This window comes from Flagellimonas sp. MMG031, from assembly GCF_040112705.1.
GTDB lineage: Bacteria > Bacteroidota > Bacteroidia > Flavobacteriales > Flavobacteriaceae > Flagellimonas.
Genome location: NZ_CP157804.1, coordinates 3,286,209 through 3,343,879, shown reverse-complemented (window position 1 = coordinate 3,343,879; position 57,671 = coordinate 3,286,209). Strand labels below are relative to the sequence as shown.

The following is a 57,671-nucleotide window of genomic DNA, read 5'->3' as shown; positions in this document are numbered from 1 at the left end:
TTGTATTCAATATCCACATCGTAAAAATCGATCATGGCCTCGTGCTTATTGGCAAGGGCTCGGTATTTGGTCTTCCAATCGTCAAATTCCAAATCCCCAACACGCATTCCGTTTCGGCCTGTTTTGTCCATATAGGTGGGGCCAATTCCCTTTAGGGTAGACCCTATTTTGGCCTTTCCTTTGGAAGCTTCGGAGGCGGCATCCAACAAACGGTGGGTTGGCAGAATCAAATGTGCTTTTCGGGAAATCAGCAATTTGGATTCAATATCGATATTGAACTTTTCCAGATTATCCAGTTCTTTTTTGAAGATGACCGGGTCGATTACCACTCCGTTCCCGACGACATTCATGGCATTTTTATGGAATATTCCTGAGGGGATAGTGTGCAATACGTGTTTTATGCCATCAAATTCCAGCGTATGGCCTGCGTTTGGGCCTCCTTGAAATCTGGCGATAATATCGTATTCCTTGGTCAGTACATCAACAATTTTTCCTTTTCCTTCGTCTCCCCATTGGAGTCCAAGCAATAAATCTACCATGTAATGTTTGGGTTATTCAGTTAGGTTTTTTTCTTTGTTTCGTGTTCCGTAGAAGTATAAAGAGTGATTGTTGATTTTTATATCAAACACCTCTTCGATTGTTTTTTTGATGGATTGGATGCGAGGATCACAAAATTCCACCACCTCGCCAGTGTCCGTAAGGATAACATGATCATGCTGGCGATCAAAATAGGATTTTTCGTATTGCGCCTGATTTTTGCCAAATTGATGTTTACGGACCAGTTTGCTCTCCAATAAAAGCTCGATGGTATTGTACAGTGTAGCTCGACTCACCCTGTAGTTTTTGGTCTTCATTTTAATGTAAAGGGATTCCACATCAAAATGGTCGTCACTATCGTAAATTTCCTGTAAAATGGCGTAGCGTTCAGGGGTCTTGCGGTGTCCTTTTTCCTCAAGATAGGCCGTGAACACGTTTTTTACAATTTCCTGATTTTTATTGTTTCCCATGGCTTTCTACCTATGCTAATGCACAAAGGTACAGTTAAAAATTAAATTCTGGTCACTTTATCGATTCCTTCGACTTGCTTTAAATTGTTCATCAGCCTTTTAAGGATGTTGTTGTTTTTCACGACCAAAGTGATTTTTCCTTTGAATGTACCGCCATCTGCGCTAAAGTTAAGGTTGCGCATATTTACGTGCATGTTTTCCGAAATGATCTTGGTGATGTCCTTTACCAATCCCATATTGTCGATACCGGTAAGTTGTATATCCACCGAAAATTCCTCCTGGGATGAATCTATCCATTTGGCACTGATGATGCGATAGGCGTAGTTGGATTGCAGCGAAATGGCATTGGGACAGTTTTTTTTGTGCACTTTGATCCCATCGTTGACACTTACAAAACCGAATACATCATCCCCGGGAATAGGGTTGCAGCATTGCGCCAATTTATAGTTGAGCCTTTCTTCTTCCTTGCCAAACACGAGCAAGTCGTATTTGGTGGTAATCTCGTTCTTGTCAACATCTTTGGGTACAGGGGTTTTTCGAATCCTGTTTTTAAAGAAATTGATGAACGCATTGTGATAGGAAGAGGCAAAATCCTTCAATTTTTCATTGTCGATAACGCCGATACCCACGCGGTAAAACAGGTCCAAACTGGTCTTTAATTTGAAAAAGGTCACCAATTTGTTGACGGTATCCTCGTTCAAATTGATTTTTTGGGCCTTGAGCTTGCGGCGCAAGATTTCCTTGCCTTCTTCGGCCACCTCTTTCTTCTCTTCGCTCAGGGACGATTTGATCTTGGATCGTGCCCTTGCCGTTTCGGCATAATCCAACCAGCTTTGTGAAGGTTTGGCACTATCGGAAGTGATGATTTCCACTTGGTCCCCACTCCTCAATTTTGTTCCCAGGGGAACCAATTTCCCGTTGACCTTGGCTCCACGGGTCTTCATACCGATTTCTGTATGAATGTTAAAGGCAAAGTCGAGGGCCGTAGACCCTTTGGGCATTGATTTTAGGTCTCCTTTAGGAGTGAATACAAATATTTCCTTTGCGTATAGGTTCAGTTTGAATTCCTCCACAAAATCCACAGCATTGCCATTGGCCGTTTCCAGCGCTTCCTGCAGTTTGTTCAACCATTCCTCTATACCTTGTTCCTTTTGGTTGCCATGCTTGTACTTAAAATGGGCGGCATATCCTTTTTCCGCGATTTCGTGCATACGCTCACTGCGTATCTGAACTTCCACCCATTTCCCCTTGGGCCCCATTACGGTGATGTGGAGCGCCTCGTAGCCCTTGGATTTGGGAGAGGTGATCCAATCGCGCAAACGAATGGGATTGGGGGTAAAGTGGTCCGTAACAATGGAATAGATTTTCCAAGCAAGGAATTTCTCGTTCTTACGATCGGACTTATAGATGATCCGGATGGCAAACTTGTCGTAGACTTCATCAAAAGTGACATTTTGGGCCTTCATTTTCCTTCTGATGGAGAAAATGGACTTCATGCGCCCTTTGATGTAATAGTTGAGTCCCTCCCGGTCCAATGAGGTACGGATCACATTGGAAAAGTCCTCGATATAGGACAGACTCTCTTCTTCCGTGTCCTCAATTTTAGCAAGTATGTCGTGATAGACCTCTGGCTCCGTATATTTTAGGGAGAGATCCTCTAGATGCGTTTTGATGTTGTACAGACCAATACGGTGGGCCAAGGGAGCATAAATGTACAAGGTCTCCGATGCAATTTTAACCTGTTTGTGCTCTGGCATGGAGTCCATGGTGAGCATGTTGTGGTAACGATCTGCAATCTTAATGATGATGACCCGTACATCATCATGAAGGGTCAGCAGCATTTTTCTAAAATTCTCCGCTTGCTGACTGATGTCCTTATCTTTCTTGAGGTGGGCTATTTTGGTGAGTCCGTCAACAATTCGAGCCACTGTTTCCCCGAACATTCGTTCAATATCCGCCAAGGTGTAAGGAGTGTCCTCAACTACATCGTGCAGTAGGGCGGAAGCAATGGATACAGCATCCAGTCCGATTTCTGAAGCAACGATCTTGGCAACGGCAATGGGATGAAAAATATAGGCTTCGCCCGATTTGCGACGCTGGTCCTTATGGGCATCCACGGCCACATCAAAGGCCGACCGAATCAACTTCTTGTCCTCATCCGTCAACGTTTGGTAGCTTATGCGAAGCAATTCTTTGTACTGCTTCGCAATCTCCTTGTTCTCTTTTTCAATAGCAGCCTCTGTCATAGTATATTAAATTTACTACAATCTTATTATCTAAACAACAAAATCTATGCCTTAAGGTTTCGGATGCGCTCTACTAAGGGCGGATGGGAGTAATGCACAAAAACATAAGCGGGGTGGGGCGTGAGGTTGCTCAAGCTCTTTTTGGACAACTTCTTTAAGGAAGATACCAAGGGTTGCGAAGCAAAGGTAGTCTTCGCGAAGTCATCAGCCTGAAATTCAAATTTTCTCGACACATAGTTCATGAGCAATCCCGTAAGTTCCGATATGGGGCTGTACAACAATGCAAACCCTACCAGCGCGGCATGAAAACTAGGAGTAGATACCCCAATGGCCAATGAGATTTCGGGGTGGTTGATGAACAATGATAGAATGTAAAGGGTAAGTCCCGTCGTCAATAAGGAGACAATCAGGTTGACAATGATGTGGTTGCGTTTGTAATGTCCGACTTCGTGCGCCAAAACGGCCACAATTTCATCCTCGCTCAAATCTTGGATCAGGGTATCGAACAAGGTAATGCGTTTTTCTTTTCCGAAACCAGAAAAATAGGCATTCGCTTTAGTGGAGCGCTTGGAACCATCGATAACAAAGATATTTTGAAGCTCAAAACCCACTTTTTGGGCGTAGTTTTCTATGGAACTTTTAAGGCTTCCGTCTTCCAAGGGCGTTTGTTTATTGAACAGGGGCACGATCAATCGACTGTAAAACAAATTGATGAACAGGATGAAAATACCAACGGCTATCCACGCATAGATCCAAAAATAAGGTCCTGTGGATTGATAAAACAACATGAACAATGTCAAAATACCACCTCCAAGAATAACCGTGAGGATGCCTCCTTTTAGTTTATCCGAGAAAAAGGTGGATGGACTGGTTTTGTTGAATCCGTACTGCTCTTCGATCACAAATGTTCGGTAATAGGAAAACGGTAGGCCCAAAAGCGCACTTCCCAGCATAATGATTCCGAAGAAAATCAAGGCCATGGGAATCGGGTCTTCGGTGATGGAACGTGTGAATTGATCTACCCACTCGAAACCTCCAAAAACCAGAAAGCAGATGGTCAAGATAAGGGAAAAACCATCAGAAATTACCCCGAACTTGTAATTGGTCCGTTTATATTGTTGGGATTTTTGATATTCAGATTCATCAAAAACATCGGCCAGTTCAGGAGGTACGGTCGATTTGAAACGCTTGGCGTTCAGGTACTCCAAATACTGGTGAGCCAGATATTGGACCACAAGGATGGCCAGGATGACATAAAAGAGCAAGTTTTTTTCCATAGCTTAAAATCCGCGCTGGCGCTTCGCCTCAAATATAAGTATTGCAGCGGATACCGAAACATTCATGGAGTCTATTTCTCCTTGCATCGGTATAATGATGTTTTGGTCTGAATTTTGAAGCCATTTTTCGGTCAATCCAGTAGCCTCGGTACCCATCACTAGGGCCGAGGCGGCTTTAAAATCACAGTCCACATAATTTTTGGAAGCGGTTAAGGCAGCACAGTAAATTTTGATTTGGTTGGTTTGTAAAAAAGCAATGATCTCGTCCGTGGTTCCTACGCCAATTTGGTTGGTAAACAGACACCCCACACTGGAACGGATAATGTTTGGACTATACAGGTCGGATTTGGGATTTGCAATCAAAACGGCATCTACGGCGGCCGCATCGGCAGTTCGCAGCAGGGCGCCAATATTGCCCGGCTTTTCGGGAGCTTCGGCAACCAACACCAAAGGTGATGTACTGGAAAAGGAAATGTGCTCCAATCCATGATCTTTGGATTCCATGATGCCCAGTAGGCCTTCCGTAGTGGCCCGATGTGCGATTTTGCCGTAAACACTTTCGGAAACCTGTACCATTTCTGGGTGTGATTGGGCAGTAAATGCCCTAATGGAAACGGAACCCATAATTTCTGGACAAAAAAGAAGGGTTTGCAATCGGTAACCTCCTTTTAGGGCCAATTCGATTTCGCGCTGACCTTCCACGACAAAAAGCCCATTCTTTCTGCGTTCGCGGGATTTCTCCTTGAGCAGTAGGATTTTTTTAATCAACGGATTTTGGGCACTACTGATTACTTTGGCTTCCATAGGCATGGTAAAAATAGCCATTCCTGTAATTATTGAAAGGGGTTTTCGACCAAGTGTTAAAACCTAGACCATGAACAAATTAACTGTTTTTTTGTTTTTGTTGGGCCTTGTTGCCTGCAAACAAGAGGCTAAAAATGAAACAAACGAAGCTCCGGTAAACGAGGTTCAGGAGAGCATGAAAAGTGAAACTGTTTATCCCGATGCACTCGCAAAGGTGTTTGAGGCCCATGGTGGCTTGACACAGTGGAAAGTACAACGAACCCTATCTTACGTGATTCCCAAGCCAAATATGCCCGAAACCCATACCATTGACCTTTGGTCCAGAAAGGACAGGATCGATACCGAACAATTTTCAATGGGTTTTGATGGGGAGCAGGCTTGGCTCATGAATGGTAGTGGTAAGTACGAAGGTGATGTAGGCTTTTATCATAATTTGATGTTCTACTTTTATGCCATGCCCTTTGTGTTGGCCGATGATGGCATTGTCTATTCCGCCACGCCCGATTTGGAATATGAAGGAAAGAAATACCCTGGAATCCAAATAGCCTATGAATCTGGAGTAGGGGCATCGTCCAAGGACGAATATTTTATTCATTTTGATCCAGACACCCATCAAATGGCTTGGTTGGGGTACACGGTGACGTACCGATCCGGAGAAAGCTCCGACAATGTGAAGTGGATCAATTATGGTGATTGGCAAGAGGTGAATGGCTTGATGCTACCAAAGACCATTACTTGGCACAAGTACGAGGGAAGATCTATATTGGAACCTGTTAATTCCGTGACCTTTGAGGAGGTTACACTTGATGGTAAATCAAAACCTGATGCGTTTTATGTCAAACCTGAAGCAGGGGAGTATGTAACCATCCAGATGAATTAATAGGGAACATGAAAAACAAAAAAAAAGGCGCTCCAGTGAGCGCCTTTTCTATTTTCGAGACCTATTGGCCCTCCTGTTGTCTTTCATATTTGCCCATGTACCGTTTCCAAAGTTCGGTCTGGTGGGTTTCCAACGAAATGTCCCTGCCATCAATATAGGCCTTGGAGAGTTTGTTGGTGCGCATGTCCAAAGCATCTCCTTCGGAGATGAACAAAGTGGCGCTTTTCCCTTCTTCCAAGGTTCCGTACATATCGTCAATACCCAAAATTTTTGCGGTATTGCCCGTGATCAATTGTAAAGCGGTTTCTTTGTCCAATCCCTGTGCCACGGTCTGTCCTGCGTAAAATGCCATGTTTCGGGTTTGGAAATTGGCCATATCCTCATTCTGAATGGCCACCAATAATCCGGCATCCACCAATAACTTGGGCAATTTATAGGTCAAATCGTAATCATCATCATCAAACTCGGGCAAAGAGTGGGTTACATTAACCAAAACTGGAATGTTGTGTTCCTTTAGGAATCCAGCGATTTTATTGGCGCGGTAACCTCCCACGATGACCACATTTTTCACGCCCATGTTCTTGGCTAGCGTAACGGCATCGGTCATTTCCTTTTCGCCATCGGCATGGATAAAGAGACGTTGGGACCCATCAAAAAGTCCTTGCATGGCCGCGAAGGGCAAATTTTTATCACCCGCTCCGGTTTTTCCGTAGGCGATGGAATTCTGGAAAAACATTTTGATATCATCCATTTCCTTGGCATACTCTTTATTAGGAATAAAGCCTCTTTCCTCGCCGGCCCACCAACGACCCCTTCTAAAGAAATTGGGCCAGTTCATGTGAATACCATCGTCAGTTTTCAGGGCTGCATCCTCCCAGTTCCATGCATCAAACTGTACAATGCTGGAGGTTCCGGAGATGGTGCCACCCTGAGGAGTGATTTGTCCTATGAGAACACCATTGGGACGCATACTTTCCACTACTTTCGATTCTGCATTGTAAGCAATCAAACTACGAACATGGGGAATCATTTCCCCGATTTCGTCCTGATCGTCACTAGCTCTCACCGCGTCAACCTCTACCAATCCCAATGATTTGGAGGGTGCTATAAATCCTGGATACACGTGTTTGCCTTCGGCATTGATCGTGGTGCCTTTTGTGGGCGCCGTTAAACCGGCACCGATGGCGGTAATCTTTCCATCATTAAAAATGATGGTACAATTCTCTATGACCTCTCCGTTACCAATATGGGCCGTTGCACCAATAATGGCAACTTGCTCGGATTGAGGTGGGGCAGGGGTCTGCTGTGCGTTCAATGTGACCCCAAAAACTAATGTTATGATTAAGATTATTTTTTTCATGTCTTACTTTTTAAAGGGTGTCACATTCAAATCGTTCTTTCTTGCTCTGAACGGGGGTTCGGGAGTCACCTCCCTTTTTGTTCTCGTTCAGCATCATGCCAATCAGCTTGTTACGCTCTTTTTTCACCGACTCCCTCATCATTTTATCTTTTTCCAAGTCAAAATAAACCGTTCCTTCCACCAAAGTTTTTTCGGCTTTGGCGTAAATCGATAACGGATGGTCCGTCCAAAGTACCACATCGGCATCCTTGCCTTCTTCGATGCTGCCTACGCGGTCATCCAAATGCAACAACTTGGCTGGGTTCAAAGTGACTGTTTTCCAAGCTTCAATTTCTGACATACCACCATATTTTACCGTTTTGGCGGCTTCTTGGTTCAACCTTCTCGACATCTCGGCGTCATCACTGTTGATGGCCACAGTCACCCCTTGACTTGTCATGATGGCTGCGTTGTATGGAATGGCGTCGTTTACCTCGTATTTGTAAGCCCACCAGTCGCTAAAGGTTCCCCCTCCAACACCGTGTTCGGCCATTTTATCGGCTACTTTGTAGCCTTCCAAGATGTGGGTGAACGTGTTGACGCGGAAGCCAAATTTTTCAGCCACCTTCATCATCATGTTGATTTCACTTTGTACGTAGGAGTGGCAAGAAATGAAGCGTTCCCCATTCAAAATTTCCGCCAAGGTTTCCATTTCCTCATCGTAGCGGTAGGGTTGTCCACTCTTTTTCAACTCATCGTATTCTTTGGCACGTTGGAAGTAATCCGTGTAGACTTGCTCCACACCCATTCTGGTCTGTGGGAAACGGGAATAACTGCCCCAGTTGGATTGTTTTACGTTCTCGCCCAAAGCAAACTTGATGAACTTGGGTGAGTTTTCAAAAATCAATCCTTCAGCATTTTCGCCCCACTTAAATCGTAAAATGGCTGATTGTCCTCCTATTGGGTTGGCGGAGCCATGCAATAATTGAGCTGTGGTCACACCACCGGCCAAGTTGCGGTAAATGTCCATGTCCTTAGGGTCTACCACATCCTCCATATGCACTTCGGCGGATGAGTTTTGACCTCCCTCGTTGATGGAAAGGGCCGCAATATGGGTGTGTTCGTCAATGATACCTGCGGTAAGGTGCTTGCCTGTCGCATCCACAACGGTAGCGCCACCAGCACGAAGGTCTTTGCCTACTTTGGCAATCTTTCCTTTTTTGATGAGGACATCCGTATTTTCCAAAATGCTTTCACCGGTCCACACCGTAGCGTTCTTGAAGAGCATATCCTCTTGCTTTGGCTTGGTCTTGTATCCATAGCCCACATTCGGATAGGTCAGTGCGATAAGTTCTGGCTTTTCGGCCTGCTTTTCATCTTTGGCTTTCTCCTCGAACCCAGCGGTCTGAGTCAAAATTGCCGATGTTTCATCGCCATTGGGGAGCACTACATTTCCTTTAATGGTCTTAGTGTTTGGCATTACTTGAGCCACCATTCGGTAAGAACCCACATTGTCCTCGCTAAAGGAAATGTTCAGCCAATCAGCAGAATAATCTATCTTGGAATCTACGGTTGTATCTCCTTTTTTGATTTCTGCCTTTGGCTTACTGGCCTCTCCGGTCAAGGAAACTTTGTAGGTGGTGCCGTTGACAGCAAGGTCATAATCACCGCGAATGTCGATAACGTCCATGCTTTCTATAATATTTTTGGTGCCCTGTACCCAGTTTTCGTAGAGGGTGGTTCCTTTGTCAAATAGGTCACCTGAAGTAATCAAGAAGTTGGCTTGGCTTCCTGCTTGAAGGGTGCCTATTTCGTTCGATTTCCCTAAAATTTGTGCGGGAACAGTCGTCAAGGCTTCCAAAGCTTTGGTTTTGGAAAGTCCGTAAGTAATGGCCTTCATGATTTTTTCTTTCAAATCCTTTGGTGATTTCAGGCCATGAAGGGTTATGGAGAACTCCACACCATTGTCTGCCAACACTTTTGGGTTTGAAGGCGCTAAGTTCCAATGTCTCATGTCTTTCAAAGCAATGTATTTTGCTTCGTAAGGGTTGGATACATCAAAGGCATCCGGGAAATTGAGCGGCAAGATCAGTTTGGCATTGGTTGCCTTAATGTCATCGATGCGCTCATATTCATCGCCTCCGGCCAAAATGGTATACTGAATCCCGAAAAGGTCGCCGATTTTATCGGCTCGCAACACATTGCCATTGTCACCAGCGGCATAAATTTGGGTGAGGCCTTGGTTGGCGATCAATGCTTCCAAGGAACGGTCCTTGGTATCCACATTGCCTTTGCTGTACCAGTCCATGTCGTAATACACCTGGCGCATCAAGGCCATGGCACCCATTAGGGAACTTGGGTAGGACTGACGTGAGGCCCTACTTTTTTCAAAAGAGAAATATTGTGCCGACCTATCGGAAAGTATGCGTTGTGCTTCGGAAGCTTCATCGTTCAAGGCAACCAGTAGTCCGGTTCCTCTGGCGATACCGTCCTCGATATGGGCATTGATAGCGCCAAATCCTGCATTTCTGAGCTCTTTGGCCGCTTTGGCATCATACGAAAAGTTGTTAATGGCATCATTCTCTGGCATAATATGGTCGTTCCAATAAAAGCCCTCTCTCGATGGTTCATATTGTGCAGACCTGCCGCCTCCTCTGGCCTCTTCGGGAAGTTTTACCCCAAAGCCGGAGTAGATATCGATAAATGATGGGTAGATGGATTTTCCGCTAAGGTCCTCCACGACCGCATTCTTGGGAATGTTCACGGATTTCCCCACTTGTACCACTTTGCCATTTTGAATGAGCAGCGTACCCTTGTCGATGACCTGGGTAGGGGTTACATAGATCTTGGCATTGGTGAATGCCATGTAATTGTTGTTTTTCTTTGCTTTGACACCGTCGTTTATTGGAAAGTAATCCTGTGCCAACAAAGAAACACTGCCCATGAAGAAAAGCAGCGCTAAAAGTTTAAGTTTCATAGGGTTTAAATTGAATTAGTCGCTCTAAATATAACCTAACTTAGAGGACTCTACAAGTTTGAAAGGTGACCCATCTGCTGTTTTCGGTGGTTGATCATGAGTCCTACGACGCCATTGTAACTTTTGATGCCTTCTTTTTGGTTGTTCACCTTTAAAAATGTGTTGAACACGGATTTAAAGACAGGTTCCATTGGATTCTCATATTTTTCCCAAAAATCGCGTAATTCATTAAAATTTTCTTTGACCCCCATGTTGATGGTGGCCACTATTTCATTGTACCGCTCCTCATCTTTGTAAAATAGGTCCGTTAAGCAATACCCCAAGGCATGGTTGTAGGCGGAATATTTAAAATATGAATCGTCACTTTCCGAAGCCACCAAAAAACCGATAAAATTGGTTGCTCCTTCCGCAGAGTAACCCAATTGGTGTCCCACTTCGTGACAACTCACCGTGGGTAATCTGAACTTGGGCGTAATTCCGTTCACTTGGGCTTCGTTCGTAAAGGGGTTGAGGTATCCCCCATAGCCCATAAAAGTTAGGGGGACGCTATAAATGGATGATTTTAAGCTGTGATACTCAAACCCGAAATCTGGGTATTGCTTTGCAAAGTTATCGTAGGCCTCTTCCGTTTTGGTAAATATTTCCGATTTGGAATAGGGGATATGTACTGGCGAAATGGTATCTCCAGTAATTTCATGTTGATATTGATTGGTTTGGGTTACGATATACCGAGTAAACTCCACCAGCTCGTCAACCGTATATTCCCGCTCTATCCCAAGTTTCCAAGTGATGGGTTGTCTATGATAGTTCATGCCCCAAAGTAGGTGGAATGCAAAAAACACAAGGGAAAGCACTACGACAATATCCTTTAAGAAAAGTAGCGGCTTCTTTGTGATGTTTTTCCAGTTTTTATAAACAAACCGGATGGCCAAGATACCAAGCGCGGTATAGATGATATCCCCAATCGAAAACGGAATCCAACCAAATACAATTCTCAAAAAGCTTGAAATGTAAAGGTAAAGCCCATTACTATAATAATCTTCCACAAATTGGGGATTACTCCCTATCCATTGGACCAATACGACTTGAATCGGGAGTGCGATGGCAATGATGGTCTTGGTTTTTTGTCGCATGGAACAAGAAAGGCAAATTTGTTAGGGCAATAAAAAAGCCGCACGAAAAGTACGGCTTTTTGTGTGATGTTGTAGTATCGTTATTCTTGGATTCCAACAATTTCTACGTCAAAAACCAAGGTAGAACCTCCTGGAATGGGGCCGTAGTCGTTTTCTCCATATCCCAAATGTGGGGGAATGAACAAGCGTACTTTGTCTCCGACCTTCATGGTCAACAGCCCTTCGCGGAAACCAGCGGCTAGCTGTGCATCTGGGCTGTAGGACATGGGGAATGGTCGGTAACCGCCCTGATCTCTTCTACCCGGATTCAATTGATTGAATTTTTCCGCAACCTCTTGAATGTTACTATCGAACAGCTCACCATTGAACAACCAACCGGCGTAGTTTACCATTACCATTTGTCCCACTTTGGGCTCTTCGCCTTCACCTTCCTTCAAACTTAGAATGCGAAGTCCGCTTGAAGTTTCTTCTGCCTCGTTGATTTGTTCGTTGAACTGAGCTACCAAATCTTCCTTCATTTTTTTGAAGGCTTCCTCTTCGGCCTTGGCCTCCTCAAAGTAGTCGCTCATGATTTTAACGGCATCAAATTGTCTTGCCTCTTTGCCGTTGCGAACAATTTCCACGTGGTTCATTACCACATCGGTGGCGGGCTTGTCGCGCTGACCGGTTTTTACATTGGCAATGGAATCGACCACATCCATTCCTGCTACCACTTCCCCGAAAACGGTGTGCTTGCCATCCAACCACGGGGTAGCTTTATGGGTGATAAAGAATTGGCTGCTGTTGGTTTTAGGACCTCTGTTGGCCATGGATAGGATTCCTTTTTTGGAGTGGCGCAAGGAATCGTTGAATTCATCCTTAAACGTATAGCCAATATTACCACTACCTGAACCTGTTGGGTCACCACCTTGAATCATAAAATCTTTGATGACACGGTGGAAAATAATACCGTCATAGAATTTCTTATCCTTGTATTCATCGCTTACAAAAGGATTCTTGCCCTCGGCCAAGGATACAAAATTGGCAACGGTCACCGGGGTTTTTTTGTATTCCAATTGAATGATGATGTCCCCTTTGGTCGTCTGGATGTCGGCAAAAATACCGTCGCCCAAATCGGCATATTTGCTCGATTTGCATCCTATGATCACCAGGAGAAATAAGGGTATGATGTAAAATAGTTTTTTCATTTGTTATGGTTTTAGTTTAAACTGTCGTTATCTATGATTATGGTATGTAATTCTACGGATGATTTTAAAGGTGTTTTGGGGCCGATGGCCTTGTTGTCCCCTTGATAGCCGTAGGCGAGGGGAGAGGGGAACAAAAATGTGGCTTTTTCATTGATTTTAAGCAGTTTCACCGCATTTTGAAGCCCCGGGAACAATTGCTGCTTGTCGATTACATGGGATTTCGGTCCGATTTCCTCAGCCGTGTAGATGGTATCGTTGCCCAAGGTCATCAAATTATAGGAAAACAAGATTTGGTCGCCTGTTTTTAATTGATAAGTGGCCGTATCATTTTTGATTTCATAAAAATACCAAAAGCCATTGGAACTGGAAAGGTATTCGTGTACGGTATCCTGCTCCATAATGTTGCTGATGGCCTTTTCTTCTTCGGCCAACAACTTTTTGGTGCGTTCTATGGACTCCTTGAAAAAACTGCCCGATTTGACTTCTACGGGTCTTCTTGGCTCCGGTCCTCCACAGCCTATCACTAATACCATCAACAGCAACGCGATACAATACCTCATGGATTCAATTTGTTTTTATAGGATTTCAAGATTTCATTGAAACGGGCTATGGTCTCTTCCATGCCAAGCTCACTTCGTCCGCCAGCGGCATTGTTGTGTCCGCCCCCGTTAAAGTGCGCACGGGCAAATTCGTTCACGGAAAAATCACCAACCGAGCGCAACGAGATCTTGATAATGCCTTCTTCACGATGTTCAATAAAAATCAACGCGAAAATAATGCCCTCCAAAGTTAGTCCATAATTTACGAATCCTTCGGTATCCCCTTTTTTAAAGTCATTATGGTCCAGCTCATCCTGTGTCAGGGTGATGTATGCCGTCCGGTATTCGGGCAAAATAACCATATTGCTCAGTGCAACGCCCAACAAATGCAATCGGGATGGAGAGTTGGTATCAAAAACCTCCCGGTGGATTTCCATGTTGTCCGCTCCCTTGTCAATCAGTTCAGCTACAACGCGGTGTGTTTTGCTGGAGGTGGAACGATATTTAAAAGACCCTGTGTCCGTCATAATGCCCGTATATAAATTGGTGGCGATATCGGCATCAATTTGGTCCGTTTCCCCCAAAAAATTGATAAAGTTGTACACCATCTCGCAGGTAGAGCTCATGGTTACATCGGAATAGGTCACCTTTGCATAGTCGCTGGGTTGCTGGTGATGGTCGATCATAATAAAATCGGCCTTGGCTTCTTGCAGTATGCTTTCCATCTGTCCTACGCGGGACAAATCGTTAAAATCCAATGTAAAAATTACAGTCGCCGTATCAATCACTTCCTTTGCCTTTGGATTTTCCCGCTCAAAATTGATAACGGAATCGTTGCCGGGCATCCACTTGAGGAATTTAGGGTAATCGTTGGGAGCAATTACCGCCACGGTATGTCCCTTTTTGCTCAAAAAGCCGTGGAGTGCCAAACAAGAGCCCATGGCATCCCCATCGGGGTTTCTGTGAGGGATGATGGCAATCTTTTGGGGCTTGGAAAGAATGGACTTTACTGTAGTGATATCCGCTGAATTCATGCGGCCAAATATACAATAATATAATATAGAGGTAACTTGGTTTATCCGTATTTTTGGTTCGGAAAAAATACATCATGAAACAATTTTACACCTTGCTGGCAGTAGTACTTCTGCTATCCGCCTGCAAACAAAAAACCGAAAAACAAGAAGCGACCCAAGTAAAGCCAGCCCCCGATTTTGTGGTAGCTTTTGGCTCTTGTAACATGTCGCAGGAACCCAACCTGTTTTGGGACGATATTGTGGCACAACAACCCGATGTTTGGATTTGGGGCGGGGATATCGTTTATGCCGATACCGATGACGTGGAACGACTAAGGGCCATTTATGCCATGCAGGATACGGTTGCAGGCTATGCGGAATTGAAAAAGGAAGTGCCGGTTATTGGAACTTGGGACGATCATGATTTTGGAGTGAACGATGGAGGGGCCGATTTTGCCATCAAGGCCGAGAGCCAGCAAGTGTTTTTGGACTTTATGGATGTTCCTACGGACAGTGAACGGAGGAATCAAGAAGGGGTATATGCTTCCCATGAGTACGAGCTGCCTTCTGGAAAAGTGAAAATTATAGTACTGGATACCCGATATTTTAGAAGTGATCTCATCAAAAGTGATGATGCCCAAAGACGTTATGAACCCACCATGGACTCCACAGCCACCATTTTGGGAGCCAAACAATGGCAATGGTTGGAGAATGAACTGAACCAATCTGAAGCCGATTTCAATTTGATTATGTCCAGTATTCAAGTGTTGTCCGGAGAACATGGGTTTGAGACCTGGGGCAACTTTCCCTTGGAGGTTAAAAAACTGGAAAGTCTGATTGCCCAATCAGGGGCTAAGGGTGTGGTGCTCTTATCTGGTGACCGACATATTTCGGAATTCTCCAAAACCGATATTACTGGTCTTTCGTATCCATTGATCGACTTTACCAGCAGTGGACTTACCCATTCTTATTCCAGCTTCAGCGGGGAGCCGAACCAACATCGGGTAGGTGAGGTGGTGTCCGACAAAAGCTATGGAATCATTAACCTCTACATACAGGATAAAGCGGCGGAATTTAAGATGATGGGTGATAACGGAGAGGTGCTGCAAGAGTTAAAACAACGCTATTGAGCCTTGTACCTTGGTCGAAAAAGCGTAAGTTTGCGCAAAATTTAAAAAATGACTGGAAATAGAACATTTACCATGATTAAGCCTGATGCCGTTGAAAACGGGTATATTGGCGCAATTTTGGATAAAATTACGGCTGCTGGATTTAAGATTGTGGCCATGAAGTACACACAGTTGAGCAAGAGGGATGCCGAAATATTCTATGCCATCCACAAAGAGCGTCCGTTTTTTGGTGAATTGGTGGAGTTTATGACCAGAGGTCCCATTGTAGCAGCCATCTTGGAAAAAGACAATGCCGTGGATGATTTCCGTGCACTGATCGGTGCCACCAATCCAGCTGAGGCTGCCGAGGGCACCATCAGAAAATTGTATGCTGCCAGCATTGGTGAAAATGCAGTACACGGTTCCGATAGCGATGAAAACGCAGCTATCGAAGGTGCTTTCCACTTCTCCGGAAGGGAAATCTACTAATCGATACTCAACATATTTTTTAAGAGAGCCACCTATCCGGGTGGCTTTTTTTGGTAGTTATTTAGGAATCCAAATGAGTTAAACCTAGAAAAAAGACATTACTGGCAAGCGGATTCAGTTTGATGAACAATGTTGGATTTCTCGTCGCTTCGCTCGCTCGAAACGACTCAGGGTTCTTATTGTCATTTCGAACGTAAGTGAGAAATCTACATTGTCATCCTGCACGGTAGCTGAGCGTAGTCCAAGCACAACACTGAATTTATATTGAAGATGAGATGCTGAATCGAGTTCAGCATGACGTTTATTTTGTCATTTCGAACGTAGGTGAGAAATCTACATTGTCATTCTGTGCGGTGACTGAGCGTGGTCGAAGCACAACACTAAATCTTTGTTAAGGATGAGATGCTGAATCGGGTTCAGCATGACGTTTTTTTGTCATTTCGAACGTAGGTGAGAAATCTACATTGTCATTCTGTACGGTAGCAGAGCGTAGTCGAAGCACAATACTGAACCTATGTTAAGGGTGAAATGCTGAATCGAGTTCAGCATGACGCATTTTACCGCAACACCAATTTTTTGACCAATTCCTTGCCCAACTCTTCATTGATCATTTTAATGATCTTGGATTTGCCCAAACTCAACTCTTCCCGAAGCACAGAAGACGATAACGACACATATAAGGTTTCATTCTTCAACTCCACACTGGTGGTATAGTTGTTTACCCCGTTCCCCATGAGGCTCGACCAGGCATCACGTGCATTTACCCTGTCCATGCCCTTTTGCAGCTTGTTTTCCTGTATAAACTCGCTCAAAGCTTCGCTCAATGGGATATGTGAACTGTGTCTTTTCGCCATTATTGCGGAATTTTTATGGGTTCAAAACGGTTATATCGGTAGGTCACCCCTTCGTCGTTGACCACAGAAAAAGATAGGGAGTCCAGCTGTACCAATTTTTCTTCCCATTCGCTCAACGGGGTTGAATAACGTAGCAGGATGCTGCCATTGGTGGTGGCGGTAGACAAGCTTTCCACATCTTTTGACGTGTCATAAGTGCCATCAAATTGGGGCTTTAGTTTTTTTCGGAATCCCTTTCCGTTTTCTATTTGAATAAAATCGATAGTAGGATTGATGCCATATTCCTTTGTGGCTCCATTGGGGAATTCTACTTCCGAAATTTCCCAGTATCCATTCAAATAATGCAAATCATCTGGGTTCACGGACGGATTGCCACAACGCCACAACATCAAAATAACCAAAATGAAAAGGATTCTTCGCATGATGCTACAAGGTAAAAATTTTATAACTCTGATGGATGTTCTTGACCACATTTTCGGTACGGTCGGCGTGGGTATCGCTGATAAATATCTGACCAAAGTTTTCATCCTTTACCAATCCTACGATATGGGACACCCGGTTTTCATCCAGTTTGTCAAAAATATCATCCAACAATAAAATGGGAGTGGTGTCCGCCAGTTGCTTGATGAAATGAAACTGAGCGAGTTTTAAGGCAATCAAAAATGATTTTTGCTGGCCTTGGCTGCCAAATTTTTTGATGGGATGACCTGCAATCGTAAAGCTAAGGTCGTCTTTGTGCACCCCCACCGATGTGTATTGAAGGGCACGGTCTTTCTCAATATTTTTTTCCAATAGCTGCAATAGGGAATCATCCGTCAATTGGCTATCATAAGTGAGGTCGATTTGCTCGTCCTTCTCCGAAATGTTGTGGTATTGTTCCTTGAAAATGGGCAAGAAAGCTTCAATAAAAGCTACCCTCTTTTGGTGGATGGCCGTTCCCAAGGTTTGCATTTGCTCATTGTAAATGCTCAAGGTGTCCTTGTCAAACGTTCGATTGGCGGCAAAATATTTGAGCAGGGAATTCCGCTGCGAAACTACCTTGTTGTATTTGATGAGGTTTTGTAGATACACTTTATCCGACTGCGAAATGACCCCGTCCATAAACTTTCTGCGGGTCTCGCTGCCCTCCAAAATCAAGTCACGGTCCGAAGGGGAAATGATGACCAAAGGCAAAAAACCAATGTGTTCGGAAAACTTTTCATAGGGTTTTCCATTGCGTTTGATTACTTTTTTGGTGCCTTTTTTAAAGGAGCACAGTATCTTTTCGGTCCGTCCTTGTTTCTCAAATTCCCCTTCAACCACAAAAAAATCGGTATCGTGTTTTATGTTTTGCGTAGAGACGGGATTAAAGTAGCTCTTGCCAAAGCACAAGTGGTAAATGGAGTCCAAAACATTGGTCTTGCCCACCCCGTTATCGCCCACCAAACAGTTGATTACCGGGTCGAATTCCAAGGTCTTGGAATCGAAATTCTTGTAATTGACTAAGGATAAATGTCTTAAAAACATAAAAACCGTGAGAAACAAATTTGGGGTTAAAAGGTGGCCCATCCAAAACGGGAATCCAAAAATAACGAATAAATTAGCTTTTGGTTTTGGATAAAAACTTTATTTTTGCGCGACCAATTAAATGACGGATGGCAACATACAAGAAGAGAGGCTTTAAGCCAAAAAATAAGGAAGAGGAAGCTCAGCTAGAGGAACACGATAGTACTACGGCCGAAGTATTCAATACGTTGGACGAAAGTGCTTCCAAGACCGAAGCATGGGTTCAAAAGAACCAAAACTACATTTTGGGCGTTATTGGAGTGGTAGCGATCGGTGTTTTGGCCTATTTGGGTTACCATCAATTCATTCAAAATCCGAAAGAGGCTTCCGCTGCAAACGAACTTTTTTATCCGCAACAATATTTTGATCAGGCTTTGGCCAGTGAGACCCAGAGGGACTCGTTGTTCACCTTGGCATTGAACGGTGCACAGGGAAAATATGGTTTCTTGGACATTATGGAGGAGTACAGCGGTACCAAAGCGGCCAACTTGGCCAAGTACTCTGCTGGGATGACCTACCTGAATTTGAAACAGTACGATTTGGCCATTGAGCATTTGGAAAGTTTTTCTTCCGATGACGATATCATGGGAGCCATGGCAAAGGGAGGCATTGGTGATGCATTTTCCCAATTGAACCAGCCCGAGGATGCCTTGGATTACTACGAGAAGGCCATTGCGCATAGCGACAACGAATTTACCGCCCCACGATTCTTGTACAAGGCAGGAGTAGTTGCCTTGGACTTGAACGAAAAAGCAAAGGCATTGGAATTTTTTGAACGGATTAAGGAAGAATATCCAGATTCACAGGAAGCCAATGGTGTTGACGCCCTTATTGGATTGGCGCAAAACTAAAAGATGGCCACAGAGAACAAAAACTTATCCGTTTACGATAAAAGCAAAATCCCAAACGCGAAGGACCTTCGGTTTGGGATTGTTGTTTCTGAATGGAACGGTGAGATTACCGAGGCGCTGGCCCAAGGAGCCAAAGAGGCACTTTTGGACTGCGGGGCGCTGCCTGAACATATTCTGCGATGGAATGTGCCCGGTAGCTTTGAACTGACATTTGGATGCAAGAAAATGATCCAAACGGAAAAGCTGGACGCCGTTGTTGCCATTGGCAGCGTAATCCGAGGCGAAACCAGTCACTTTGATTTTGTTTGCAGTGCCACCGCTCAAGGCATTAAGGATTTGAACGTGGCTTACGATGTTCCGGTAATTTTTTGTGTGTTGACCGACGACAACATTGAGCAGTCAAGAGCGAGAAGTGGCGGCAAACACGGCAACAAGGGTACCGAAGCAGCTATTGCGGCCATTCAAATGGCAGTTTTGGGCAGGTAATCCTTCAAGGGAAAAGCTAAGGCTAAAAAATACAACAGCTCCATATTCAAATTGACCAAAAAGCAAGAGCTACTTTGTATAGTATCTATTCTTACCTCTTGATTCTTGCCTCTTGCACATGAACTTATTCCCTGTTAACATTTTTTGGGAGGATGGTCCGACCCTTTTTTTCTATTTTGAGTACCTTTGAGGTTGTAGCGATAAGGAAACCATGCGAAACCCTTTAAAACTTAGAAAAAACAAGAGCTTCGATTACTCCCCGAGATATTATAAGGGAGAGGGGAATCCTTATAAAATAGAACACAAGCTTGATAAATTCAGGACTACGGCACATGCCAACAAAGGCCTTAAAAACAAGGTCACCTCTGCAATGGACGATTTGCAGACCGAAGGGGACAAAAACCTAAAGCTGCGTTTTTGGATCATTGTGGCCGTGTTGGTATTGGTATTCCTGTTTATCATCGATTTTGACCTTTCAATATTCCTAAATCCATAATGGCGGATATTATTAAACTTTTACCGGACCATGTCGCTAACCAGATAGCCGCAGGGGAAGTGGTCCAACGACCTGCTTCCGTGGTAAAGGAACTGTTGGAAAACGCCATTGATGCCAGGTCCACCGCGATTAAATTGATCATTAAGGACGGAGGTAAAACGCTTATTCAAGTAGTGGACAATGGCGTGGGCATGAGTGAAACGGATGCTCGACTTTCCTTTGAACGTCACGCCACCTCCAAAATATCATCCGCCCAAGATTTGTTCAATTTGCAAACCAAGGGGTTTCGGGGAGAGGCATTGGCATCCATTGCCGCCATTGCGCATGTGGACATGCAGACCCGTACGGCGGACACCGAAGTGGGCACCCACATCAAAATTGAGGGCAGCAAAATTGTTTCCCAAGATGTAGTGGCCACTCCTCAAGGTACCTCCATATCTGTCAAAAATTTATTTTTTAATATTCCTGCCCGGCGTAATTTTTTAAAGTCGGATCAAGTGGAACTTCGCCATATTACCGATGAGTTCCATCGCGTAGCCCTAGTACATCCCAATATCGAATTTCACTTTTATAACAACGGTTCGGAAATATTCAATTTGCCCATTTCCAAGCACCGGCAACGTATTGCCCATATTTTTGGCAGTAAAATGGATGGCCGGTTGGTTCCCGTAAACGAGGAGACCGAAGTCGTCACCATTTCTGGCTTTATCTGCAAACCGGAGTTTGCCAAAAAGAGTAGGGGAGAGCAATTTTTCTTTGCCAATAACCGCTTTATCAAAAGCCCCTATTTGCATCACGCCGTGGTGGCGGCTTTCGAGGGTTTGATCAAATCCGATGTGTATCCTGGATACTTTTTGTTTCTTGAGGTTGACCCATCATCCATTGACATCAACATCCATCCCACTAAAACGGAGGTAAAGTTTGATGATGAAAACACGCTATATGCCATTTTAAGATCTACCATTAAGCATAGCTTGGGGCAATTTAATGTAGCCCCGATTTTGGATTTTGACCACGACCCCAATTTGGATACGCCCTATTCCTATAAAGAAAAGGGAGCCGTGCTTCCAAAAGTGACGGTGGATGCCAGTTTCAATCCGTTTGAGGACACTACGGCAAAAAGGAGTCATTCTGGAGGTGGTTTTCAAAAACAGAGTAGCAAGGGCTGGGAAAATCTCTACGAGGGCCTCGGCCAACAAAGTGATGCTGACGGTTTCAGCAGTGTGGTGATCGAATCGGAAAATGACTCACAGGGTACGCTGTATTCCGAAGAAAGTGTTGAGGAACATTTGGCCAGTACCTTTCAGTTACGAAGAAAATATGTGGTGAGCACCGTGAAGTCTGGAATGTTGGTGATACACCAAAATAGGGCCCACGAGCGCATTTTGTTTGAAAAGTTTCTGGGCGAGATTACCGTAAAGGAAGGTGTGAGCCAACAACTCTTATTTCCGTTGGAACTGACCTTTAGCAAGCAGGAATTGACCATTTTGAAGGAAATTGAAGAGAGCCTGACAAATATTGGCTTTGCTTTTGAAAGTTTGGAAGAGGAGACTGTAAAAGTGACAGGCGTTCCCATGATGGTTCCAGAGAGCGGGATTGGCACGGTATTGGATCGTTTGATTTCGGATTATAGGGAAGGCTTTGCCGATGGCTCCATTTCGCAGGCTGAAATGTTGGCCAAGGCCCTGAGCAGAAATTTGGCCGTTCGCACGGGCGATGTGTTGGATCAAGAGTCCCAATTGACTTTGGTGAACAATCTTTTTGCTTGCAAGGAACCCACGCTGAGCCCTTTTCATAAAATAACATATACCATTATCTCCGAAGGAGATATTGATAAAAAATTCAACTAGATGGGTAGAATGACCGAGGCAGTAAAACATTTGTTGATCATTAACGTGATCCTGTTTTTTGCCACACAATTATATGGGGACCAGATGTACCAATGGCTATCGTTATGGTTTCCAAAAAATCCGAATTTTGAGTGGTGGCAGGTCGTTACCCACATGTTTATGCATGGCAACCTGATGCATATTCTCTTCAATATGTACGCACTCTGGGCCTTTGGGACACCTTTAGAGCGAATGTGGGGCAAGAACAAATTTTTGTTTTTCTATTTTTCCGCAGGATTGGGCTCTGCTGCATTGCATACAGGGGTAAATTACTTTTTGTTCAACGAAGGAATGAGTGCCTTGGAAGCAGCTGGAATTGCGCGGACCCAGGTATTGGATATCATTGCCAACGGACAATACAGTCCAGGATGGTACGATATTGTGGGCAAGAGCACTGTGGATAGTATGTTGATGGCCTTCAATACCCCAGCGGTAGGCGCTTCCGGTGCCATTTATGGTATATTGGTAGCCTTCGCCTTTATGTATTCAGAAGCCAAATTGATGCTGATATTTTTGCCCGTCCCAATTAAAGCAAAGTATTTTGTACCTATTTTGATTGCCGTAGATTTGATTTTCGGTATAGGAAATGTAAATACCGGAGTGGCACATTTTGCCCATATTGGCGGAGCATTGATAGGATTTATTATGATGTGGTACTGGAAAAAGAACCAGTTCAACAATAATCGATGGGATTAATTTATGATGAACGGAGGACTTCGATACCAGTTTGCTAGGCTGAGCATTGCGGAAAAACTGATAGCCGTTAACGTACTTATATTTTTACTTGACGGTCTTTCAGGTGCCTTGTTGGGCTATTCTTTTTCCAAATGGTTCCATTTGCCAAAAGATTTTTTTGAGTTTTTGGTCCAGCCGTGGTCCTTGGTCACCTATTCTTTTTTCCATGCAGGTCTGGGGCATATTTTTTGGAACATGCTCATACTTTATTTTGCGAGCAGGATTTTCTTGAACCTGTTCGATGAACAACGCTTCATCAATGTCTACTTTTTGGGTTTGATGTTGGGCGGACTTCTATTTTTGCTCAGTTATAATGTGTTTCCCACCTTGGTCAATTCCAATACGGCATTGGTAGGGGCTTCGGCAGGAGTAAACGCCGTTTTGATATTTGTTTGCGCCTACATTCCCAATCAAGAGGTGCGGGTGATTTTCTTTAATATCAAACTGTGGTACATTGGAGTGGCCTTGGTAGTCAAGGATTTGGTGCTTATTGGCATGGGTGATAACATTGGTGGGGGTATGGCCCATTTGGGCGGAGCTTTCTTGGGTTATGTGTATGCCCGTCAACTTTTCAAAGGGAACGATATTGGGGCGGGGTTTACGACGATGAGGAACGGTATTGCCAACCTATTCAAACCCAGAGAGAAGAAGGCCCCTATGAAAACGGTGTACAAAAACAGGACATCGACTACCAGTAAGGCCTATTATGACAAGCAGGCCAAGCAGAAGAAAATAGATTCCATCTTGGACAAAATCAGCAAATCTGGTTACGAAAGCTTGTCAAAGGAAGAAAAGGACTTTTTGTTCAAGGCCGGTAAGGAAGACTAAAGTGTGAAAAATATCTCATTTTTTGATAAAATTATCTTTACTATAAATATCTTGGTAGCCTTGGTATTGGCTATCTCATTGATAGTGCCTTATGTGCCTGCCCAACTAATTTCTTTCCTGGCCCTAGTAAGCTTAATAGTGCCATTTGTTGTCTTGTTAAACTTACTTTTTGTTGTTTATTGGTTATTAAAAAGGAAAAGGAATTTTATGTTGTCCTGTTTTCTATTGGTATTATGGTATTTGTTGCTCGGGTCATTTTATCAATTTTATAATATTGAGGATAATTCAGATTTGAAAAAGGATAAAACTTTATCATTGATGTCTTTCAATGCTCGGAGTTTCAATGAATTAAAACAATTAAAGACTGAGGGAATAGAAGATAGTATATATCATTTTGTTGCAGTACATGACCCAGATATTGTTTGCTTTCAAGAAACATTATACTCTATGAAACGTAACAATGCATTGAGTCAATACAAGTATAAGTTTGTGGATTTTGTTTACGGCGAAGGTAGAGATAAAGTAATACAGTCTATTTATTCCAAGTACCCGATAGTTCATATCGATTCCATAAATTTTCCTAACAGCTCTAATAATGCAATTTACGCAGATCTTTTAGTCGAAGAAGACACTGTCCGAGTATATAACTTACATTTGCAATCGTATAGAATTGTTCCAGGTCTTCGAACTATTCAAAATGAAGAGTCATCAAAATTGTTTGAGAAATCCGGTAGGGTAATGTTAAAGCAATATGAGCAAGCTAAACTGGTAAAAGAAAATATGGATGCTACACCATATAAAAAAATTGTGGTTGGTGACTTTAACAATACACAATATTCCAACGTTTATAAAATAATAAAAGGAGACTTACAGGATACCTTTCTTGAAAAGGGAAAAGGTTTTGGGCGTACTTATGATTTATGGAAGTTTCCTCTCCGTATTGACTATATCCTGGCCGATGAAAACTTCGAGGTACTTTCCCATCAAAACTTTGACCAACACTTATCCGATCACTATCCGGTTATGGCCACCTTACGATTGACATCACATCAATAGGCAATCCATGGAATCTGCGATAATATGGATAATCAAAGCCAATCCGATTATCCGGGTAGGTTTAAAAAATGGTAAGATGGCATAGAGGGCAATGGCCCAATAACTGTGCAAGAAGTGAAACCCTACGCTGCAGCGCTGAGGGTCAAAAAGGGGGTCGGCCCAAAAATGATCAACATCAATCAGAATTCCAGCTAGAAGAATCAATGCAACCTTGATGCGATTGCCCTTAAAAAACCAGAACGCAATGAGTATGGGCACCAAAAAATGAATGCCATAATGGATAAAGTGCCTAAGCATGTTGCAAATCTAAAGGGAAATCTTTCAGGTAGTCGAGGGCATTGGTGCCTTCATTGAACAACAGGTCCAAAATGCTCAAATTGGGAATAAAGCCATGTCGCTCCTCAAACACCTGCGGGTAGGGCTCCATAGACCAGTCTTTTTCTTTTTTGGCCTCTACCAAAAAACGGGCATCGAAGTAAACTTCTGGTCGCACTTCGTAAATCGTGGTTTTTTCATGGGGTACGCCAATCCCTATACACCCTGCAACGGCTTCAATGGTCTTTAGATTGAAATCATAGAGTACATCCTCATCTCCTTCATAAAGCGGTTTAATGTCATCCTCATAAAACTCAAAAAAAGGAGAGGTTCTGTAAGCCGTTTCCAAGGTCCTCCAGTGTTCCTTTTTCCAATTGTAGCTATTCTCGGTGGTGACATCTGCATATTTTTGACGCCCTTCTTTTCCGCCTACATGTTGTATGGGAATGTTGAGCATATGCTTGCCCTTGTCCGTAGCAATGTAGCAACGGTTGCGGTAGGTCTGTTTTTGAAAATTGTCCTTCGCCTCCCAAATCACCTCATGCTGAACAATAGCCGCAAAGGTGGCAATACTTGGAAAATAGGAAGGGTGGACAAGAATTTTCAAGGAACTTCGGTTTTATAATCTTATGCGTTTTTCTTCTTTCGTTTTCGGACGAAATCAAAAATGAACCAAGCGGCCAAAAGTCCGATGAAGTACCAGAAGTAGGAAACAGGTTGGCCACTTCCCCCAACGGTGGTGAACACACGGTCCCATCGTACTCTCCAATTGGCGATACCTTGCCTAAAATTGTCGAAACTCATCCAAAGGAACACAGGTTTCCCCACAATGTGGTCTGCCGGAACGTACCCCCAAGTCCTGCTATCTTCGGAGTGGTCGCGGTTGTCGCCCATCATCCAATAGTAATCCTGCTTAAAGGTGTACGAATCGGCTTCTTCGCCATTAATGAGCACTTTGGTGCCAGTAACCTTTACATCATTATGCTCGTAATCGCGAATGATTTTCTTGTACAATGGAATAGTCCTTGAATTGATGGCTACGGTAGTTCCTGCTTTTGGAATGTAAATAGGACCAAAGTTGTCGTTGTTCCAAGGATATAGATTCGGCTTTTGCGGAAAGGTGTTTCCTCCGTACATGCCTTTGGGCTCTACAGTTTGAACCACGGAATCAATAGCGGGATTATTTCTGAGCGCCGTCACCATATCGTGGGTGAGGTTCGCCATTCGGGAACGTGGTTTTTCTTCGCTAAGGGAAAGCCTTAATTGACGGATAACCTCGGTAGGGATTCCCTGCTCCTGTGTGAACAATTCAATTTTGCCATCTCCAGCTGGCCTTCCACCTGAAATAAAGGGGGCCAAAGCATTGTACTGCGCTTCATTGATGTTAGTAGCGATATATTTGCGGACATAATCTGATGCGTCCACTTCTTCCAAATATCTACTGGAGACGCCATTTTTAGCGTAAATTTCGTAAACGTACATCGGTTTTGCCCTGTCAGACAGTTGAAGCTGTTCCCCATTGATGTAGACATATCCGTTGATGACTTCCAAAGAATCCCCAGGGGTTCCCACGCATCGTTTTACGTAGTTCGATTTTTTGTCGATGGGCTTGATGACCGCTTTTTGTGCCTTGAAAAACTGATACAAGGTATCCGCTGGCAAACTAAAGACGACAATATCGTTTTTCTCCACTTTTTCAAACCCGGGCAATCGCATGTATGGCAATTGCAGTTTGTTGATCCAAGAAGTTTTGTAGGTTTCTGGATTGACGTCGGCCAAATATGAGCGGGTTTTGAGCACAGGAAGTGTATCATGTACCATGGGTGCGGCCAAGGTGGTCATAGGTACGCGAGCCCCATAGTGGAACTTGCTCACAAACAAGAAATCGCCCACACGAAGTGTACGTTCCAAAGACCCTGTGGGTATCACGTAGGGTTGGATAAAGTAAGTATGGACAAAGGTTGCGGCTACGATTGCAAATACAATGGAACTTACCCATTCGCCCAGACCTGTTTTTGGTTTTAGGCTGCGGTCTTCAATGTATTGTACATCTTCAGCGTAGTTGATATAAAAAATGTAAAAACCAAGCGTCAGTATCACCAACCAGGTGTCTACCAATGAGTTTTTGCCAAAGCTTCGGATGGTTTCCACCCATACCACGGGGAACATCAATAAATTGATGATGGGAATGAACAATAAAATGACCCACCACGAAGGCCTGTTGATGATTTTCATCAAAATAATCCCATTATACACGGGTATGGCGGCTTCCCATGCCTTTCTTCCGGCTTTAACGTAGAGTTTCCAAGTTCCCAAGAAATGGATGACCTGAATTATCAGAATAAAAATAATCCACTGAATTCCGTCCATAATACATATTTCTTTGTTAGACTCTCGGCCTAAATTGTTGTTACGTTTTTTAGCTTAGGTTTAACACGTCCTTCATGGTGAACACACCTGTTTTTCCCTGAATCCATTCGGCTGCGATAACCGCACCCAATGCAAAACCTTCCCTGTTGTGCGCTTCGTGCTTTATCTCGATGGTGTCCACGGGGCTTTTATAAAAAATGGTGTGCGTTCCCGGTACCATGCCCTCCCTGATGGATTTTATTGGGATGGTTTTGTCGCCGGATTCATCCAGTTTCCAGTTCTCGTAGGAACTGTTTTCGATAATGCCTTCGGCTAAGGTAATGGCCGTTCCACTAGGTGCATCCAGTTTTTGGGTGTGATGTATTTCCTCCATGGAAACATGATATTGCTCCACGGTCGACATCATTTGGGCCAACTTTTTATTGAGTTCAAAAAAGAGATTAACGCCCAAACTGAAGTTGGAGGCAGAGATAAAAGCACTCTTGTTTTCTTCACAGATACGCACGGCTTGTGAAAACCGGTCCAACCACCCCGTGGTGCCGCTGATTACCGGTACCTGGTTTGTAAAGCAGTTGGTAATGTTATCAAAAGCAGCTTCGGGGGTACTGAAATCAATGGCAACGTCTATGGAGCTGTAATCCACATCTTGTATGGGGTCATCAATTTTTGCTACAATGGTATGGCCCCGTTCTTGAGCGATTTGCTCAATCATTTTTCCCATTTTGCCATATCCGAAAAGAGCAATCTTCATACGCTAAAATTTTATCACCATGGCCATGCCATAGTTAAGGTCGTTGGTAAATGGATTGATGTCTATTACGGGGTTAAAATCCACCGCCAAATCATCACTTACATTATATTGCTTTAAATGGGAATCCACGTTGGCATCGATGATGTTCAAGGCGTAGAGTGCTATGGTAATTACCAAGGCCAAGTCCCTGTCCCGTTGCGTATTTTCTTGAGCCGATTGCAAGGCTTCGGAAGACACGTCGGGACCAACGCCATCCCCATTCAGGTCAAAGAACTCGTCGTCCTCAAAGCCGGCCAGCCGCCGTTTAAACGCATTTCGGGCTCTTCTATATTCGGTGTTATTGAAGGAGTACACATAAATTCCGGTTCCCATGGCTCCCCAGACAATGGGTGCTTTCCAATATCGCTTATTGTAAATTTGACCAAGACCGGGCAGAATAGCAGAATAGAAGGCTGCTTTGCTGGGCGCCAGCGGATTGATGTTCTCTTGCTTTGTAACCTCTTCAAAAGTGACGCCTTTCCCTTTCATGTTTTGTGCAAGGGAGTCTGCCTCTTGGGTCTGCTGAGGTTGCTTTTCGTTTTCCTTTTTCTCTTCTTCTTGAGAAAAACCTAACTGCAACCACAAAAAGGAAAAGAGCAATAAAAGGAGGTTTTTATTCACCTGTCAATAATTTTTTGATACGCTTAAAGTCTTCTTCCGAGTGGAAGGGTATCACAATTTTTCCTTTTCCGTTTTTGGATGTGGTAATATCTACTTTGGTCGCAAGCCGTTCTTTAATGGAATCAAGACTTTTGGAAACGAATTCGGGTACGTCTTGGGTGGATTTTTTCTTGACGGAACCTCCACTTTCAGGTTCTTTTCTTGCTTTCACCAGTTGCTCCGTGGCCCTTACGGACAAACCTTCGGAAACCACTTTCTCGTAAATGGCGATTTGGTCTTTTTTCTTATCAATATTGATAAGCGCCCTACCATGGCCCATGCTGATGAACCCATCACGCATTCCCGTTTGAATAATAGGGTCAAGTTTAAGCAGACGCAGGTAATTGGTAATGGTTGAACGCTTTTTGCCCACACGATCGCTCAATTTTTCTTGCGTGATTTCAATCTCATCAATAAGTCGCTGATAGGACAAAGCGATTTCGATGGGGTCCAAATCTTGCCTTTGGATATTCTCCACCAAAGCCATTTCCAAGGATTCTTGGTCGTTGGCAATACGGATATAGGCAGGAATGGTTTCCAATCCCACCAACTTGGAGGCACGGAACCTACGTTCCCCAGAGACCAGCTGGAATTTGTTGAAATCCAGTTTTCGTACCGTAATAGGCTGTATAATGCCAAGCTCGCGAATGGAACTGGCCAGTTCTTCAAGGGTTTCGTCGTTAAAATTGGAACGTGGCTGAAAAGGATTGACTTCAATGGAATTGATGTCCAGTTCTACTACATTTCCAATGACCTTGTCCGCATTTTTATCCGAAACTGATTTAATATCATTGTCCGGATCATTCAAAAGAGCGGACAGGCCTCTTCCCAACGCCTGTTTTTTTGTTGCTTTCGCCATCTAAACTTTCTCCTTGTTTTTCTTCAAAATTTCGTTGGCCAAGTTAAGGTAATTGGAGGCACCTTTACTACTGGCATCATATTTTATAATGCTTTCGCCATAACTTGGGGCCTCGCTCAGCCTAACGTTTCTCTGGATGATGGTATCAAAAACCATATCCGCAAAGTGCTTTTTCACTTCTTCAACCACTTGGTTGGAAAGTCGTAACCTAGAATCGTACATGGTCAACAACATTCCTTCGATGTCCAAATCGTTGTTATGTATTTTCTGTACACTTTTTACGGTGTTCAATAACTTTCCAAGGCCTTCCAAGGCAAAGTACTCGCATTGAATCGGAATCATTACCGAATCGGCTGCGGTAAGCGCGTTCAACGTGAGCAATCCCAACGATGGCGCACAGTCGATCAATACAAAATCGTACTTGTCACCCAGATTCTTCAGGGCTTCTTTCATCATATACTCCCTGTTGTCCTTGTCCACCAATTCGATTTCGATGGCCACAAGGTCAATGTGAGCAGGGACTAGGTCAACATTTGGGGAGTCTGTGGTAACCGTTACTTCTTCAACGCTCATGGTATGTTCCAAAAGCTGGTAGGTTCCGTTCTCCACGGAATCCACATCAATGCCCAATCCAGAGGTAGCATTGGCTTGGGGGTCTGCATCAATCAGCAGTACTTTTTTTTCCAATACGCCCAGAGAGGCTGCAAGGTTAACCGTAGTGGTTGTTTTTCCAACACCACCCTTTTGGTTTGCTATTGCAATAATCTTGCCCATTTCATAGTAAGTTAGGCGTTAAAAATACGATTATTTAAGATGCGATAAAATGTAATTTGTTAACAGGGGGTGAATAAACCTGCTATGCTGCGTTAAATAAAGTTAAACTTTTAGGCACAAGATGGTTACGAATCCTAATCCAGAAGGATGTTCAGAATTTCTGTGGCCGCATCGGCAATCTTGGTGCCCGGTCCAAATACTGCCACCGCACCGTTGTCCAGCAAATGTTTGTAATCCTGCTTTGGAATCACCCCTCCTACAATCACCATGATATCTTCCCGACCGTATTTTTTGAGTTCTTGAATTACTTCGGGAACCAAGGTTTTATGTCCACCGGCCAAGGAGGAAATACCGAGCACGTGTACATCGTTTTCCACGGCCTGTTTGGCCACCTCGGCGGGAGTCTGAAATAGAGGACCAATATCCACATCAAAACCGAGATCTGCATAGCCAGTGGCTACCACTTTGGCGCCACGATCGTGACCGTCTTGACCCATTTTGGCCACCATTATCCGTGGTCTACGCCCTTCCTGTTCGGCAAAGGCATCGGCCAACTTACGGGCATTTTCAAAACTTTCGTCGTTTTTGATTTCTTTGGAATACACTCCGGTAAAGGATTGGATTTTTGCTCTATACCGTCCAAAGGCACTTTCCATGGCATCGCTGATTTCGCCTAGCGTAGCACGTTCTTTGGCAGCTTCAATGGCTAAAGCTAACAAATTTCCACGGTCGGTGTTGTTCTCCGAGGCTTTTTTGGCTGCGATTCGAATGGCTTCTAGGGCCTGTTCTACTTTTTCAGAGTCTCTTGTGCTGCGGATTTGTTCCAAACGTGCCATTTGCTGCTTGCGTACTTTGGCATTATCCACTTCCAAGATTTGCAGCTCGTCTTCGTTTTCCAGTCGGTATTTATTGACGCCAACAATGACATCTTGGCCACTATCGATACGTGCCTGTTTTTTGGCTGCGGCTTCCTCAATCCGCATTTTAGGGATACCTTTTTCGATGGCTTTGGTCATTCCCCCTAATTTTTCCACCTCTTGAATCAATTCCCATGCATGTTCGGCAATTTCATGGGTCAATTCTTCTACTTTTTGACTACCGGCCCAAGGATCTACGGTTCGGGTAATATGGGTCTCTTGTTGCAGATAGATTTGCGTGTTGCGTGCAATACGTGCCGAGAAATCTGTGGGTAAGGCAATGGCCTCGTCCAAAGCATTGGTGTGCAGGCTTTGTGTTCCACCAAAGGCAGCAGCCATGGCTTCAATAGTCGTTCTGGCCACATTATTGAAAGGGTCCTGTTCGGTCAAGCTCCATCCGCTGGTTTGGCTGTGGGTACGGAGCATTGAGGATTTATCGTTTTGAGGGTTGAACTGTTGCACCATCTTGGCCCAAAGCATCCTTCCCGCACGCATTTTGGCGATTTCCACAAAATGATTCATCCCAATTCCCCAGAAAAAGGAAAGCCTTGGTGCAAATTCATCGATTTTGAGACCTGCCTGTATCCCAGTTCGAATATATTCCACCCCATCGGCCAAAGTGTAGGCCAATTCCATAGCTGCGGGAGCTCCTGCTTCGTGCATGTGGTAGCCCGAAATACTGATGCTGTTGAAACGGGGCATGTTCTTGCTGGTAAACTCAAAAATGTCCGCTACGATTTGCATCGATGGCGTTGGCGGATAAATATAGGTGTTCCGCACCATGAACTCCTTTAAAATATCGTTTTGTATGGTCCCGGATAGCTGTTCCATGGAAACGCCTTGTTCCAAACCCGCAACGATATAAAAGGCCATTATGGGGATTACCGCACCGTTCATGGTCATGGAAACGGACATTTTATCCAAGGGGATACCGTTGAACAAAATCTTCATGTCCTCAATGGAATCTATGGCAACCCCAGCTTTACCCACATCGCCAACTACTCGGTCATTGTCGGAATCATACCCACGGTGCGTGGGTAGGTCAAAAGCTACGGAAAGCCCTTTTTGTCCAGCTTCCAGGTTTCTTCTGTAAAACGCATTGCTTTCCTGGGCGGTGGAAAAACCTGCGTATTGGCGAATGGTCCATGGTCGACGGACGTACATGGTGGAGTAGGGGCCACGCAAAAAGGGAGAGATGCCTGCTGCGAAATTTTCGTGCTCGTAATTTTGGGTCTCGACAGCGCTCGAACTGACAGCCAATTCCAGTTGTTGAAGGTCTTTTCTACTCATTGTTCAATCTTTTTTGTTCGGAAGTTTCAGCTAATCTTCTCGCAATAATGGGTTCAATGATGGTTTTTCTCGCTTTGGTCTTTACAAAAGGGTAAAGCTCGAGACTGTCCTTCATCCGATCTTCAGGATTTTGGTAGGTATTGGTACCCAACGAAACAATTTTTCCCTCATCAAAAAGCTGTTGTTCCTTTTCGGCGCTCTCCTTTATTTTTTGTTGGATGGTTCCCTTTTTTAACCCATCCAAAAATCCACCTCCTTTTTCCAATTTCTTGAAAAGGGCAAGGGCTTTTTCAGCCAATTGGTGCGTAAGTGATTCGATGTAATAGGAACCTGTTGCAATTTGGGATGCTCCGGCCAAATAACTTTCTTCTTTCAACAGTAACAATTGGTTTCGTGCAATGCGTTCCCCAAATTCGTTGTCTTTGTGGTAGAGGGCATCGTAGGGTAGATTACAAACCGTATCCGCCCCGCCCAATACTGCCGACATGCATTCTGACGTGGTTCGGAGCATGTTCACATTGTAATCGTAGAGTGTTTTGTTGCGCTTGGATGGGATTGCCAGGATATGACAACCGCTTTTGATGCCATATTCCGATGCCAAACTGGTCCAAAGCCACCGCAGTGCCCTCAATTTGGCTATTTCAAAGAAATAGTTGCCGCCCACAGCTACGGTAAAGGTAACTGGGAAAGACTTCTCGAGTCCGTTCGAGGAGACATGGTTAAGATACTCATTGGCATGGGCCATGCCATAGGCCAGCTGCTGTACCATGTTGGCGCCCGCATTTTGATAGTGTGAGATATCGATTCCTACGATTGAAATATCCGAAGTACCGAGCTTCACCAGATGATCAAAAATGTCGTGGTCTTTCTCTAATGTATGGTACCAGTTGCCCTCTTTGGCCAAATGTCCAACAATGTCGACGTTCAAATGGGCTTTTGCATTTTTGCTTTTGAGGAGAGACACTAATTTTTGGATGGGTTCCAGGGCCAAAAACTCAAAGTTGAAATAGAGTTGGATGTCTTTCAGAATTATTCCCGACAACAAAGCGTCAAAATCGATTTCCTCATTGGGAACCGTAAAAATCAGACTTTCCACCCCTTTTTTTAGGATTTCCTGAGCTTTGGCATTGGCTTTTTGCGCATCACCCGCATAAATGGATTGACCAACAGACCAATCATGGTTCTTGGGTAGAGGATAGGTGGGAATGTTTTCCAGGTCTTCGGGATGGTAGAACGGTTTTACGTTGATGCCTTCCAACGATTCCCACACCAATGTCTCGTTGTAATCGGCACCTTTAAGGTCCATCTGGATTTTTTGTTTCCACTGCTTGGCGCTAACCTCGGGGAATTCGCTAAATAGGCCGGATTTAGTCATCGTTTTTGTGCTTTAGGCTGTCTTCGTACTCGATCAAGAATATTTCTTCGTTGTCCTTTTTCATGTAATATTTTTCGCGGGCGAGTTTTTCCAACTCCCTTTCATCGGACATCTTTTTCAAGATTTCCTTGTCCTTGGCAATCTCGCTTTTCAGAAATTCTTTTTCCTTCTCCAACTTATCGATTTCATTCTCCAGTTCCAAATGGATTAAAAGGGAATTGGTGTCGAAAAAGGCCATCCAAATCACAAAAATGGTCAGGACCAAAATATATGTATTGGTCATGATCTTGAACCATTTCTTTTTTCTCCATTCCTTTAAGCCCATGCTACGCGAGTTTATTGTTGATAATGGTCCTTACAATGTCCACGGCCACCGTATTGTAGTGGTTGTTCGGGATAATGATGTCGGCAAACTCCTTTGACGGCTCTATAAATTGAAGGTGCATGGGTTTTACGGCAGTTTGATACCGCGTAAGCACTTTCTTCAGGTCATGCCCTCGTTCTTGCGTGTCCCTTTGCAGCCTTCGTATCAAGCGTTCGTCCGAATCGGCATGCACAAAGATCTTAATATCGAACATATCCCTAAGCTTAGGGTTGCTCAGCACCAAAATGCCCTCCACGATCATCACTTTTCTGGGCGGAGTGGGAATGGTCTCCTTCATCCGGGTCTCTTCCACAAAGGAATAGATGGGGGTATCGATGGTTTTTCCCTCTTTCAACAATTGGATATGCTCGATCAAAAGGTCAAAGTCTATCGAATTGGGGTGATCAAAGTTTACCATGGCCCTTTCTTCCTTGGTCAAATGGGAAAGATCGTTATAATAGGAATCTTGGGAAATAACCCCAACCTCGTCCATCGGCAGCTGCTCCACAATCTGGTTCACCACCGTAGTTTTACCGCATCCCGTGCCGCCTGCAATCCCTAAGATCAGCATAGTTCAAATTTTGGCATCAAAAATAAACAAATGATTACATCTCCTGCCCAATTACGACACAACATAATTAAGGAAGATTAAGATAGCAATTAATGATCATTGTCATAATTATTGGTTTCGATCGGCCATAGCTTTGTATGAATTCTAATGCAATACCCTTATATTTATCAAGCTAACCAATGGAAATTTTTGATATGAATGATTCTTATTCGGTCAAGGTTGGGGATGACTTTGACTTTACACTTTCCAAGGATGCGATTTCTTCGTTGGATTTGATCAAGACTGGTGATGGGGCCTATCATTTATTGAAGGATGGCACATCGTACCACGTAAAGATCCTGGATTCCCACTTCAATAAAGGAACCTATACCATTAGCATTAACGGTAGCGAATACGAAACCGCTATACAGACCCCTTTGGATGAACTGATCAAAAAAATGGGTTTTGCCGTGAATGCCGGAAAAAACATCGACTCCATTTCAGCGCCCATGCCGGGATTGATTCTGGATATTTTGGTGGAAGAAGGACAGGAGGTGAACGAAGAGGACCAGTTATTGATCTTGGAGGCGATGAAAATGGAAAACATCATCACCTCGCCTCGACAGGGGGTAATCAAAAGCGTTAGCGTATCCAAAGGCGACGCCGTAGAGAAAAAACAATTGTTGATCGAATTTGAATAAAGCAACATGAAAAAAATATTGATTGCCAATCGTGGCGAAATCGCTGTAAGGGTGATGAAGACCGTCAAAAAAATGGGAATAAAAACCGTTGCCGTTTATTCTGAGGTCGACAGAAACGCTCCCCATGTATTGTTCGCCGACGAAGCCGTCTGTATCGGCGAAGCACCCTCGAACAAATCCTATCTCAAAGGGGACAAGATCATTGAAGTGGCCAAAAAACTCCAAGTGGATGGCATCCATCCCGGTTATGGCTTTTTAAGTGAAAATGCTGATTTTGCCGAAGCCGTCGAAAACAGCGGAATTACCTTTATTGGTCCAAAATCCAAGGCCATCCGAATTATGGGAAGCAAACTAGCGGCCAAGGAAGCTGTAAAAGCCTATGATATTCCCATGGTTCCCGGTATTGACGAAGCCATTTCGGATGTGGCCAAAGCCCATGAAATTGCCAACGAAGTAGGTTATCCCGTATTGATCAAGGCCTCTGCCGGTGGTGGTGGAAAAGGAATGCGTATTGTGGAAAAAGAGGAAGATTTGGAATCCGGGATGAAGCGGGCCATAAGTGAGGCCACTTCCGCCTTTGGCGACGGCTCCGTTTTTGTGGAAAAATATGTGACTTCGCCCAGGCATATCGAGGTACAGGTAATGGCCGATACCCATGGGAATGTGTTGCACTTTTTTGAAAGGGAATGCAGCGTGCAGCGGCGTCACCAAAAGGTAGTGGAGGAAGCTCCCTCTGCCATTTTAACGCCCGAATTGCGCAAAGAAATGGGCGAAGCGGCCTGTAAAGTGGCCAAATCCTGTGACTATATTGGTGCCGGTACCGTCGAATTTTTGATGGACGCCGACCATAATTTTTATTTCTTGGAAATGAACACCCGTCTACAAGTGGAGCATCCGGTGACTGAATTGATCACTGGGGTAGACTTGGTAGAGTTGCAGATAAAAGTGGCCCGTGGCGAAGAATTGCCCATAAAGCAGGAAGACCTTACCATAAATGGACACGCCGTGGAACTTCGGGTATATGCTGAAGACCCTTTGAACGACTTTTTGCCCAGTGTTGGGAATCTGGAGACCTATCAGCTGCCCGTGGGAGAGGGAATTCGGGTGGACAATGGTTTTCGGGAAGGAATGGATATCCCCATTTACTACGACCCCATGCTTTCCAAGCTGATTACCTATGGTAAAACAAGAGAGGAAGCGATTGAACTGATGCTGGACGCCATTCAAAATTATAAGGTAAAAGGAGTACAGGCAACCTTGCCTTTTGGCAGTTTTGTGTTTGCCCACGAAGCCTTCCGTTCTGGGAATTTTGATACCCACTTTGTAAAGAATTATTACGCTCCCGAAATGATAAAGGAACAAACAAGCAACGAAGCGGAAATTGCCGCCATGATTGCCCTTTATCAATTTTTGGAAGACAAGAAAATAGTACGATTACCTTCAAACTGAATCCATGGATCACAAAATAAAAGAATTACAGGACAGAATTGCACAGGCCCATTTGGGCGGTGGTGAAAAACGCATCGAAAAGCAATATCAGAAGAAAAAATTAACGGCCCGCGAACGCGTGCTCTACTTTTTGGATGAAGGCTCTTTCGAGGAAATGGGCATTTTGGTGACCCATCGTACCACCGATTTTGGCATGGATAAGGAAATGTACTATGGCGATGGTGTGGTGACCGGCTACGGAACCGTAAATGGACGGTTGGTATATGTGTACGCCCAAGATTTTACCGTTTTCGGGGGAGCACTTTCAGAAACCCACGCAGAAAAAATCTGTAAGGTGATGGATTTGGCTATGAAGGTAGGCGCACCCGTTATCGGACTCAATGATTCGGGGGGAGCCCGGATACAGGAGGGAGTACGATCGCTAGGCGGTTATGCCGATATTTTTTATCGAAATGTGCAGGCATCCGGGGTGATTCCACAGATTTCGGCCATTATGGGACCTTGTGCCGGTGGGGCGGTATATTCGCCCGCCATGACCGATTTCATCATCATGGTGGAAGAAACCAGTTATATGTTCGTGACAGGGCCCAACGTGGTCAAAACGGTAACCAACGAGACCGTGACTTCGGAAGAATTGGGCGGTGCCAGTACCCACGCTGTAAAATCCGGGGTGGCGCACAGGACTTCGGCCAATGATGCTACCTGTTTGGATGATATCAGAAAACTTTTGGACTATTTACCGCAGAACAATAAGGAAACCACTCCGCTATTGCCATACGAGCTTGGCGATGAAACCCGTGAGGAACTGTCCGACATTGTTCCTGACAATCCGAACAAGCCTTATGACATGCACGATGTGATCAATGGAATTATCGATGCGGATTCCTTTTATGAAATCCATAAGGAGTATGCGGAGAATATTATTACCGGCTTTGCCCGATTGGGTGGACGAAGTATCGGGATCATTGCCAACCAGCCCATGTTCCTGGCCGGGGTTTTGGGAGTAAAAAGCTCGCGCAAGGCGGCGCGATTTACCCGTTTTTGTGATTCGTTCAATATTCCCTTATTGGTCTTGGTGGACGTCCCTGGATTTTTGCCCGGAACGGACCAGGAATGGAGCGGGATTATCGTACATGGTGCCAAATTGCTCTATGCTTTGAGTGAGGCTACGGTGCCCAGAGTTACCGTAATTACCCGAAAAGCCTATGGTGGCGCCTATGATGTGATGAATTCCAAACATATCGGAGCCGATTTCAACTATGCCTGGCCCAGTGCCGAAATTGCGGTCATGGGAGCAAAAGGCGCGAGTGAGATCATTTTTAGACGTGAAATTGCCGCAGCCGACGACCCAGAAGCCAAACTCAAGGAAAAGGAAGCGGAGTATGCCAATAAGTTTGCAAACCCCTATAGGGCCGCGAAGCGTGGTTTTATTGATGAGGTGATTCTGCCCAAAGATACCCGAAGCAAATTATTGAAGACGTTTGCCATGCTGGAAAAGAAAGAGGTGCAAACCCCATGGAAAAAGCATGGGAATATTCCGTTGTAAGCTCGGCAAGTGGTCCAACTTTAAGGTCTGACACGAATGGCACGGATTTTCTCGAAAACCTTAGTTTTTAGATTTTCCGAGATGTCAGGTCGAGCGTAGTCGAGACCTACATGAAGCAAAGGATTTTTTAACGGTTTTAGGCTTATGGTTTTTGAGGCTAAATGGTGTTAAAGACATAGCAATTGACACTGTTGACATCAATGACTCAAATATTCAGCAAAACTGTAGTTTGCGGTTCTTTTGTGCTGTCAGGTCGAGCGCAGTCGAGACCTCAATCCTTGTCAGGATGATATTTAAAATGCGAAGCATTTCTACATTCCGATAAAATTTGAAGCAGGTCCACATCACCAGTGGCAAGGGCAAACTTCTTTTTGGCACTCCACTTTTTTATTTTCTTTTCAAAATAAATGGCTTGCAATACATCATTGAATTCTTGTAAGAAGATAAGTTGGACAGGTCTTCTTCGATAGGTGAACGCCGTTTTGATAGTTCCACTTTGGTGTTCTTTGAGTCGGCGCGCTATATTTTCGGTGATACCCGTGTAGGTTAGTCCATCGGCACATTTTAGGATGTAAACATAGTATAGGTTCATGATTTGGTGGGTCTCGACTGCGCTCGACCTGACACCAAACATAACAAAGTATTTTGAAATGGATCTCGACTGCGCTCGACCTGACAGTTTAACTACAACATCACCGTCTTCCCAGTTTTGACCGATTCATCGGCGGCGAGCACTATTTTAAGGCTATTCACAGCATCGTTCAAATGATCGGTGAGGTCACAGTCGTTTATAATGGCATCGAGCAGATATTCTTGTTCCAACAGGCATAGTCCATCATGGTCCGGTTCGTCCGCAGTGCTGATGATTTCATCCTTTTTGGTAAAATTGCCTTCTGCATTGAGTTCGCTGTGGTGCAGTTTCAAACTACCTGTTTTGGTATGCCCCTCGATATCCTCAGAAGCGCCTTTGTCCAAATCACTAATGGAAACACAGCCTTTCGGACCTATCACATCTTTGATAAAAAAGGCGGTTTCGCTCATCATAGGACCCCAACCTGCCTCGTACCAGCCTACGGAACCATCTTCAAAACGAACCTGTAACTGTCCATAATTGTACATTTCGGTATCCACTTCGTCCGATAAATGGGCACCAATGGCAGAAACACTAATGGGTTTGGAGCGGGTCATGGAACACATCACATCCACATAGTGCACGCCGCAATCCACGATGGGCGACATGGATTTCATCAGTTGCTTATGGGTATACCATTGCTCTCCGGAGCTTTGCTGGTTCAGATTCATGCGCATTACCAAAGGTTTGCCCAAGGCCTGGGCCATTTCGGTAAACTTGGCCCAAGTAGGATGCACCCTCAAAATGTAGCCAACTACCATTTTTCGGTTTTGCTGTAGGGCCAGTGCCACCAAAGTTTCCGCTTCCGCTACGGTTAGGGCAAGGGGTTTCTCCACAAAGACATGGGCATTGGCTTCCAAGGCCATTTTCACATAATTAAAATGCGTATCGGGATAGGTGTTGATGGATACCACATCCGGTTGAGTGGCTCGGAGTGCCTCATTATAGTCCGAAAATGTAGGAGCACCGTCCAGTTCTTTGGAAAGCCGTTCGCGACTTTTGGCCCCTCTACTGACCAATCCTACAATCTCAAAACCTTCCAATTGATGGTATGCGCGTGCATGGGAGGTTCCCATATTGCCGCATCCGACCACTAATACCTTTAAATTGCCCATTGTTTTCAAAGATTTAGCCTTAAAGATAGGGTTATCTTCATTTTTCGCCATGATTTGGAAGAGATAAGGTTTTATAGTTTTTAGAAAGACTTGTAAAATGTTCAACTACAACGATGTATATGTTTCCTTTACATTAAACCTTTCTTAAATGCTTTACCAGTCCAATGGGTATGCCTAATTTTGCCTGATGCAAAAACAACATCAAAAACCCAACTTTGAGTTTGTGGCCCTAATGGCCGCTTTGATGTCCATCGTAGCCCTGGCCATTGATGCCATTCTACCTGCCATTTCCAATATAGGAACGGCCATCAACAGTACCGATCCAACGGATAACCAGTTATTGGTGACCATGATTTTCTTGGGGCTTGGGGTAGGGCAGCTCTTCTTTGGACCCATATCAGACAGTTTTGGAAGAAAGCCAGTGGTTTATATTGGATTTATCATCTTTTTGATTGCAAGTGTCGTCTGCTTGTATGCACCTTCTTTGGAAGTGATGGTCGTTGGCCGCATCTTTCAGGGCATTGGGCTTTCGGCACCTAGAACGATTTCCATTTCCATCATTCGGGATACCTACGTGGGCGATTATATGGCCAAAATCATGTCCTTTGTGGTGGCCTTCTTTATTTTGGTTCCAGTGGTAGCGCCTGCCATTGGTAAGTTGATTCTGGATGCTGCGGGATGGGAGGCTATTTTTTATGTGCAGATGTTCTTTGTTTTGGTCGTTGCCATTTGGTTTTGGAAGCGTCAAAAGGAAACCCTGCATCCCGAGTATAAAATCCCCTTCACGCGGCATGTGTTTATCGATGGGGTAAAGGAATTTGTGAAATATCGTGAAACCGTGGCCTTTACGTTGACATCTGGATTGGTGACAGGCGCATTTTTAGTGTATTTGAGCTCGGCCCAGCATATTTTTGAAGATCAATATGCCTTAAAGGAAATGTTCCCTTATATTTTTGCGGGCTTGGCCGTTTCCATTGGACTTTCCACTTTTTTGAACGGAACCTTGGTGATGCGCTTCGGGATGCGAAAACTGTCTTTAATGGCAACGATTGTTTTTTGCATTGTCGCCTTAACGTATTCCATTGTATTCCTTAATACGCCCAATCCCAGTATTTACGTGCTGGTAGGGTTCTTGTCCATTCAGTTTTTCTGCCTTGGGTTTATGTGGGGTAACTTCCGTTCCATTGCTATGGAGCCTATCGGTCATATAGCAGGTATTGGTGCTGCTATCAATGGATTTGTATCTACTTTGCTGTCCATTCCCATAGCAACCTTTATTGGGGAATTTGTAAAAGAAACGGTATGGCCGCTTTTTGCTGGCTTGGCCATTTGCGGTCTTTGCGCCCTTGCCATTTTCCTTCTGGTGAACAAGCCCAAACGAAAAAGGGTGGTCACCACTTAATCTTCTTGGGGGAAATATACCTCTCCGCTACAGGAATCTGAAGTGGCTCCGGTCACAGATTTTAAAACATTGGTCCTTCCTTGGAGTCTCAGCACCCCCATTAGTGCGAAAACTAGGGCTTCTTTGTAGGCAATCAGGGTTTTATCAGGAACTACCACTTCTACGTCGTCGCCCAAGGCAGTTTGCAGGCTATCCATAAAAAACCGGTTGAGAGCGCCTCCGCCAGTGGCCAATAATTTATGTTTATCAGGCTTGTCGGCTTTGTGTTGATGGACGGCCAAGGCAATCTGCTCGCAATTATGATGGATAAAAGTATGCAGCAAATCTGGATTAGAGGCCGATGAGTTTTCAATCAACGGGACAATTTGCGAGGTAAACCATTCGTAGCCAGTAGACTTGGGGTAGGGGAGCTTATAATATTCCAAAGTATTGAGTTCATTTAAAAGTGTTGTGTCCAATTTCCCCGACCGTGCCAGTTGACCATTTTTATCGTAGGCCATTCCCATTTTGTGGGTGATATAGTTCAGCGGCATATTGGCCAATCCAATATCGTAAGCGATACGTTTGCCATTTTTTTCAAAGGAGATATTGCTGATGCCCCCGAGATTCAGACAAAAATCGTATTCGTGGAACAATAACCTGTCGCCAATGGGCACCAACGGAGCGCCTTGTCCCTTTAAGGAAACATCCTTAGTCCTGAAATCGCAGACCACTTGCTTTCCGGAGATATTCGCCGAAAGCTGTCCATCGCCCAATTGAAAGGTGACACCATCTTCGGGGCGGTGATGTGATGTGTGGCCATGACTGGCAATAAAGTCTACCTCTTCGCCAAGTTCGTCCAAAAACAAACGGCACTGTTGCCCTAACCAGATGCCATAATCTTTGTGCAATTGTGCATGTTCTTCCTCGGAAAGATGAATTGCATTTTTGAGGTATTCCCGCATATCTTCCGAGTATTCAATTTCGGCCGTGTTTTTAATGCGAAAATTCCAAGTTCCGTTGGCTTCCCAAATATGGCAATAGGCCATGTCCAAGCCATCCAGCGAGGTGCCGGACATCAGCCCCAAAACTTTATAAGTGCTCATACCCGATACTTTTTGAGACTATTAAAAATAACAAATTGTGGGCTCATGGTCGAAAAGTTTTTAGTTGAATAGGAAGCTGTCCTTTTGCCTTGATTTTTCCGGAGAAATGGGCGAAAGCGACCTTTTGGAACGCTTCAAAATCTTGATACGCCAAAACTACATTGGCGTGGGGCGGCAACTCTAAAATATCCAGTACATATGGATTGCCGAACAGGTACAGCAACACATTCTTTTTCTGAAGAAGTTTTTGAAGGGAATCGACGGTTTTTTCGTCCATCCCAAACTTATTTTTAGGTTTTACCGCAGGCGGAAATAAGCTTACTACGACATTCTGCTGATTGGACTGTAAAGCGGTATCCAAATCAACCGTTTTTGAACCAAAGTGTATCGAAATCTCTTCGGCAAACCAGTTTTTCTTGCCAAAAGACACAGAAACGCTCAAAAATCCTGACGATTTAATGTGGTCAGCCATGACTTTGTCTCCATACAGTTCCGTGATGGTATTTTCTGCTATGGTATGGTTCAATTCAGAATACGCAATAACATCAATTTCTTTGGATTCTCTTTCTTGGGAAAACATTTTTTCTTTTAGCTTCCAGACCCTATCAAAACTCTCTTGAATGCGTTGCTCCGATGCACTGGAAAGGATGGCATCCACACCTTCTTTTACGTGCTCACTGAAACATAGCACATCCATCCCAGCATCAAAAGCCGCTTTCTCCAATGTTCCTTTTTTGGGGAATTTTTTGGAAACGGCATGCATGTTCAACGCATCTGAAATGACAACACCTTTAAAGCCCAGTTGATCTCTGAGCAATTCCGTAATTATTTTTGATGAGGTGGTGGAAGGATTCTCGGCATCCAATTGGGGCAAAAGCAAATGGCCTACCATAACCGAGTCAACCCCCATATCAATGAGTTTTTTGAAAGGATACAGTTCGTTCTCAAATAATTCGTCCAAAGATTTATCGATTACTGGAAGTCCTAAATGGGAGTCCGTGGCGGTATCGCCATGCCCTGGAAAATGTTTAATGGAGTTTAAGGTTCCACTGTCTTGCATACCTTTTAAGAAAGCCTCAGCTTTCCCAACAACACTTTCCCTGTTGTCGCCAAAAGACCGATAACCGATGACCGGATTTTCTGGATTGTTGTTGATATCCACAACAGGAGCCAGATTCCATTGGATTCCTGCCTTTTCGCAGTCATTCCCAATAGCTTTTCCAACTTGATGGATAAGTTCGTCTCTATCGATAAGTGCCCCAAGGGTGATCGCGTATGGGTATTGCGGCGTATTTTCAATGCGCATGGCCAGCCCCCATTCGGCATCGATTGCAATCAGCAAAGGAATGGTCGCCGCCTTTTGATACCGTTCAATAAGGTCCAAGAGTCGGTCGTAGCTCTTCTCGTTGTGCACAATGACTTTTTTCCCTTCAAAATTAGTGGCCGCACTGGCCCGACTATGAAAGAAACAAATGGAACCTACGTGATGTTCACGGATAAGCTGTTCCATTTTATGTACTTCGGCTTCGGTATCGTTGATGAATGCGGCTGGCATGAACAACTGTCCTGCCTTTTGTTTCAAGGTCAAAGGTTCCTTTGGAAGGCTAAAAGGTTGAATCGTTTTATTCATTGGATTCTACTGTTTTTTTACCGTAATCTGCGGGATATTTTAGGTAACGGAGCACAAGGAATGCGGGGAGCGCAGCGACCACCACCCAAATGAAGAAGCCGTCGTATCCCAGCCATTCCTGAATATACCCGCTCAACATTCCCGGAAGCATCATCCCCAAGGCCATGAAGCCGGTGGCGATAGCGTAGTGCGATGTTTTTGAGGCTCCTTCGGCCACATAAATGAGATACATCAAAAAGGCAGCAAAACCAAACCCATAGCCAAACTGTTCTAGTACCACGGTACCCACAACTGCATATATGCTGGTGGTTTGCGAAATCGCCAAAATGGCATAGAGTGCATTGGGCAGATTCAGGGACAACAGCATCGGGAGCATCCACTTTTTTAAACCGTCCCTCGATATCAAAATACCGCCCAGGATACCGCCCAGCGATAGCATGATTACGCCTACAGTGCCGTAAATGGTCCCCACAGCCTCGGTGGAGTAGGCCAGTCCGCCTACCTCCAATTCATCCAACAGAAAAGGGGATGCCATTTTTACCAATTGTGACTCGCCCAATCGATAAGTAAGAATGAACAGCAAAGCGACACCGATTTGGTGTTTCTTGAAAAAAATGGCAAAAACTTGAAAGAAACCTGCTGGTTTTTCCGATGACGTAGGTGTGGATGCTTCAAACTTAGGTGCGGATAAAAAATTGGCAACGGTCAAACCTATCATGAGTACCGAAGCGGTAATCATGGTTACGGACCACGCCTTGGTATTGTCTCCATACTGATTTTCCAAGAAGCCGGCAAAAATCACTAGTAATCCTTGCCCTGTGACCATGGCCAATCGGTAAAATGTGCTTCTTAGTCCAATAAAGAAGGATTGTTTTTTCTGGGTGAGACCGATCATGTAATAGCCATCGGAGGCAATATCGTTGGTGGCCGAGGCGAAGGCAGCCATCCAAAAGAAGGCCAATGTGATGATAAAGAACGAATTGGAAGCCAAAAAGAGACCAATGCCCAAAAAAGCAAAGGAAATGAGCAACTGCATCCCTAAAAACCATTTTCGTTTGGTACCGTTCAGATCCACAAGTGGGCTCCACAAGGGTTTAATCACCCATGGGAGGTATAGCCAACTCGTGTAGAGTCCGATTTCTGCATTACCAATACCTAAGCGTTTGTAAATGATCACGGAGACCGTAACTACTAAAATGTAGGGTATGCCTTGGGTGAAATAGAGGAACGGTATCCATAACCAGGCGTTTTTGTCTTTTGGCGCTACATTCACTTTGTTTGTTTTTTTAGGTTGCGATATAAATGTTTATGTGCGTTGGGTGTCAACTTACTATTTGGTATTGATTTGGTTTTGGTTCATTGGTACGGTTTGTAAACGACTTTGATTGCCATAAGCATCGCTTACTCCGATCATTATTTCTTTTCGAAGATGCTTTTTGTCCAAATCAAACACATAGCAACCTTCGATATCACTTTCAGAAAGATATTGCTTTCCAATGAGTTGAGGACCTTCCTTGCCTGATTTGTACAGATTCAAAAATCGGGGAATATTATCCACGTGACGGATGCAAATCTCCAATGTCTGATTCTTCAATTTTGTGGAGGATATGGCAGGGAGTTGTAGCTGTCGAACCACCTTATTCAATGGACCGGGGGTTTCGGATGGAAGCGGATATAACTTCCTCTGCAATTTCCGAGTTATCTTTTCGTGATTGCCCATCAAGGATTTGGCACTGAAAAAGATGTTTCCGTCAATGTTTTCCAAATTTCGGGCAAAGTTGAGCTGTTGGGGTATCTCCCTTTTTCTGTCCCAAGCTTTGTCTGGATTATTTTTGACCTTGTAAGCACCATTTCCTATGTACAAATGGGTGTTGGGAGCATGCTCTGCCCACCATTTGGTAATCACTTTGTGAGAGGCCACAGGATAGTCCATGCTCCAATACACTTGTGGGGCCAAATAGTCCAACCAGCCTTGTTGAACCCATAAAATAGGGTCGGCATAAAGGTCTTCGTAGGTGGTTTGCCCAGCTTTGGTGTCGGAACCCCTTGGGTCCGTATCCCGGTTTTTCCAGACCCCAAACGGGCTTATCCCGAACTGTACCCAAGGTTTGTGTTTTTTGATGGTGCTATGGACGCTCTTTACCAGTGAATCCACATTGCTTCGTCGCCAATCTTCCAAGGATTGTCCCGGTAGCGCATAGGTGGAGTAGGCTTCGGCATCATCGAAAGTTTCGCCCTCTACTTTATAGGGATAGAAATAGTCATCAAAATGGATGGCGTCTATCTCGTAATTGGTGACGAGTTCCTCTATAATGGCGTTGAATTTTTCCCTGACTTCGGGAAGTCCGGGATTATAATAGTTTTTGTTGCCATAGGTAACAATCCAATCGGGGTGTTGAAAGTAATCATGGGTTTCCGATAAGGTGGAAGTATTAAGACTTACGGTGGCACGGTAGGGATTGAGCCATGCGTGAAATTCCATGCCCCTTTTGTGGGTTTCCGAAATCATCCATTCCAGTGGTTTGTCAAATCCCTTCGGGGCTTCACCCTCGGTACCTGAGAGGTATCTGGACCAAGGGGCCAAAGCAGTAGGGTAAAGTGCATCCCCGGCAGTTCGTACTTGAACTATGGCAGCATTGAAATTCAAATTTTGATAGAATTCCAAAATATCGATAAAGTCCTTCTTTTTTTTGGCGACTTCATCTTCAGGATGTTTGGGCCAATCGATGTTGGCCACGGTGGCAACCCAAACGCCCCTAAATTCTTGTTTGGGTGGTTTGGTCGTTGCACAGGATAAGAGAAAAAGTATGGGGATTAAAGTTAAAAATCGATGCATTGAAAAAAGTAAAAGGCCTACTTGTGCATTAAATGTAGGCCTTTTTGCTAGATTAAATTAAACAACTAACAACTTAAAAGAGTGTTATTTTAAAAACGATAGCGCACAAAACCTTCCATGGCTTCATATTCGGCCATACCCAGTTGATTGTAGCGGTTTGCAGTTTCCTTGTTTCTTTGCTCAGCCCTTTGCCAGAATTCCCTTTTGTCGTTTCCGGGGAACATGGCACTATCCTTTTGGGACTGGTGCTTAAAAATGGCGTTGATTTTTCGGGTCATATCCTTAGGACCGATGGGTACCGCCATTTCCATATCTGCAATATCCCATTCTTGCCAAGCTCCACGGTAGAGCCAAACGTAGCAGTTTCTGATCCAATCGGAGCCTTCGTCAACCAGTCGCTGTATGGCTTTGTAGATAACGTCCAAGCAAACTCGGTGAGTGCCATGGGGGTCGGAAAGGTCGCCTGCCGCAAATATTTGGTGTGGCTTGAGTTTCTGTAAGAGGTCGTAGGTGATTTGCACATCTTCCTCGGAAAGTGGTTTTTTACGTACCGCTCCAGTTTCATAAAAAGGAAGGTTCTGGAAGTGGGCATTCTCCTCGGGTACTCCGCAGTATCGGCAGGCAGCTAAGGCTTCCCCTTTTCGGATGAGCCCTTTAAACTTCTGTACCTCAGGACTGTCTAGCTCCCCAGGCTTTTTGTTGGCCAAGAACTTTCGTACTTCCTTGAACTTTTTCTGCAGTTCTTTGTTGTCTTTTTGTACATCGGTGGCAAAATCCAGAAAACGGATGACCTCATCATCAAAAACGGCAATGTTTCCCGAGGTTTGGTAAGCCACATGCACATGATGTCCTTGGTCCACCAAGCGCAACAAGGTGCCTCCCATGGAAATCACATCGTCATCGGGGTGCGGACTAAAGATCAAGGATGTTTTGGGATGAGGTTGCGCTCGCTCCGGCCTTTGACTGTCATCAGCATTCGGTTTTCCGCCCGGCCAGCCAGTAATGGTTCGTTGTAATTGGTTAAAAACGGAAAGGTTGATCTGTTCAGCGGACCCAACTTCGGCAATAAGGTTACCCATACCATGTTCGTTGTAGTCCTCGTTGGTCAATTTTAAAAGGGCCTTGTTCAATTTTTCGGACAGCCAGATGGAGGCGGTCTTGATGAGTTTTTCATCCCAATCACATTCGCTCACCAACCACGGGGTCTTGACCCTGGTCAGGTAAGAAGAAGCGGCATCATCCAGTACAAAGTCACAATTAGTGTGGTGCTGCAAGAATGTCGCAGGAACAGATTCCTTTATTTCCCCTTCCACAGCTTGTTGAACTATGGGTGCCTTGCCTTCGCCCCATGCCATGATGATGATTCTTTTGGCATCCATAATGGTGCCGACACCCATGGTGATGGCACGGCGCGGTACGTTTTCCTCACCAAAGAAATCACTTGCCGCATCCAAACGGGTCACACGGTCCAAACGAACCAAACGCGTTTTGGAATTGAGGGATGAACCAGGCTCGTTGAAACCGATGTGTCCGGTTCGGCCGATACCTAAAACTTGAATATCAATGCCGCCAACATTTTTGATTTTTTCCTCATAATCCAAACAATACTTTCGAATCTCTTCCTTGGGCAAGCTACCATCTGGAATATGCACGTTGTGGGGCTCAATATCGATATGGTCGAACAGATGCTCGTTCATAAAACGAACATAGCTATGAATGGAGTCGGGCTCCATGGGGAAATATTCATCCAAATTGAAGGTGACTACATTTTTAAAGCTCAGTCTGCCCTCTTTGTGGAATTGCACCAAATAGTCGTACACCTTTGTTGGTGTAGATCCCGTAGCGAGACCAAGAACCGCTTTTTGCCCTTGCTCTTGCTTTTGCTTGATCAAGCTGGCAATTTCGTTGGCCACATACCAGGATGCACTTTGCGAATCTTGATAAATGTGGGTGTTGATTTTTTCGAACTTGACGATTTCGGCATCCAAAGGTTCTCGTTTGATGGGATTGTTGGCTAATTCTTGCATGTTTAATTTGCTTTTTACCAGTTTTACAGGACAAATATAGACTAAAAAAGCAAATACCTGCAATAATTTGCAATATATTTGCATTTAATTGCAGTTTTAGGTAAGAAATAACATTCTGTTTACATACAGCTTGTTTTCTGCAATTGTTTTTACTTTTGATTTTTGGATGAAAACATCAATCCCATGCTAAAGGAAGAAAGACAACACGCCATACTGAACGAGGTAGAGCTCCATAATAAAGTTTTACTGGCCGATTTGGCCGATAAATTGAACGTTTCGGTGGATACCGTCAGAAGGGACGTGAAGGAACTGGACGAGGAAAACCTATTGGTTAAAGTACATGGGGGAGCGGTTTCCCTAGGCTTTTCCAACCATAGTCCCCAAAGAAACAATGTATATGCCTTGGACAAGAAGGTTGCCATCGCCAAAAAGGCGATTGCCTTGCTACGCAACAATAGCGTTATTTTGATTGATGGAGGAACCACTTGTTTGGAGATGGCCAAATTATTGCCTGTAAATCTGAAACTGACCTGTTTTACACTGAGTCTCCCTGTAGCCATGGAATTGCTTCGCAAACCGAATGTGGAGACCATCTTTATTGGTGGTACCTTGTCGCGCGATTCGCAGATTGCCATGGGACCCAGTGCCATTCATGCCCTTTCCGAAATAAAGGTGGATTATAGTTTTATCGGTACGGGCTATGTAGATACCGAATTTGGGCTCACCGAGTTTGACTGGGATGTGGTACAGACCAAGAAGGCGGTCATCAATGCCTCCAAGAAGGCAGTGCTCTTGTGCATCTCCGAAAAATTGAATTCGCAGCATCGATTCAAGACGTGCAGTTTGAATGTGATCAATACCATGATTACGGAACTGGAGCCCTGGGACACCAAACTTGATGCCTTTAAAAACCTGAACACACAAATACTCTAAATATAGTAATGGACAAGCATAAAAGGATTACCGAAGCACCTTCCAATTATGATGGATTGGAACAAATGGATGCGCTGGATATCGTGACCCACATCAACCAAGAGGATAAAAAAGTAGCAGATGCCGTGGAAAAGGTACTTCAGCAAATCGCAAAGGTAATCGATGAAACGGCAAAGCGTTTTGAGCAAGGGGGGAGGTTATTTTACATAGGTGCAGGAACCAGTGGAAGGCTGGGCATATTGGATGCTTCTGAAATACCACCAACATTTGGAATGCCCCATGAAAGGGTAATCGGACTTATTGCGGGAGGCGACCAAGCGATACGAAAGGCAGTTGAGTTTGCCGAAGATGATACCGAGCAAGCTTGGAAGGACCTTTTGGAATATGGGATAAACGAAAACGATGTTCTGGTCGGAATTGCAGCTTCCGGCACCACTCCCTATGTTTTGGGAGGAATTGCGGATGCCAATGCCCATGGCATTTTAACAGTGGGTATAACCAATAATCCAGGTTCACCATTGGCGAATGCGGCAACCATTCCCATCGAAGTGAACGTGGGACCGGAGTTTTTAACAGGAAGTACCCGAATGAAGAGCGGGACCAGTCAAAAATTGGTACTCAACATGATTTCCACAGGATTGATGATTCGGATTGGTAGGGTGAAAGGGAACAAAATGGTGAACATGCAGTTAAGCAACACCAAATTGGTAGATCGAGGAACGCGTTACATCATGGAAGAGTTGGGTCTCAACTACGAAGAGGCTGAAAAAGCACTCAAGCAATATGGCTCCGTAAAATTGGCCGTGGATGCCTTAAAAAAATAGGTTATTTGGGAACCAGTCGGTAAATCCCTTTGCCTTCAACACTAACATAGATAAAACCATCAGGTGCTTGCCTCACATTGCGAACCCTTCCCATACCATCCATCAATTTTTCACGGTACACCACTTGGTTGTCCTGCATTTCCAATCGTTCCAAATATTGAAAGGCCAAAGACCCCACCAATAAGCTTCCTTTCCATTTGGGATACTTGTCCGAGGTAACGAATGCCATTCCCGATGGTGCAATGGAGGGAGTCCACTGGTAGAGGGGTTGCTCCATTCCCGGGCGTGAGGTTTCATCTGTGATTGGGGTGCCACTATAATTGATGCCGTAGGTAATTATAGGCCATCCGTAGTTTTTTCCTTTTTTTATGATGTTGATTTCATCCCCGCCCCTTGGACCGTGCTCGTGTTCCCAAAGTTGGCCGGTTTCGGGATGCAGGGCCAATCCCTGTGGATTTCGATGCCCATAGCTCCAAATTGCTTTTTTGGCATCCGTTTTATCTATAAATGGATTGTCGTTAGGGATGCGTCCGTCATCGTGCAACCGATAAATTTTACCACCATCCCTGGTGATGTCCTGTGGATTGACATCCCGGTTGCCACGCTCCCCAATTGAAAAAAACAAGTAACCATCCCTGTCAAATTCGATTCGGGAACCAAAATGTTGTCCTCTTGTGGAGTTGGGCGATGCCTTGTAGAGTTTTTTTATATGGGTCAATTTGTTGTTGGATAATTTGGCCCTCATAATGGCGGTGTTGCCCCCTTTTCCGTTTCCTTCCGTAGAGGCGTAGGAGAGATAGATCCAGCCATTGTTTTCGTAATCGGGATGTAGTTCAATATCCATCAAACCGCCCTGTCCTCGGTTGTACACCTCCGGAGGATTTTCAATCTCGCTTACCCTCCCGGAGTTATAAAATTTTAGCTTTCCGGACTTTTCCGAGTATAAAATACCGCCTTTGGGCAAGAAAACCATGCCCCAAGCGTTCTCAATGTCGTCAATCACGAGTTCAGTAGTAAAATCAAGGGTTTCGGGAGTTTTTATCTCTTTATCCGAAGTTTGCGCGCAGGATGTACTAAGCAGTACAACGAAAAAAATGGGAAATAAGAGACTATTTTGCATAATTTTACGTTGAAATAACAGATTTAATAGATAAACGACCATTTACTATGGTTGGGTGTGTTGAAGATAAAAAGAAATTTATACGAACAGAAAATTACTATCTAGAATATTAAGGTCCCAAATCTGAAGTATTCTTCCAAACAAGACTTAACCCTATGCTCCCACAAAAAACAAGGCATTTGCTATATGTCGTGTTGTTGGTGTTCATATCAATATTCGGTTCCACGGTATTAGCAAAAACAAATGTTACTCGGATACTTACCAAAATTGTTTCCAGTAACGCAGTGTCGGATACCCAAAACAAGATTCCCGAAGTTGCTGCAGAGGAATCTTTTGCCGAAGACAATGAACTGCTCGCAACAGCTCCTATGTTCTCCACTATCATCAACGGTGCGAACGAGGAAGTGGTTTGTCCAAACGATGGAAGTACCTTGGCCAAGTTCTTCCTTTGCGGAACCAGCGATGTTCGGACGCTTACCCTAAGTCAATCTGGAAGTTCCTACCAATGGCAGCGATTGGACCCCAATAGTTGTGCCCCTACTGTAGTGGACGATTGTCCCACCATCAACAACGCCTGTACTTGGAACACCGTGGGAACGGGTTCCACTTTTAATTTGGCGGCAGCGGGCGAATATAGGGTACGGGTCAACTCTGGACAGTACTACTACTTTAAATCCACCCTTAACCCACTCAACCCACAACTCATAAAAGAAGATATTATTTGTGGTAATCCTGGAAGGGTAGAGGTTACCAATGTTCCTGCAGGGTACGAATACAGTTTAAACAGTTCCGCAGGACCTTATCAAGATGATCCTTTCTTTGATATCACCGCCTCTGGCGATTATCGAGTTTTTGTACGATTAAAAAATGTGTCCCAAACTGCATGTGTATTCCCGTCCAATTTGGTCACCGTAGGTGATTTGGATATCAATGTGGACGTTACCGCCAATGATATTTTGTGTAGTGGAGAATTGGGTAGTATTGATGTTGCGGTATCCGGGGTTCCTGGTTTTTACACTTATCGGCTTATAAAAAATGGAGTATCGGTGGATACATTCGGACCCAATGGTGCTGATTCGTATTCTTTTGACAATGTAAGTCCAGGTACTTATTCTATTCGTGTTGAAACCAATTCCTGTTCGGAAACCATCACTACCGACGTTAATGGGGACCCTATAGTTATCGGTGGGGGTATCAGCCCGCTGGCAGTTTCGGCAACGGCATCCGATAGTTTTGGTTGTGGGGCAACATCCGTTAATGTCAACGTGACCACAAGTGGGGGAACAGCACCCTATCGATTCAGTGTGGATGGAGGTCCATTCGGTTCCACCTATTCCAGTACTTCCTCTTTTTCTGTAAGCTCGGCTGGCACTTACAATATTTTGGTGGAGGACGCCAATGGATGTCAACGCACCGCAGCTGTGGATGTGGAGAATATCCCGCCTCCCGTGTTCAGTTTTACCGAGGAGGATGCCAATTGTGGCGGCGCCAACGATGGTAGGATTACCGTGAATGTGACCAATGGATATGGATACGAAATTCAGTATAGTGTCAATAATGGGGCAACCTTTCAGATAAGCAATACCTTTTCCAACCTGGCCCCAGGCAATTATGATGTGGTACTTCGCTATGAGCAGGATTCTTTTACGTGTACCACAACACCTCAAGCAGCGACCATAGGCACTCCGTCTACAATTACCGCGATCGCCACACCGGACGCTGTGCCGACATGCGGCGATGAAAATGGTGGTCAGATTACCATCTCGGGGGTCTCTGGAGGAACCGCACCTTATGAATATAGCGTAGGAGCCGGCTTTAGCAGCAACCCTGTGTTCCCGAGCCTTGGTGTTGGAACCTACACTCCCATGATTCGAGATGCCAATGGATGTGTGCAAGCACTTCCCGATATCGTGTTCAATACCTTGAACAAGCCTACCAACTTGGATTTTAGTATTTCAAGTTTGGATTGTATCACGACCACAGCATCTTTGGATTTGACCGTTACCGGTGGTTCTGGAACATATACCTATGAGATTATTGCTCCAGCGGCCAGTGCCGTAAACAATGGAAGCAATAATACGTTTACAGGTTTGGGCCTAGGAACCTATACCTTTAGGGTTACCGATAGCGAAGGATGTTCCTATGATGAAAACTATGCCATTACGGATATCAGTTCCATTGGTGTTCAAGGGCAGCAGACCCGAGTAGTGACCTGCGTTGGGGATTCCGATGGAGAGGGACGCTTTTTGGTGGACGGTTTCAATACCACCTATAGCTACAGTATTGATGGTGGGCCCGTTTCCACAGGACAAAACAACAGCATCATTCCGTTGACAGGTTTGGCGGCAGGAAGCTATGTGATTTCCGTAACTGACGAGGAAACCAATTGCACGGATACTGCTACCTTGGTGATTGAAGAACCGTCCACCGCATTCGCTATTTCCAGTCTTGACGTAACCGCAATGAGCTGTCAAAATGGAAATACGGGAGCCGTTCGCATCAATACTGTTGGTGGTTGGGGCGGTAACCGATATACTTTGACCCAGCCAGATGGTTCTACCCGTGGTCCCAAAAATGGAAGTACTTTTTCCAACCTTTCACAAGATGGCACCTATCAAGTCAGTGTTACCGATGCCAACGGATGTACCGTTACCGATAGCTTTGCCTTGACCCGACTGGATGCGCCAACCTTAACTTTGGATGCTGCAGCATCCGATTTTTGCTATGACAACTTTACGGCGGCCACCCTCTCGGTGAATGCTACAGGAGGCTTGGCACCATACCGCTACCGTATCAACGGAGGAGTTTTGGGTGCAAGTGCCAGCTTTAACGGTCTCACCCCTGGTACCTACACCATTGAGGTAGTGGATGCCAATGATTGTAGGGATACCGTAACAGCGACCATCGAGCCACAGGTAATGGCCAATGCGACCACCATTCAAGAATTGGATTGTGCAGGCCCTCCCGGACAGATCCAGGTGAACATCAGTAATGGTTATACCTCTTCGGGCGATTATGATATTTACGAAGTAAGTATTAACGGAGCAACATACACTTCGGACAACAACAATATTTCTGGAAACTCTTTTGTGTACAGTATCCCGAATGATGGATCCATCATCTCCGATACCACCTTCCAGTTTATGATTACGGATGCGAGAGGTTGTACCACCGAAACCAACACCGTGACCATTTCTCCGCCTGAAACCATAGCAGGTAGCGCTGTGGCAACCGACACCCAATGTGGGGACAATGCCAGTGGGGTAGTGGAGCTGATTCCCGATACCACCCAAGGGATACCCCCTTACGAGTTCAGTAATGATAATGGTGCTACATTTAGCACACAAAATATATTCTCAGGCTACGGAGCGGGAACCCATGGTGGTTTTGTTATCCGAGATAGCAGAGGCTGTGTGAGTCCGGCCTATTCGGTAACCATAGGTTCCAGTGCCCCATTGGACGCAACCGCTACCCCAACGGATGCCGTTTGTTCCGCCGGAGCGGTGAACGGTTCCATTTTGGCCACGATCAATAATGGCGTAGCTCCATTCGATTATGTATTGGTGGATGAGTTTGGCGGTACGGTCGCGGCATCAACAGGAACTGCCAGTACTACGGTAAACTTCCCTAATTTGCCTTTGGGCAACTACACCCTTATCACCACCGATACACAAGGTTGTGAAGACCGTGACCCTGTTGTCATTGACCAAAATCAGTTGGACTTGATTCCTTTGGATCCTGACCCTGCCATTTGTTCAGATACCTCGTTTCCCTATCGGGTTAGAGCTACGGGTGGAACGGCACCTTACGAATTTAGATTGGTGGGAGAACCCACCTTCAACCCAGCGACATCTGGGGGCGACACCTATGATTTTACAGGTCAGGTAGTCCCAGGCGTTACCTATTTTGTTGAGGTACGGGATGCTTTGGGATGTACCTATATCGAAGAAATTGACCCTATCGGTCCAAGTAATCCGGTCGCGGTAACAGCAACATCCTTGTCGGCTTCCTGTAATGTGGCCGGCAGTGGCTCCATTGACTATGAGGTGGCCGGTATTTTGGCACCCGGTGATTTTACCATTACCGTTCAAAATACGGATACGGGCGCCAATGTATCCAGCAGTTCGTTTACTGGGGAAACCATTCCCTACAACGGAACCATCAACGGATTGGCTCCTGGCAATTATCAAATCATTGTCCGCGACGACACAAATGGATGTAGTGGCAGCACTTTGGCCTTTATCGATATTAGTTCGGTATCCATCGCCATTGACAATTTCGTGGAGGCTACCTGTAATGTCGGCGCATTGGTAACGGTTAGAGGTTTTGGAACCACTGGGCCCTACAATTATGCCTATGTGCCCACTGGAGATCCAGCGCCTACCACATTTGCTTCGGAAACCACCTTTGAGATTCCCGGACCATACCCTGCGGATTACGACTTTTATGTTCAGGATGCCAACGGATGTTCCGCGCTGACCACTTTAACGGTCACCCAAGAAGCTGGTGTGCCAGACCCTGTAATCGACGTGGTTAATCAGTGTACTGCGACCAGTGGATATCAAATTGATATTGTATCTCCATTGTCTACAGGTTCAGGTCTACCAGAAGAAACCTTCCAGTACGATATCGGAAGTGGTTTTCAGACGGGAACTACTTTTATAGTACCCAATCCTGGAAGCTATGTCATCACCGTTAGGGACGGAAACGGTTGTACCAATACCGTTACGGCCGAGGTGTTTGATTTCTTTGCAATCTCTGCGGATGCTACTTCATATCCTACCTGTAATGCAGGGGACGGGGAAATTACAGTGAACACCACTGGAGGTAGCGGTAACTTTGAATACCAGTTGAGGGATGCAGGTACCTTGGCCAATATTGGCCCGGCCCAATCCACCAATGTATTTACCAATGTGATGCCCGGAGATTATAATATTTTGGTAACCGATTTGGATTCCAACACCTCTCCTTTGTGTTCGGATGAAGCAGAAGTAATTGTTTCCACAGTGGATACGCCGGTGATTTCAGCTACGCCAAGTAGCGATGTCACCTGTTTTGGAGCAGATGACGGAACCATTACGGTGGAACTCCAACCCGGAACCGATACCGATACACCCATCAACTATGTGCTGTATCAAGGGGCCACCGCCACCGTGATTGCGGGACCTCAAGGTTCTCCTGTATTTGATGACTTGCAACCTGGTACATATCAGGTAGAAGCTGTCTCCGACAGGGGATGTACGGACCGCTCTGGAAATATCATCATCGACGAGCCTACTGAACTGATGATCAATGCAGTAAACACAGAGTTTAGTTGTAATCCATCCAGTAATCAATTCAGTACGGCCACCATTACCATTTATACCGA

50 protein-coding genes (2 of these 50 cut by a window edge) are annotated in these 57,671 nt (G+C 44.7%); 17 read left to right on the top strand and 33 right to left on the bottom strand.

Annotated features, from left to right (window positions below):
• The 5 genes in view from ABNE31_RS15130 to ABNE31_RS15110 are tightly spaced (at most 44 nt apart) and all read right to left on the bottom strand, a layout consistent with a single transcriptional unit that may run on beyond the window.
• A protein-coding gene (locus ABNE31_RS15130; RefSeq protein WP_293284609.1) for an adenylosuccinate synthase crosses the window boundary here: on the bottom strand, positions 1 to 539 show its 5' portion. The gene continues 730 nt to the left of window position 1, outside the view; only the first 539 of its 1,269 coding nucleotides appear in the window; its start codon is at positions 537 to 539; its stop codon lies beyond the left edge, outside the window.
• Between the two features lie 12 nt (positions 540 to 551).
• Entirely contained in the window at positions 552 to 1,007 is a 456-nt protein-coding gene (locus ABNE31_RS15125) for a transcriptional repressor (RefSeq protein ID WP_179384153.1), read from the bottom strand.
• 41 nt (positions 1,008 to 1,048) lie between these two features.
• On the bottom strand, positions 1,049 to 3,253 hold the full coding sequence (locus tag ABNE31_RS15120) for a RelA/SpoT family protein (RefSeq protein ID WP_349351737.1): 2,205 nt from the start codon (positions 3,251 to 3,253) through the stop codon (positions 1,049 to 1,051).
• Between the two features lie 44 nt (positions 3,254 to 3,297).
• Positions 3,298 to 4,530, bottom strand: coding sequence for a M48 family metallopeptidase (locus ABNE31_RS15115; protein ID WP_349351736.1), 1,233 nt, complete (start codon positions 4,528 to 4,530; stop codon positions 3,298 to 3,300).
• A 3-nt stretch (positions 4,531 to 4,533) separates the two neighbouring features.
• Positions 4,534 to 5,355: a TrmH family RNA methyltransferase gene (locus ABNE31_RS15110; protein WP_349351735.1), complete on the bottom strand. Its 822-nt coding sequence runs from the start codon at positions 5,353 to 5,355 to the stop codon at positions 4,534 to 4,536.
• A 49-nt stretch (positions 5,356 to 5,404) separates the two neighbouring features.
• On the opposite strand from ABNE31_RS15110, the gene ABNE31_RS15105 reads away from it, so the two are divergent.
• On the top strand, positions 5,405 to 6,214 hold the full coding sequence (locus ABNE31_RS15105; protein WP_349351734.1) for a DUF6503 family protein: 810 nt from the start codon (positions 5,405 to 5,407) through the stop codon (positions 6,212 to 6,214).
• A gap of 61 nt (positions 6,215 to 6,275) precedes the next feature.
• Here ABNE31_RS15105 and ABNE31_RS15100 read toward each other — a convergent pair whose 3' ends face one another.
• The 6 genes from ABNE31_RS15100 to ABNE31_RS15075 form a co-directional block, all read right to left on the bottom strand.
• Positions 6,276 to 7,574, bottom strand: coding sequence for an amidohydrolase family protein (locus ABNE31_RS15100; protein WP_349351733.1), 1,299 nt, complete (start codon positions 7,572 to 7,574; stop codon positions 6,276 to 6,278).
• A gap of 10 nt (positions 7,575 to 7,584) precedes the next feature.
• Positions 7,585 to 10,530, bottom strand: a complete 2,946-nt coding sequence (locus tag ABNE31_RS15095) for an amidohydrolase family protein (protein ID WP_349351732.1) — start codon at positions 10,528 to 10,530, stop codon at positions 7,585 to 7,587.
• Positions 10,531 to 10,580: 50 nt separating this feature from the next.
• Complete coding sequence (locus ABNE31_RS15090) at positions 10,581 to 11,663, bottom strand: DUF3810 domain-containing protein (protein ID WP_349351731.1); 1,083 nt, start codon at positions 11,661 to 11,663, stop codon at positions 10,581 to 10,583.
• A gap of 80 nt (positions 11,664 to 11,743) precedes the next feature.
• The gene (locus ABNE31_RS15085; protein ID WP_179384145.1) at positions 11,744 to 12,850 is read right to left on the bottom strand and encodes a peptidylprolyl isomerase; all 1,107 of its coding nucleotides are present in this window, start codon (positions 12,848 to 12,850) and stop codon (positions 11,744 to 11,746) included.
• 11 nt (positions 12,851 to 12,861) lie between these two features.
• Positions 12,862 to 13,410 carry a gliding motility-associated peptidyl-prolyl isomerase GldI gene (gldI, locus tag ABNE31_RS15080; protein ID WP_349351730.1) on the bottom strand — a complete coding sequence of 183 codons (549 nt, stop codon included), beginning with the start codon at positions 13,408 to 13,410 and terminating at the stop codon, positions 12,862 to 12,864.
• Positions 13,407 to 14,423 (bottom strand): bifunctional oligoribonuclease/PAP phosphatase NrnA, encoded by a 1,017-nt coding sequence (locus tag ABNE31_RS15075; protein WP_349351729.1) that lies wholly within the window; start codon positions 14,421 to 14,423, stop codon positions 13,407 to 13,409. Before ABNE31_RS15075 ends, gldI begins: the two co-directional genes overlap by 4 nt.
• Before the next feature lie 74 nt (positions 14,424 to 14,497).
• Here ABNE31_RS15075 and ABNE31_RS15070 point away from each other — a divergent pair, with 74 nt between their 5' ends.
• Positions 14,498 to 15,532 carry an alkaline phosphatase D family protein gene (locus tag ABNE31_RS15070; RefSeq protein WP_349351728.1) on the top strand — a complete coding sequence of 345 codons (1,035 nt, stop codon included), beginning with the start codon at positions 14,498 to 14,500 and terminating at the stop codon, positions 15,530 to 15,532.
• Positions 15,533 to 15,580: 48 nt separating this feature from the next.
• Positions 15,581 to 16,000, top strand: coding sequence for a nucleoside-diphosphate kinase (locus ABNE31_RS15065; protein WP_179384141.1), 420 nt, complete (start codon positions 15,581 to 15,583; stop codon positions 15,998 to 16,000).
• A gap of 557 nt (positions 16,001 to 16,557) precedes the next feature.
• Here ABNE31_RS15065 and ABNE31_RS15060 read toward each other — a convergent pair.
• From ABNE31_RS15060 to ABNE31_RS15050, 3 genes are read right to left on the bottom strand one after another with little or no spacing between them, the layout of a single operon-like run.
• The gene (locus tag ABNE31_RS15060) at positions 16,558 to 16,854 is read right to left on the bottom strand and encodes a DUF721 domain-containing protein (protein WP_293284633.1); all 297 of its coding nucleotides are present in this window, start codon (positions 16,852 to 16,854) and stop codon (positions 16,558 to 16,560) included.
• Positions 16,854 to 17,276, bottom strand: a complete 423-nt coding sequence (locus tag ABNE31_RS15055) for a hypothetical protein (protein ID WP_349351727.1) — start codon at positions 17,274 to 17,276, stop codon at positions 16,854 to 16,856. Before ABNE31_RS15055 ends, ABNE31_RS15060 begins: the two co-directional genes overlap by 1 nt.
• Positions 17,277 to 17,280: 4 nt before the next feature.
• A complete protein-coding gene (locus ABNE31_RS15050; protein ID WP_349351726.1) occupies positions 17,281 to 18,360 on the bottom strand; it encodes a DNA replication/repair protein RecF in 1,080 nt (359 codons plus the stop codon).
• Positions 18,361 to 18,488: 128 nt separating this feature from the next.
• Here ABNE31_RS15050 and ABNE31_RS15045 point away from each other — a divergent pair, with 128 nt between their 5' ends.
• The 7 genes from ABNE31_RS15045 (at position 18,489) to ABNE31_RS15015 (ending at position 24,740) form a co-directional block, all read left to right on the top strand.
• Entirely contained in the window at positions 18,489 to 19,250 is a 762-nt protein-coding gene (locus tag ABNE31_RS15045) for a tetratricopeptide repeat protein (protein WP_293284639.1), read from the top strand.
• A 3-nt stretch (positions 19,251 to 19,253) separates the two neighbouring features.
• Positions 19,254 to 19,736, top strand: coding sequence for a 6,7-dimethyl-8-ribityllumazine synthase (gene ribH, locus ABNE31_RS15040; protein ID WP_293290345.1), 483 nt, complete (start codon positions 19,254 to 19,256; stop codon positions 19,734 to 19,736).
• A 211-nt stretch (positions 19,737 to 19,947) separates the two neighbouring features.
• A complete protein-coding gene (locus ABNE31_RS15035; protein WP_293284643.1) occupies positions 19,948 to 20,232 on the top strand; it encodes a riboflavin synthase subunit beta in 285 nt (94 codons plus the stop codon).
• Entirely contained in the window at positions 20,232 to 22,082 is a 1,851-nt protein-coding gene (mutL, locus tag ABNE31_RS15030; RefSeq protein ID WP_349351725.1) for a DNA mismatch repair endonuclease MutL, read from the top strand. The genes ABNE31_RS15035 and mutL overlap by 1 nt, the downstream gene beginning before the upstream one ends.
• A complete protein-coding gene (locus ABNE31_RS15025) occupies positions 22,083 to 22,817 on the top strand; it encodes a rhomboid family intramembrane serine protease (protein ID WP_179384133.1) in 735 nt (244 codons plus the stop codon). It begins immediately after the preceding gene.
• Positions 22,818 to 22,820: 3 nt separating this feature from the next.
• Positions 22,821 to 23,684 carry a rhomboid family intramembrane serine protease gene (locus ABNE31_RS15020; protein ID WP_349351724.1) on the top strand — a complete coding sequence of 288 codons (864 nt, stop codon included), beginning with the start codon at positions 22,821 to 22,823 and terminating at the stop codon, positions 23,682 to 23,684.
• Positions 23,685 to 23,687: 3 nt separating this feature from the next.
• Positions 23,688 to 24,740, top strand: a complete 1,053-nt coding sequence (locus ABNE31_RS15015) for an endonuclease/exonuclease/phosphatase family protein (RefSeq protein WP_349351723.1) — start codon at positions 23,688 to 23,690, stop codon at positions 24,738 to 24,740.
• Here ABNE31_RS15015 and ABNE31_RS15010 read toward each other — a convergent pair.
• From ABNE31_RS15010 to udk, 11 genes are all read right to left on the bottom strand, one after another.
• Positions 24,729 to 25,037: a DUF6122 family protein gene (locus tag ABNE31_RS15010; protein ID WP_349351722.1), complete on the bottom strand. Its 309-nt coding sequence runs from the start codon at positions 25,035 to 25,037 to the stop codon at positions 24,729 to 24,731. The genes ABNE31_RS15015 and ABNE31_RS15010 overlap by 12 nt on opposite strands.
• Complete coding sequence (locus tag ABNE31_RS15005; protein ID WP_349351721.1) at positions 25,030 to 25,662, bottom strand: WbqC family protein; 633 nt, start codon at positions 25,660 to 25,662, stop codon at positions 25,030 to 25,032. Before ABNE31_RS15005 ends, ABNE31_RS15010 begins: the two co-directional genes overlap by 8 nt.
• Positions 25,663 to 25,682: 20 nt before the next feature.
• The gene (gene lepB / locus ABNE31_RS15000) at positions 25,683 to 27,425 is read right to left on the bottom strand and encodes a signal peptidase I (protein WP_349351720.1); all 1,743 of its coding nucleotides are present in this window, start codon (positions 27,423 to 27,425) and stop codon (positions 25,683 to 25,685) included.
• Between the two features lie 49 nt (positions 27,426 to 27,474).
• Entirely contained in the window at positions 27,475 to 28,176 is a 702-nt protein-coding gene (gene dapB / locus ABNE31_RS14995) for a 4-hydroxy-tetrahydrodipicolinate reductase (protein WP_349351719.1), read from the bottom strand.
• A gap of 3 nt (positions 28,177 to 28,179) precedes the next feature.
• Positions 28,180 to 28,836 (bottom strand): DUF5683 domain-containing protein, encoded by a 657-nt coding sequence (locus ABNE31_RS14990; protein ID WP_293284660.1) that lies wholly within the window; start codon positions 28,834 to 28,836, stop codon positions 28,180 to 28,182.
• Positions 28,829 to 29,734, bottom strand: a complete 906-nt coding sequence (locus ABNE31_RS14985) for a ParB/RepB/Spo0J family partition protein (RefSeq protein ID WP_349351718.1) — start codon at positions 29,732 to 29,734, stop codon at positions 28,829 to 28,831. The genes ABNE31_RS14990 and ABNE31_RS14985 overlap by 8 nt, the downstream gene beginning before the upstream one ends.
• A complete protein-coding gene (locus ABNE31_RS14980) occupies positions 29,735 to 30,508 on the bottom strand; it encodes an AAA family ATPase (RefSeq protein WP_127141470.1) in 774 nt (257 codons plus the stop codon). It abuts the gene before it with no gap.
• 134 nt (positions 30,509 to 30,642) lie between these two features.
• Positions 30,643 to 32,715, bottom strand: coding sequence for a methylmalonyl-CoA mutase (gene scpA / locus ABNE31_RS14975; protein WP_349351717.1), 2,073 nt, complete (start codon positions 32,713 to 32,715; stop codon positions 30,643 to 30,645).
• The gene (locus tag ABNE31_RS14970; RefSeq protein WP_349351716.1) at positions 32,708 to 34,090 is read right to left on the bottom strand and encodes a methylmalonyl-CoA mutase subunit beta; all 1,383 of its coding nucleotides are present in this window, start codon (positions 34,088 to 34,090) and stop codon (positions 32,708 to 32,710) included. Before ABNE31_RS14970 ends, scpA begins: the two co-directional genes overlap by 8 nt.
• Entirely contained in the window at positions 34,083 to 34,415 is a 333-nt protein-coding gene (locus ABNE31_RS14965; protein ID WP_293284668.1) for a septum formation initiator family protein, read from the bottom strand. Before ABNE31_RS14965 ends, ABNE31_RS14970 begins: the two co-directional genes overlap by 8 nt.
• Before the next feature lies 1 nt (position 34,416).
• A complete protein-coding gene (gene udk, locus ABNE31_RS14960; protein ID WP_349351715.1) occupies positions 34,417 to 35,025 on the bottom strand; it encodes a uridine kinase in 609 nt (202 codons plus the stop codon).
• 194 nt (positions 35,026 to 35,219) lie between these two features.
• On the opposite strand from udk, the gene ABNE31_RS14955 reads away from it, so the two are divergent.
• Genes ABNE31_RS14955 through ABNE31_RS14945 form a run of 3 tightly spaced genes read left to right on the top strand, consistent with a single transcriptional unit; the run spans position 35,220 to position 38,700 of the window.
• The gene (locus ABNE31_RS14955; protein ID WP_293284672.1) at positions 35,220 to 35,705 is read left to right on the top strand and encodes an acetyl-CoA carboxylase biotin carboxyl carrier protein subunit; all 486 of its coding nucleotides are present in this window, start codon (positions 35,220 to 35,222) and stop codon (positions 35,703 to 35,705) included.
• A gap of 6 nt (positions 35,706 to 35,711) precedes the next feature.
• Entirely contained in the window at positions 35,712 to 37,154 is a 1,443-nt protein-coding gene (gene accC / locus ABNE31_RS14950) for an acetyl-CoA carboxylase biotin carboxylase subunit (protein ID WP_349351714.1), read from the top strand.
• 4 nt (positions 37,155 to 37,158) lie between these two features.
• On the top strand, positions 37,159 to 38,700 hold the full coding sequence (locus ABNE31_RS14945; protein WP_349351713.1) for an acyl-CoA carboxylase subunit beta: 1,542 nt from the start codon (positions 37,159 to 37,161) through the stop codon (positions 38,698 to 38,700).
• 271 nt (positions 38,701 to 38,971) lie between these two features.
• Here the strand turns inward: ABNE31_RS14945 and ABNE31_RS14940 are convergent, their stop codons facing one another.
• Together ABNE31_RS14940 and ABNE31_RS14935 are read right to left on the bottom strand one after the other, a co-directional pair.
• Positions 38,972 to 39,292 (bottom strand): GIY-YIG nuclease family protein, encoded by a 321-nt coding sequence (locus ABNE31_RS14940; RefSeq protein ID WP_349351712.1) that lies wholly within the window; start codon positions 39,290 to 39,292, stop codon positions 38,972 to 38,974.
• 92 nt (positions 39,293 to 39,384) lie between these two features.
• On the bottom strand, positions 39,385 to 40,446 hold the full coding sequence (locus ABNE31_RS14935) for a Gfo/Idh/MocA family oxidoreductase (RefSeq protein WP_349351711.1): 1,062 nt from the start codon (positions 40,444 to 40,446) through the stop codon (positions 39,385 to 39,387).
• A gap of 187 nt (positions 40,447 to 40,633) precedes the next feature.
• Here ABNE31_RS14935 and ABNE31_RS14930 point away from each other — a divergent pair, with 187 nt between their 5' ends.
• Complete coding sequence (locus ABNE31_RS14930) at positions 40,634 to 41,848, top strand: multidrug effflux MFS transporter (RefSeq protein WP_349351710.1); 1,215 nt, start codon at positions 40,634 to 40,636, stop codon at positions 41,846 to 41,848.
• Here the strand turns inward: ABNE31_RS14930 and ABNE31_RS14925 are convergent.
• From ABNE31_RS14925 to nagB, 5 genes are all read right to left on the bottom strand, one after another.
• A complete protein-coding gene (locus ABNE31_RS14925) occupies positions 41,845 to 42,933 on the bottom strand; it encodes an anhydro-N-acetylmuramic acid kinase (RefSeq protein WP_349351709.1) in 1,089 nt (362 codons plus the stop codon). The two genes, ABNE31_RS14930 and ABNE31_RS14925, sit on opposite strands and share 4 nt — an antisense overlap.
• A gap of 43 nt (positions 42,934 to 42,976) precedes the next feature.
• Entirely contained in the window at positions 42,977 to 44,563 is a 1,587-nt protein-coding gene (locus ABNE31_RS14920; protein ID WP_349351708.1) for a glycoside hydrolase family 3 protein, read from the bottom strand.
• Positions 44,556 to 45,836 carry an MFS transporter gene (locus tag ABNE31_RS14915; RefSeq protein WP_349351707.1) on the bottom strand — a complete coding sequence of 427 codons (1,281 nt, stop codon included), beginning with the start codon at positions 45,834 to 45,836 and terminating at the stop codon, positions 44,556 to 44,558. Before ABNE31_RS14915 ends, ABNE31_RS14920 begins: the two co-directional genes overlap by 8 nt.
• A gap of 57 nt (positions 45,837 to 45,893) precedes the next feature.
• Complete coding sequence (locus ABNE31_RS14910; RefSeq protein WP_349351706.1) at positions 45,894 to 47,399, bottom strand: family 10 glycosylhydrolase; 1,506 nt, start codon at positions 47,397 to 47,399, stop codon at positions 45,894 to 45,896.
• 89 nt (positions 47,400 to 47,488) lie between these two features.
• Positions 47,489 to 49,426 (bottom strand): glucosamine-6-phosphate deaminase, encoded by a 1,938-nt coding sequence (gene nagB, locus ABNE31_RS14905; RefSeq protein ID WP_349351705.1) that lies wholly within the window; start codon positions 49,424 to 49,426, stop codon positions 47,489 to 47,491.
• A gap of 183 nt (positions 49,427 to 49,609) precedes the next feature.
• On the opposite strand from nagB, the gene ABNE31_RS14900 reads away from it, so the two are divergent.
• A complete protein-coding gene (locus tag ABNE31_RS14900) occupies positions 49,610 to 50,359 on the top strand; it encodes a DeoR/GlpR family DNA-binding transcription regulator (protein ID WP_293284691.1) in 750 nt (249 codons plus the stop codon).
• An 8-nt stretch (positions 50,360 to 50,367) separates the two neighbouring features.
• Positions 50,368 to 51,183 (top strand): N-acetylmuramic acid 6-phosphate etherase, encoded by an 816-nt coding sequence (murQ, locus tag ABNE31_RS14895; RefSeq protein ID WP_349351704.1) that lies wholly within the window; start codon positions 50,368 to 50,370, stop codon positions 51,181 to 51,183.
• Between the two features lies 1 nt (position 51,184).
• On the opposite strand, the gene ABNE31_RS14890 is transcribed toward murQ, so the two are convergent.
• Positions 51,185 to 52,303, bottom strand: a complete 1,119-nt coding sequence (locus tag ABNE31_RS14890) for a PQQ-dependent sugar dehydrogenase (RefSeq protein ID WP_349351703.1) — start codon at positions 52,301 to 52,303, stop codon at positions 51,185 to 51,187.
• 155 nt (positions 52,304 to 52,458) lie between these two features.
• Here ABNE31_RS14890 and ABNE31_RS14885 point away from each other — a divergent pair, with 155 nt between their 5' ends.
• Positions 52,459 to 57,671, top strand: partial view of a SprB repeat-containing protein gene (locus tag ABNE31_RS14885; protein WP_349351702.1) — the 5' portion only. Its footprint extends 2,230 nt past the window's final position; only the first 5,213 of its 7,443 coding nucleotides appear in the window; its start codon is at positions 52,459 to 52,461; its stop codon lies off the right edge, out of view.

What these genes read in the sequence shown, in the direction of transcription:
- scpA (WP_349351717.1), bottom strand. Translation starts at nt 32,715, where the DNA reads ATGAGTAGAAAAGACCTTCAACAACTGGAATTGGCTGTCAGTTCGAGC.
- ABNE31_RS14890 (WP_349351703.1), bottom strand. Translation starts at nt 52,303, where the DNA reads ATGCAAAATAGTCTCTTATTTCCCATTTTTTTCGTTGTACTGCTTAGT.
- accC (WP_349351714.1), top strand. Translation starts at nt 35,712, where the DNA reads ATGAAAAAAATATTGATTGCCAATCGTGGCGAAATCGCTGTAAGGGTG.
- nagB (WP_349351705.1), bottom strand. Translation starts at nt 49,426, where the DNA reads ATGCAAGAATTAGCCAACAATCCCATCAAACGAGAACCTTTGGATGCC.
- ABNE31_RS14925 (WP_349351709.1), bottom strand. Translation starts at nt 42,933, where the DNA reads ATGAGCACTTATAAAGTTTTGGGGCTGATGTCCGGCACCTCGCTGGAT.
- ABNE31_RS14930 (WP_349351710.1), top strand. Translation starts at nt 40,634, where the DNA reads ATGCAAAAACAACATCAAAAACCCAACTTTGAGTTTGTGGCCCTAATG.
- ABNE31_RS15125 (WP_179384153.1), bottom strand. Translation starts at nt 1,007, where the DNA reads ATGGGAAACAATAAAAATCAGGAAATTGTAAAAAACGTGTTCACGGCC.
- dapB (WP_349351719.1), bottom strand. Translation starts at nt 28,176, where the DNA reads ATGAAGATTGCTCTTTTCGGATATGGCAAAATGGGAAAAATGATTGAG.
- ABNE31_RS14945 (WP_349351713.1), top strand. Translation starts at nt 37,159, where the DNA reads ATGGATCACAAAATAAAAGAATTACAGGACAGAATTGCACAGGCCCAT.
- ABNE31_RS14935 (WP_349351711.1), bottom strand. Translation starts at nt 40,446, where the DNA reads ATGGGCAATTTAAAGGTATTAGTGGTCGGATGCGGCAATATGGGAACC.
- ABNE31_RS15070 (WP_349351728.1), top strand. Translation starts at nt 14,498, where the DNA reads ATGAAACAATTTTACACCTTGCTGGCAGTAGTACTTCTGCTATCCGCC.
- ABNE31_RS15115 (WP_349351736.1), bottom strand. Translation starts at nt 4,530, where the DNA reads ATGGAAAAAAACTTGCTCTTTTATGTCATCCTGGCCATCCTTGTGGTC.
- ABNE31_RS15025 (WP_179384133.1), top strand. Translation starts at nt 22,083, where the DNA reads ATGGGTAGAATGACCGAGGCAGTAAAACATTTGTTGATCATTAACGTG.
- mutL (WP_349351725.1), top strand. Translation starts at nt 20,232, where the DNA reads ATGGCGGATATTATTAAACTTTTACCGGACCATGTCGCTAACCAGATA.
- ABNE31_RS14980 (WP_127141470.1), bottom strand. Translation starts at nt 30,508, where the DNA reads ATGGGCAAGATTATTGCAATAGCAAACCAAAAGGGTGGTGTTGGAAAA.
- ABNE31_RS14985 (WP_349351718.1), bottom strand. Translation starts at nt 29,734, where the DNA reads ATGGCGAAAGCAACAAAAAAACAGGCGTTGGGAAGAGGCCTGTCCGCT.
- ABNE31_RS15075 (WP_349351729.1), bottom strand. Translation starts at nt 14,423, where the DNA reads ATGAATTCAGCGGATATCACTACAGTAAAGTCCATTCTTTCCAAGCCC.
- ABNE31_RS14955 (WP_293284672.1), top strand. Translation starts at nt 35,220, where the DNA reads ATGAATGATTCTTATTCGGTCAAGGTTGGGGATGACTTTGACTTTACA.
- ABNE31_RS14910 (WP_349351706.1), bottom strand. Translation starts at nt 47,399, where the DNA reads ATGCATCGATTTTTAACTTTAATCCCCATACTTTTTCTCTTATCCTGT.
- ribH (WP_293290345.1), top strand. Translation starts at nt 19,254, where the DNA reads ATGGCCACAGAGAACAAAAACTTATCCGTTTACGATAAAAGCAAAATC.
- ABNE31_RS15010 (WP_349351722.1), bottom strand. Translation starts at nt 25,037, where the DNA reads ATGCTTAGGCACTTTATCCATTATGGCATTCATTTTTTGGTGCCCATA.
- gldI (WP_349351730.1), bottom strand. Translation starts at nt 13,410, where the DNA reads ATGAGGTATTGTATCGCGTTGCTGTTGATGGTATTAGTGATAGGCTGT.
- ABNE31_RS15110 (WP_349351735.1), bottom strand. Translation starts at nt 5,355, where the DNA reads ATGGCTATTTTTACCATGCCTATGGAAGCCAAAGTAATCAGTAGTGCC.
- lepB (WP_349351720.1), bottom strand. Translation starts at nt 27,425, where the DNA reads ATGGACGGAATTCAGTGGATTATTTTTATTCTGATAATTCAGGTCATC.
- ABNE31_RS15065 (WP_179384141.1), top strand. Translation starts at nt 15,581, where the DNA reads ATGACTGGAAATAGAACATTTACCATGATTAAGCCTGATGCCGTTGAA.
- ABNE31_RS15100 (WP_349351733.1), bottom strand. Translation starts at nt 7,574, where the DNA reads ATGAAAAAAATAATCTTAATCATAACATTAGTTTTTGGGGTCACATTG.
- ABNE31_RS14920 (WP_349351708.1), bottom strand. Translation starts at nt 44,563, where the DNA reads ATGAATAAAACGATTCAACCTTTTAGCCTTCCAAAGGAACCTTTGACC.
- ABNE31_RS15090 (WP_349351731.1), bottom strand. Translation starts at nt 11,663, where the DNA reads ATGCGACAAAAAACCAAGACCATCATTGCCATCGCACTCCCGATTCAA.
- murQ (WP_349351704.1), top strand. Translation starts at nt 50,368, where the DNA reads ATGGACAAGCATAAAAGGATTACCGAAGCACCTTCCAATTATGATGGA.
- ABNE31_RS15095 (WP_349351732.1), bottom strand. Translation starts at nt 10,530, where the DNA reads ATGAAACTTAAACTTTTAGCGCTGCTTTTCTTCATGGGCAGTGTTTCT.
- ABNE31_RS14900 (WP_293284691.1), top strand. Translation starts at nt 49,610, where the DNA reads ATGCTAAAGGAAGAAAGACAACACGCCATACTGAACGAGGTAGAGCTC.
- ABNE31_RS15035 (WP_293284643.1), top strand. Translation starts at nt 19,948, where the DNA reads ATGCGAAACCCTTTAAAACTTAGAAAAAACAAGAGCTTCGATTACTCC.
- ABNE31_RS15050 (WP_349351726.1), bottom strand. Translation starts at nt 18,360, where the DNA reads ATGTTTTTAAGACATTTATCCTTAGTCAATTACAAGAATTTCGATTCC.
- ABNE31_RS15060 (WP_293284633.1), bottom strand. Translation starts at nt 16,854, where the DNA reads ATGGCGAAAAGACACAGTTCACATATCCCATTGAGCGAAGCTTTGAGC.
- ABNE31_RS14940 (WP_349351712.1), bottom strand. Translation starts at nt 39,292, where the DNA reads ATGAACCTATACTATGTTTACATCCTAAAATGTGCCGATGGACTAACC.
- ABNE31_RS14970 (WP_349351716.1), bottom strand. Translation starts at nt 34,090, where the DNA reads ATGACTAAATCCGGCCTATTTAGCGAATTCCCCGAGGTTAGCGCCAAG.
- ABNE31_RS15045 (WP_293284639.1), top strand. Translation starts at nt 18,489, where the DNA reads ATGGCAACATACAAGAAGAGAGGCTTTAAGCCAAAAAATAAGGAAGAG.
- ABNE31_RS15055 (WP_349351727.1), bottom strand. Translation starts at nt 17,276, where the DNA reads ATGCGAAGAATCCTTTTCATTTTGGTTATTTTGATGTTGTGGCGTTGT.
- ABNE31_RS15105 (WP_349351734.1), top strand. Translation starts at nt 5,405, where the DNA reads ATGAACAAATTAACTGTTTTTTTGTTTTTGTTGGGCCTTGTTGCCTGC.
- ABNE31_RS15120 (WP_349351737.1), bottom strand. Translation starts at nt 3,253, where the DNA reads ATGACAGAGGCTGCTATTGAAAAAGAGAACAAGGAGATTGCGAAGCAG.
- udk (WP_349351715.1), bottom strand. Translation starts at nt 35,025, where the DNA reads ATGCTGATCTTAGGGATTGCAGGCGGCACGGGATGCGGTAAAACTACG.
- ABNE31_RS15020 (WP_349351724.1), top strand. Translation starts at nt 22,821, where the DNA reads ATGATGAACGGAGGACTTCGATACCAGTTTGCTAGGCTGAGCATTGCG.
- ABNE31_RS14965 (WP_293284668.1), bottom strand. Translation starts at nt 34,415, where the DNA reads ATGGGCTTAAAGGAATGGAGAAAAAAGAAATGGTTCAAGATCATGACC.
- ABNE31_RS15085 (WP_179384145.1), bottom strand. Translation starts at nt 12,850, where the DNA reads ATGAAAAAACTATTTTACATCATACCCTTATTTCTCCTGGTGATCATA.